The sequence below is a fragment of the Pseudomonas uvaldensis genome (assembly GCF_021271205.1).
Lineage (GTDB): Bacteria > Pseudomonadota > Gammaproteobacteria > Pseudomonadales > Pseudomonadaceae > Aquipseudomonas > Aquipseudomonas uvaldensis.
Window position 1 is genome coordinate 173015 of record NZ_JAIWKS010000007.1, and the last position, 57671, is coordinate 230685.

Sequence of the window (57671 nt, forward strand, 5' to 3'; positions counted from 1 at the left end):
CATGGCGTGTCAATGATCAGGGTTTGCCTGCGCCGAGACCGCCTGGAAGACGGGTTGGCCACCGTGCGGCTAGCCAAGACCTATGGCTTTCAGGTCAGCGCCAATATCACTCATGTCACGACCCTGGGCCCCGCAGAAATTTCCGACATGAGCTTGCGCGCGGAAAACGCCGGGGCAGACTTGCTGGTGTTCGCGGACTCCAATGGCAATATGATTCCGGCCGATGTCGACCGGCTGATCACACGAATATCCAGTCGGGTCCTGATTCCCCTGGGGTTTCATGCCCACAACAACTTGTCCCTGGCGCTTTCCAACTCGATCGCCGCCATGGATGCCGGGGCGGAATACATCGATGCGTCCATCTGCGGCATGGGCAAGGGAGCCGGCAACCTGCACCTGGGAGTGTTTGTCGCGTACCTGCACCGTGCCGGTATTCGCAATGACTATGACCTGGTAAGCGCCCTGCATTTATCCCAGCTCACTGCCGATACCGTCCCGGCCAGCAGCCTTCCATTGTCGCTGACGGATGTCATGATGGGCACTTACAACATGCCTTTCGATGTTCAGCACCGCTTGGACGACGTGATCAGAACGCACAACCCTGCGTCAACTTTCCACGCCCTGCAGATATTGCATGAACAAGGTCGCCGCAAGCCTGAAAGAACCATCAAGCCATTGCCGACAACGTTGTCGCCTTCGCTTGCAAGTGGAGGTGTCCGCTAATGAGCCAGCGCCATCAAGTATGTGTATTGGCAGGCGACGGCATTGGTGTCGAAGTCACCGAGGCGGTACTGCCGTTATTCGAAGCCCTTGAACTTCCCCTCGATCTCACGTTTGGGGATATTGGTTGGAGCTGCTGGCAAAAAGAAGGAAATTGCATTCCCGATAAAACCTGGGACTTGATAAAGAATAGTCACGCAACGTTGTTGGGTGCGATTACCAGCAAACCACTTCGCGAAGCAGAAGCAGAACTTTCGTCAACACTCAGGGGCACGGGGAGAGTCTACGTCTCGCCGGTAATCCAACTTCGCCAGCAGCTCGGGTTATTTGCCAACGTACGCCCTGTTACCGATGTATTGGGCAATAACCGTTATCGTTTCTCGGTGATCCGAGAGAACACCGAGGGCCTTTATGCGGGGCTGGACTTTGCAAGCATTCCGCCAGCCTTCGAGCCGATACTGGCTGAGCGCGAACGCAATGGAGCGCCGTGGACGCGAGAGAGCTGCACCGATGCCACGATGACGGTGCGCCTGCAAACCCGCGCAGGGCTTTCACGGCTGTTCCGCTTTGCCTTCGAGCACGCGCGCCGGCAAGGCTATGACCGCGTCACGCTGGCGGATAAACCTAACGTCCTGCGGTACAGCGGCGCGTTTGCCCGAGAGATCCTGGAGTCGGTTGCCGCGGATTTTCCCGACATCCAATGCAACATCGATAACGTCGACGCCGTTGCGCTGTGGATGGTCCGACGGCCCGAGCGCTTCGGAGTGATCGTGGCCGAAAACATGTTCGGCGACATTCTTTCCGACCTCGGGGCCGGAGTCATGGGTGGCCTGGGCCTGGCACCCAGCGCGAACATCGGGGTCCAGGGAGCCTACTTCGAACCGGTGCATGGCAGCGCGCCCGCCTACGCAGGGCTGCATCGGGCCAACCCGAGCGCGATGTTCCTGTCAGTCGCGCTGATGCTTGAACACCTCGGGTACGTGCATGCCGCCCAGGCGACTCGCAACGCCGTTGCCCAGGTCGCGCGCAGTGACTGCCGCACCTACGACCTGGGAGGAACGGCCAGTACCTTCGAAATGGCAGCAGACATCGTCAAGCAAACCCTCGAATGGGCGGCGCGGCTTGACGGACCGACATCCCGGCAGTTCGGAAACCTGGACAAGCACGCCCTGGAAAAAGGAGCCCACGCATGAACGCGATCATCTCTCACACTGTGCAAGACAACGATGCGCTGCTCAAAGCCTGCGAGATACTCGACACCGCCAGTCTGTCGGATGCACTCGATAGCCTGGGGCTGGCCGGGGGCCTGGCAGGGCTCAACCAGCAGGTACCGGGAACCCGCTGCGTGGGCTTCGCCTATACGGTGTTGTACGAGCCTGTGCAGGAAAGAAACGGCTTCAGAACCGCTGCCAACTACATCGATGAGGTACCGCCCGACGCGGTCATTGTTTCCAGCAACCCTGGGCGCACCGACTGCACAACCTGGGGCGACATCCTGACCCACGTCGCGATAAGCCGGGGCATTCGCGGCACGCTGATCGACGGTGCCGCACGGGATATCGACACGGTCCGACGCCTGAACTACCCGCTGTTCAGTCGTGCCCGCTTCATGCAGTCGGCAAAAAACCGAGTGCAGCTCAAGGCAACCCAGGTACCCGTACAGATATCCGGGGTCACGGTCAATCCGGGTGACCTGGTGATCTGCGACAGCAGCGGCTGCCTGGCAATACCTGCCGAGAAGGTCGAAGAGGTCATCCAACGCGCCCAAGCCGTCGAGCAGACCGAGAAGGACATCATCCAGAGCGTCAGCGAGGGCCTGACCCTGGAACAGGCCCGCGCCCTGCACCGCTATGACCAGCCCTGGCTGTCATCCAGGGAAAAGCAAGCCAACGTCTGAGCTGCGCCTATTCCATTCCTTTGAAAGAGTACTCATGACATGACCACCACAAACGTGTCCATTCGCAAGCCCAATCCGGTGCGCGACAGCCAGAACAAAATCAAACTCGGTGTGTTCGGTTTCAACATTGAAGGCGGCTGCACATTGACCACCGCGCCGGAGCGCCACCGAGCGGCTGATTGGCAAAGCAACCTGGCGATCGCCACCCTGGCCGATCGCGCTGGCCTTGAGCTTTTGTTGCCCGTGGGCCGTTGGCGCGGGTGGGAAGGCGCCAGCAATCCGATGGGCGTTTCCTACGAAACCTACACTTGGGCCGCCGGCCTCGCATCGGTCACCGAACAGATCGCGCTATTCACCACGTCGCACTTATCCACGGTCCATCCCTTGTTTGCCGCCAAGCAGGCAGCGACCATCGATCACATCAGCGGTGGCCGTTTCGGCTTGAACATGATCTGCGGTTGGTTCGGCCAGGAAATGGGCATGTTCAATGGTCACCAGCGCGACCATGACAAACGCTACGACCATGCCGATGAGTGGATCGCAATCGCCAAGGCAGCATGGGAGGCCAACGGGTACTTTGACTATGAAGGCGAGTTCTTCAACGTCAAGCAAGGCTACGCCGAACCCAAACCGATCAACCGGCCGTTCCTGATGAACGCCGGCGGCTCTCCCAGGGGCCGCCAATTCTGTGCCCAGCATTGCGATGCGGCGTTCCTGATCCTCAAGCACGAAGATGACGACGACACCATCCGCGCGCAGATCAAGGCCTATCGCGACCTGGCGCGCCTGGAACATGGTCGGGAGCTGCAGATCTGGGTCTACGCCTATGTCGTTCACGAAGACACTCTGGATCAGGCACACCAGCAGCTCGACTACTACGTGACCCAACATGGCGACGACGCCGCGCTGGATAACGTGACCCGCGAGATCGGCGTGCAAAGCGGCATGTTCAAGGATGCCGCCGATGCCGAGCGTTTCCGTTTCCATTTCAAGGCCGGGTTTGCTGGCGTGCCGTTGGTAGGCACCTCCCGGATGATCGTGGACCAGATGCAGCGCTGGTCCGACCTGGGCGTGGACGGCATCAACCTGACCTGGCTGGATTACCACAGCGGGCTTCAGCGCTTCGTCAAGGACGTGTTGCCGCTGATGGAGCAAGCCGGCCAACGCGCGCCGCACAAACCTGGCAGGATCATGGAGGCCGTGGCATGAGCAGATATTCTCAGGCCCGCAGTGCTTCGGGCAACGTTACGGTCTTGCCGGTCGCCACCGACGTCGATGCCGGAGAATTGGCGGATCAGTTCAAGAGCGCCATGCGCAGGCTGACGTCAAGCGTAGCGATCATTGCCAGCCGCGACGGCGATGCGCCGGTGGGCATGGTCGCGACTGCGGTGATCTCCGTCAGCACCGCGCCTCCCGCGCTACTGATTTGCATCAACCGCTCCGCCAGCCTGCACAGCCCGCTCATGCTGTCCGGACGCTTTAGCGTCAACCTGCTTAGCGCGGCCCATAGTGCCCTGGTACCGGTGTTCGCCGGCCAGGTCAAAGGCCCCGAACGTTTTGCCCATGGTCAATGGGAAGACATCCAGGGCTTGCCCTGCCTGGCGGATGCACAGTCGAGCCTTATCTGCACCCTGGACAAACGCCTCGGCTACGGCACTCACGACGTCATCATCGGCCGCGTCGACGCAGTCCAGTTCGCCGAGCCTATCAATCCATTGCTTTGGGAAAACGGCAGCCCGGCAAGATCCGCCCGACTGACGCAATGACCCGCCCCCATCCCGAGGAGAATGACTCATGACTCAGATCGAACAATTCCAGGTGCCCGCATCGGATGAAGACCAGGCCATTTTTCTGGTGAACGTCGTCCATGTGAACCCAGGCCAGCAAGATGCCGCCCTCGCCGTCCTCCGCGATACCGTCCGGTACGTGGCGCAAACCTACCCGGCCTTCCAATGGAGCCGACTGTACAAAAGCCTCGATGGGAAAACGGTCATCAACCAGGCGCAATGGAGCAGCAAGGACGCCTTCGACTCGTTGTTTCACGACGAGTCATTCATGTCGCGTTACTCAGGGCTCAAGGACACCGGGACCTGGGAGTTCCACCTTTACCAGGTGAGCGATTACATCCCCCAGGCGCTGACCGCGGCACTCATCGCTGAGTGAATCCAAAAGCCAGAACGGGCAGGCCCGCACCGGCCCGCCCGCCAAAGAAAAGGAGTATCGATATGGCTGATCTCACCACGCGCCTCACACAACGCTTCAATATTTCCCACCCTATCGTCCTCGCGCCGATGGGCGGGGCCTCGGGGGCAAGGCTGGCCACCGCGGTTTCCAAAGCCGGAGGGTTGGGGCTGGTAGGCGCCAGCTATGGCGACGAGCAGTGGATGCGCACCGAGCTGGCGCCCATGCGGGAACTGAAGCAGCCATGGGGCGTTGGCCTGGTGATGTTCACCGTGGCCCGAAACATGGCGCTGCTGGACTTGGCCCTGGAATACGGACCAAGCACTGTCGCATTGTCATTTGGCGATCCGTCGGCATTCGTGCCAATCATCCATCGGGCTGGCGCGAAAGCCATCGTGCAAATCCATGAACTGGACCAGGCCCGTGCGGCCCTGGACGCCGGCGCCGATGCGTTGATCGTCCAAGGTGCCGAGGCCGGCGGACACAGCTTGCGTCGCGGCCTGATGCCCCTGTTGCCCGCCGTGCAGGATCTGATCGGCGACAAGATTCCGCTGATTGCAGCCGGAGGCATCGCAGATGGGCGTGGCATGGCGGCAGCCCTGATGCTGGGGGCCGACGGGGTCATGCTAGGCACACGTTTCCTCGCGTCCGAGGAGGCCCTGCCCTCGAACGCGTTCAAGAAGCGCCTGATCGAATCCTGTACGTCGGACACGGTGCGCACGCGAATTTTCGATCTGGTGCGCGGCATCGAATGGCCTGAACACTATAGCGGGCGGGCCATTGCGAACCAATTTTCGCAAGCTTGGCTGGGCCGCGACGAGGCGCTGCGAGAGGCGCCGGACTCGATCCGCCAGGACTACGCCAGGGCTGTCCTCGCGGACGACCTCGACCAGCGGGCGATCTGGGCAGGTGAAGTTCTGGATCTGGTGGGGGACATCAAACCCGCCCGCCAGATCGTCCACGACCTGTTGAGCGAAACCACGCGGATCTTGCGCAACAGCCAGCAACTGTTGGCTCTCGACAAAATCGCCTGATCATCCGGGAGAAAGATTATGCAAACGTCCAATGCAGTCAGCAGCCAATGGGGCGATGGCAATCAACTGGCGGTGGTGATGTCGCCGGTCATGCCTGTTTGGGATGAAGGACAGTTCTTCAACCCCATGATCGCCCCACTGGTAAAAGCGGGTTACCGGGTGGTTATATTCGACACGTTATCGCTACTGGCCGACGAAAACGAATCGCTCGAGGATTTTTCCAAACGTTGGCAGCCAGTGTTGTCCGGCCTGGGCCAGATCGATCTGCTGGTGGGCTCGGCCCTGGGTGGCGCAGTCGTCCAGGCACTGCTGGGCAGCAGTCTCGCGCCCCATGTCAGCAACGTGCTGTTGCTGTCCTCGCCTGCCCTGGCGGATGGAATTCTTGACGGTCGACTGGGAAGAATGGCTGATCTGGCGCTGCTCGGCGAGCTCGAGCAAGCGCTCCAACTGCTCGATCAACTCGTACAACCGGCGACCCGGATACGCCCCAGCGCACCAATCGACATCGACCAGGCCAGCGCCGCACTCCAGGCCAGACGCCTGCACTTGGGTTTCCGGCTGCTCAATCGCCTCGACCTGCGGCAAGCCAGCCACAGCTTTGCCGGTGCGTTATTGACCGTCTATGGCGAACAGTCACAGCTCGTGCGAGGTATCAATGTGCATGTCAACGAGCAGGCACGCCACTATCGGTTATCCATCCCCGACGGCGGCATGCGCCCATTGCTCGACGCGCCCGCATTGGTCATGCGCACCGTGCGCGACCACTTGGGTATCGACCTGGAGGTGGCCGCATGAACCACCCACGGCGTTTGCTCGAGGCTGCCTTTATCGACGTGCATTATCACGCAGGTCCCGACGCCTACCTGCGGCGCCACGGCGTGATGGAGGCGGGTCGTCGCTACCGCTCGTTGAACGGCTGGGTGGTACTGAAGAATCACCTGGGCTGCAGCGCTGCGCAAGCCTGGGAGGCCCGGCAGGAAGGGCTTCCGGTCTCGGGCTCTGTGGTGCTCAACGAAATCGCCGGCGGTATCGATTTCAGGGTAGTGCAGCGTTCGCTGTGCCATCACGGGGACAGCGAAGCCCGGCTGATCGTCCACCTTCCCACCGTCACGGGCCGCACCCACCAGTCCCGCCTCAAGCGCAACAGCGGTCATTGGATTCTGGATCAATACCCGATCCGGCCGCTGACAGTCAGCCAGGAGGGGAAATTGAACCCACAGACCGTGGATGTACTGCGAATGGCCCGGGACTACCCGATCGTCATCTCCACCGGCCATGCCGACGCTCAGGAAGTCCGTTTGTTGATAGACGCAGCCGTGCGGTTGGATGTGCCCAGATTGATGCTCAACCAGCCGGCGAATCCCTTGACCGGGTTGGACGCCAGCGCCCTGCTGGAACTGGCGCAAGCGCCCATGGTGTACACCGAACAAACCGCCCTGACCTATCTGCTCGGCTATCAGCCATGGGAAGACTTCAGCAAGGTTCTACACGACGTACCCAGGGCGCTCTACAGTTCCGACCTGGGCCAGACTTCGCAGCCTGATATCGAACAATGGCAGGTAGACAGCTTGCTGTGGTTCGAGCGAATGGGATTAGGCAGTGAGCGAACGCAGCAGGTCAGCCTGGCGAATGCGCGGGAACTGTTGCAGCTTGAGCCGTCGAGCGCATAAACCGACGCTCTATAGACGCCATGGCTCGGGCAATGATATGACTCGGCACAGTGTGACTAAGCTCTGCGAACAGACACATAGCGGAGAAACGTTCCCATGCCCTTGAATCTTGCCGATCTTTATAGCGACTACCTTGGCTGCCTGAATGCACAGGATTGGGAAAGCCTGGGCCATTTTGTGCACGAGGATGTGGTTCACAACGCAAGACCGTTAGGCCTGTATGGCTATCGGAGCATGCTGGAAGCGAACTATCGGGATATCCCTGACTTGCACTTTGCAATGGAATTCCTGGTGATCGATCCTCCCAAGGTAGCGGCTCGCCTGGTATTCAACTGCACGCCAATTCGGGAATTCATGGGCCTTACGGTGGATGGAAAAAGAATTTCGTTCGCGGAAAATGTCTTCTACGCGTTCAAGGACGGCAGGATCCACGAGGTCTGGTCGGTCATCGACAAGGACGCAATCGAAGCTCAGCTCCAATCAGCGTAGCGCGGGCCTCGGGGCTGAAAAGCAATGCCCCGACAAGTCGGGGCATTGCTTCAGGCGTTAGCGCCCTGCTTCACGCAATGTGCAGCGCCCTTCCCTTGACCTCTTCCAGAGCATTGACCAAGGCAACCCGGAAGCGCTCGACCAATACGTCAACTTCCTCAGGCTGGATAATCAACGGCGGCAGGAATCGCACAACGGCCCCATGGCGCCCTCCCAGCTCCAGAATGACCCCCAGACGCAGGCACTGACGCTGGATGGCCTGGGCCAGGGCCGTATCCGCAGCCGGTACGCGAGTATCACTCGGCTTATCGCTGACGATCTCCACCCCCACCATCAGGCCTCGGCCACGCACATCGCCCAGGCACGCGTAATCGCCTTGCAACCGACGCAGATGCGCCATCAGTCGTTGCCCCATGACATCGGCGTGCCCTGGCAAGTTTTCACTGATGATGTGGCGCAGCGTCGCCGCCCCCGCCGCCATCGCCATCTGATTGCCGCGGAATGTGCCGGCATGGGCGCCTGGTTTCCAGGTATCGAGTTCTTCGCGGTACACCATCACGGCCAACGGCAATCCTCCTCCGATGGCTTTGGACAGCACGAGGATGTCCGGCTCGATATCCGCGTGCTCGAAAGCGAACAGCTTGCCGGTACGACCCAGGCCGGTCTGCACTTCATCGATGATCAGGGCCACGCCAAACTTGCGGGTCAATTGGCGCAGGCCCTGGAGCCAGCGGATCGGCGCCGCGATCACTCCGCCCTCGCCCTGCACGACTTCGACCACCACGGCCGCGGGAGGCAATACACCCGACTCCGGGTCGCCGAGCAACTGCTCGATAAAATGCAGGCCTGCATCGATACCGGCTTCGCCGCCGATGCCGAACGGGCAACGGTAGTCGTAGGGATACGGCAGGAACTGCACGTCAGCCATCATCGAGCCCAGTGCCTGCTTCGGCCCCAGGTTGCCCATCAGGCTCAATGTGCCAAGCGTCATGCCATGATAGCCGCCGGAGAACGACAGGATCGGTTTACGTCCGGTGGCCGTCCTGGCCAGTTTCAATGCCGCCTCGATGCCATCGGCACCGGTCGGACCGCAAAACTGGATGCGCCCATGACGGGCAAAGTTTTCCGGCAGCGCATCGAACAGGTCTTCGACGAAACGATCCTTGACCGGTGTCGTGAGATCCAGGGTATGCAAGGGCAAACCCGAGTCGAGCGTTTGCCGCATGGCCGCAATGGCGACCGGGTGATTGTGCCCCAGCGCCAGCGTCCCCGCCCCTGCCAGGCAATCCATGAACAGTTGCCCCTGGGTATCGCGGACATAGAGGCCATGGGCCTCTTGCAGCGCCAACGGAATACGCCGCGGGTAAGACCGCGCATTCGACTCACGGGCGGCCTGGCGTTGCAGGTACGGGTTGGTGTTGAGTTCACGCGGCGCTTGCTGGCGAAACTGTTCCAGTGTGAAGGTTGCGCTGGAAGATAGACGGGGCTGGACGCTTTCCATATTGAATCCCTGAGTGAAGAAACTCTGTCGCGGGCGATCAGCCCTGTCCTTGTTCCTGCATGGCCTGGCGCAAGCTCAGCGGGCGCATGTCGGTCCAGACCTTTTCGATATGGTCCAGGCACTCTTGCTTGCTGCCTTCGACGTCGAGCGCGCGCCAGCCATCGGGAACACTTCGATAATCCGGCCAGATTGAGTATTGCTCCTGCTCGTTGACTACAACCAGAAAACGGGTATCCGGGCTGTCCAAACTCATTGCTTGCTCCTTGGGGTATGACGGGAGGGTTCTACGATACAATACTAATGGTATCGATTCTCATTAATATTTTTAAAATATTCGCTTGCTTCTCAAAATTCTTCTCGACGATGAACAGTCGCAAGACCGCAACGCCCTGTTTATACTTCGAGCCCTTCTGAACGATAACCGCTCTCAATACGCGGTCCACGGATGAGTCGATGATTCCCAGCCTTGCCCCGCTGTTCACCGGTCCGCTGGCCGACCATGGTGAAAAGCTGCAACTGCGCAGCCATCCTCGAACGGACGTACCGGGCGAGAGATTCTTCCAGCCCGGGCATTTCAACGCTTTCGTCGACGAGTTGCAGACGCGGTACAAGACCGATGAGCGCCTGGCCCTGGTTTCACTGTGGTCCAAGTGGTACTTCAGCACGTTCCTGGCACCGGTGATGGCCGCCAACCTGCTCCAGCACTGGGACCTGCCCCTGGCGCTCGGCGACACTGGAATCCAACTGGGTAACGACGCCAGACCGCAGGCATTGCACTTGTCCCATGCCGGCCACCCCCTGCCTCCCGGCACCGCCTTCGAAAGATTCCATACCCTGATCGAGGACCATCTGGAGCCCGTCATCGAAATCCTGGTCAGTGCCTCCCGGGCATCGCCCCGACTGTTCTGGAGCAATGCCGGCAATACCTTCGAGTTCGTCACCAGCCGTATCGACCTGCACCCGCTGGCCAACGCCCACAGCACCGCACCGGCCAGAGAGATCCTGAACGCTCGCCTGCGCCCCAACGGGCGACGCAACCCCTTGTTCGCCCCCGTGCATTACCAGGAAATCGGCGAGGACGAGCCGCAGCGCCTCAGGCGCATCTGCTGCATTCGCTATCGCCTGCCTGGCGTCGGCTATTGCAGCAGTTGCCCCCTCGATGAGTGCAAGGAGCAGGAGCGGTCCGTCTGACGGCCCTTACTTTGCCAGTTGGAACGGGTTTTCCGCCGTTCGGTCATAATCCACCAGACGACCGTAATCGAGACGATAGACCCGGTCGGCCACGTCGAAATAACGGTCATCATGGGTGATTGCGATCACCGTCTTGCCGGCCGCCTTCAATTCCGGCAGCAGCTCGTTGTAAAACACATGACGGAACACCGGATCCTGATCTGCCGCCCATTCGTCCAGCAGGAACACTTCCCGGCCTTCCATCATCAGCAACAACAGCGCCAGGCGCTTGCGCTGGCCCTGGGACAGCGCCGTGGTCGACAGACGCCCGGCGGCGAACTGGACTTTGTGGGCCAGTCCCAGGCGGTCGAGGTAGTGATCCACCCGAGCTTCGAGGCCTTCATGGTTGCCCGCCTCGCCCAGCACATCGGCGAACAGATAGAAGTCGGCAAAAATGGCCGCGAAATGCTCGCGATGCCACTCGCTGGTGCTGGCATCGAGCACCACGCCATTGAGCGAAACCTTCCCCGAAGTGGGCACGTAGAGTCCCGTCAGCAGCTTGGCCAAAGTCGACTTACCACTGCCATTGCCACCGACAATGAAGATCAACTCCCCGCGACGAATCGACAGATCGATCGGCCCCAGCTCGAACGCGAACTCGTCACTCTGCCCGGGATAGCGATAGCGCACGTTTGACAGGCGTAACTCGCCGAAGGGTTCTGCCGCTTGCGCAGGGGTCTTGAACTGCACCGTCTCGCCCAATGCCAGGGCATCGATGGCCTGCAAGGCGACATGGCCGCGAATGACCGCAGGAATGGCATCCAGGATCATCGAGATCGGCGTGCGCAGAAACATGATCGCCAGCACGTAGCCCACCACCACCTGTTGGCTGAGCAACCCAAGCCCCTGGCCGAGAAAGAACAGCGTGCCGATGAGCACGAACACCAGCAGTGTCGTCCAGTTCAGGTTCACCGCCCACAGGGTGTCGGCACGTACCGACGCATCCAGCGAGGCCCGGGCGATGGGTTCAAGCTTATGCTCATAGAGCAGGTGCCGGCGCTCCCGGCTCAGGCCCAACTCGCAGCGGCCCTGAATGGCAGCCTCGAATTGCTCGGTCAACTGGTCATCCTGTCGGCGTACCGCCTGCATCAAGCCCTTGACCTTGCGCCCGAGCAACACATCGAGCCCCACCCCCAGAGCAATCACACCGAGGGTCAGCAAAAAGAACGGTACGCTCAGCCACGCCATGTAGGCAAGCCCAGCCAGTAGCAACAGGCCGTTGTACAGGGAGATCGGCAGCTGCTTGAACGCCGTGGCGACGGTGGTAACGTCCTTGGTCAGGGCGTTGTAGATACGCGGGCTGCCCAGCCGCTCGATGCGTTCGAGTGCGGTGCCCAACACCTTGCCCACCAGCCGCAGGCGCAATTGGTAAACCAGGCGGTGCCCGATCTGCACCAGCAACCATTGCGACGTGATACCACTGAGGAACAGCAGGATCAGCAAGCCACCGAACAGCAACAAGCCGCGGCCGATATCGTCCAGACCGTGCTCCAGGCTGCGGTTGATGTAGCCGATCAGGCCGATACTGGTGGCCGCGCTCAAGGCGCTGCTCAGAATCGCCAGCAGAATGCGCCATCGAGCGTCATGCAGCAGTTCTTTCAATAGGATCATGGGGCAGACACCACCTTGGCAGAGGTTTCCAACAGTAAAGGCAGCAGGCTTTCGACCAGTCGCGGCTCCCCGAGCATCTCGTGATGGCCCACGTCCAGCGTCCACTGATGAACAGCGTGCCGAGTATACGCCTGCCACGAGGCCCGCAAATCGGCATGGGCATTGCCGCGCCAGAGCCATAGCGGTACGTCGACGATGGGCAACGCCTGTTCATACAAGCGCGTCTTGATCGCCCGATACTGCGCCAATAGCTTGAGCAAATCCGCATCGGCGGCGCCCCATTGCAGGTGTGCTCGCACCTGGGCATCGTCGAGCAGCCGGGCAACCCCCTCGGCGTAGTCATGACCGGCCAACAGGCCCGTCAAACGCTCACGCAGCGACTCGCCCATGGGTTGGGCGTGGCTGCGGCAGTAGAAAGCGAAATCGGCGATCAACTGCCCCGCCTCATCGCCTTCGCCGGCCAGGCTGCGCTGCGCATCGTGGTCGAGTACCACGAGCCCCTCGACGCTGAAGCCATTGGCTTGAAGAGCGGGAATCAGCAGCAACGCCAGTCGCGACGCCAGGCTCCAACCCAGCAGCACCAACGGGCGTTGTTTCAGCTGAACGGGGATGCTCGCCACGTATTGCTGCAACAACGCATCCATGTCGCCCTCGCCCCAACCGTTTTCCAGGGCGGCCAGGCCAAAGACCGCGACGTTGCCTTCGAGGTTGTCCACCAGCGGCTGATACGCCTGCAGATGCCCTTGTGCGCCATGCACCAGCAGCAAGGCCGGCGCATGCTCATCCGCGTCCTGCAAGACCTTCCAGGGGCCGCCGCTGTCGTGGTTGTCCAGCCCTCGGACCAGGTCACGCACAGTATGCCGTTCGAACAGCAGGTTGGTCGGCAACTCGAGGGACAGCCGCTCGCGAATCAGCGAGACCACTTTGATCGCGGCCAGGGAATGTCCGCCGACATTGAAGAAGTGGTCGGTCACGCCCAGCTCGTCAACGCCGAGCACCTCGCACCAGATGGCCAGGATGGCCGTTTCCAGCTCACCTGCAGGTGCTACGCGGGTGCTCTGCAAGCGCTGCCTGGCGCGTTCGAGCAGGCTCTTGCGATCCAGCTTGCCATTGCTGTTCAGGGGCAGGGTCTTGAGCGCAAGGATGGCACTGGGCAACATGTAGTCCGGTAACTGGCGAGCCAGGGCGGCCCCCAGATGATCAGTGGTCTGCAACACGACCTCGTCCCTGACCACGAACGCCAGCAAGCGGGCATGGTCGGCTTCACCCTCCAGCAAGACAGCGGCCTGCAATACCCCCGGCTGGGCCAACAACGCCTGTTCCACTTCCGCCAGCTCCAGGCGGAACCCGCGGATTTTCACCTGCTGATCGTTGCGTCCGAGCACGCGCAGCGCACCATCGGCCTGGCGCAAGGCAAGGTCGCCGGTGCGATACAGGCGGCTGCCGTCTGGATCGACACCGAAGGCACTGCCGCCGACACCGCCCACATAACCGCGCCCGACACTGGCCCCGCTGATGCACAACTCCCCGGCCTGGCCAGGTGGCACCGGTCGTTGCTGCTCGTCGAGCAGATGGATACGGTTATCGCCCAAGACTTGATTCAAGGCACTGCCACTCACGCCCTGGTCGATATCGATCGCCCGCCACAACACCCCCACGGTGGTCTCCGTAGGACCGTAATGGTTGTACAAGCGACAGGCTGGTTTCGCTTGGGCCAGACGACTGAGCAAATGCTCACTGATCGGCTCCCCGCCCAAGACCAGAACGCGACGTGGAAGAACAGCCTCGGCCGCATGTTCGCCCATCAGGGCTTCAAGGTGCGAAGGGACAATCTTGAGCACGTCCAACGGGTGGCGCTCCAGCTCCTCGGCGAAGGCCCGCGCATCCGTCACGGTGGATTGTTCCAGCACATGCACGCAACCGCCCTGCAACCAGGCCGGAAACAGCACAGTATTGCCAAGGTCCGCCAGCAGCGAGGAGACCAGGCCATAATGCCCGCCTTCGGGCAACTGCAGCGCGCGGGTCACCTGCGTGACGTAATGGCGCAACTGACCTTGTTCGATCTGCACGCCCTTGGGCTTGCCGCTGGTGCCCGAGGTATAAAGCACGTAGGCCAGATCTTGCGCGGCGCCCTGCACCGGCGTATCGAACACTGGCCCGACGCATGCCTGCGACCAGCACAGCGTATCGACCGAGGTCTCGGGCAGCAGCCCTTCCAGATGCAGCAACAGTGCGGGTTGAGCATCCTCGAGAATGCCGGCCAGACGCAGGGGTGGTTGCTGCGGATCCAGGGGCAGATAGGCCGCGCCGACCTTGAAGCAGGCCAGCATCGCGATCAACATCTGCGCCCCACGCGGCAAGTACAGGCCGACCACCTGCTCACGGCCGACGCCGGCCTGATGCAGGCTGCCGGCAACACGATCGCTCAGGGCATCGAGTTCGGCATAGGAGAATATTTGCTCGGCATAGCGCAGCGCCGGCCGATCCGGTTGTGTCCGCGCGTGTTCGCGCACGGTGGCGACGATATCGAGATCCGGCACCAGGGCGGGACGGATCGGCGACGCCGACAGTTCCTCGGGCAAGTGGCAATCGACGCGCTGGATGAGCTCGTTGGGTGACTGCATCAATTGCTCGAGCCAATGGCCGAAGCGCTTGAGCAACACTTGCATCTGGTTGTCACGGTACAGGCCATCATCGTAGGCCAGCATCAGCTCTGCGCTGCCCCGGGCATCGAGTGTCAGCTGCAATTGCAGTTCGACCGGGGTGTCGAAGGACAAGACCTGTACGCCTTGCAGCGACGGTGTATGCACGATACGCAGCCCGGCCTGGAAGCTGGCGCGCCAGTCGGGCAGCAACTGGGCCTGGCCCACATATTCCTGCCAGGCCACCGCGTTTTCCAATTGCCGTGCCAACGGCCGTGCCAGGTTGATCCAGGTGCTGTGCTCCGACATCCGCACCGTCATCGGCAGGGTCTGCTCGAACAGCCCGAAGGCGCCCGATAGCTCTTCATAGTCGTCACGAGGGTCATGCTGCAAACCCAACTGGCCGTGCGGCTGCCCATTGAGTCTGCCCAGCAATGCTCCCCAGGCGGCCAGGACCAGCGGCTCGACCGCCAGGCCTTCGCGCTCGGCCAGGGCGTTCAACGCCACCGGCAGCGTCGGCGCAAGCGTCAGCCGGACCACGGCATGCTGGCCGCTGGCGACCCCATAACGTTCGATCAAACGCATGCCCGGCACGTCCTGCAAGGCCTGGTTACGCCAGAACTGCACGCCCTGCTCGGCATCTTCATCCAATTGCAGGCCGTTGATCCATTCGACGTATTCGCCGTACTGCATGGGTTCGGTGTCCAATGGCACGGCGCGCCCCAGCAAGTGCGCCTGCAACTGGATCAGGCTGCGCTGATCCAACGAATACACCGGGACCGCCAGGAGCAGCCAATCGTCGAGCAACCAGGCCAATACATCGGGCTGTTCGGTCAGGCAATGCTGCTGAGCGTCGCGCAGCCACGTTTGCTCATTCTGCGTGTCACCCGAGCGCCCCTGACGCCAGTCCAGGCGCAGCTCGAAGGGCTCGACAACACGCTGGCGCAAGCCCGTGGCGCCAACCGGGCGCTGGTAGCGCAGGCGCAACGCTTGATGCTGCCGCAGGCAATCACGCAAGCGCTGTTCGACGATGCCTTCGGGCACGCCCGTCATTTGCATCCGAGCCCAGCGCCAGGCTTGCGGGTTGGCCTGGGCCAATTGTTTTTGCTGGGGTGAAAGCGTGAGTCCGAGGTCCATCATGATTCCAACTCTGCGTGTGTCTCTTCAGTCTGCGCCGGCGCAGCCATCACTTGGTCACGACCATAGATTTCCCCCATGGCCACCACAATCTTGCGCTCGCCCTCGAACGGGTCCCGGGCGTGTGCCGCCATCATGTTATCGAGCATGACCACATCCCCCTGCTGCCAATCGAAACGCACGGCACAACGCTCGTAGGCCGTGTTGATGGCCTCGATAGCCTGCGGTTCAAGTTCGGACCCGTCGCCGTAGAACACCTGCCGGGGCATCGAAGCTTCACCGTCGCGCAGGAACTGTTCGCGCACGTCAGCATCGAGAAAGGCCGGGTGATAGAGCTGGATCTGATTGAAGAAACTCTCCTCGCCGGTCAGCGGGTGCAGGATGACCGCCGGGCACACCTGACGGGTGTGCAGGTCGTTGGCTCCGCGCCACTGGAACTCGATGTTGCTTTCACGGCAGATCCGTTCGACGTCGGCCCGCTCTTCGGTCTGGAAGAAATGCTGCCAGCTGACGTCCAGGCTGGTACTGAAATTACGCACATACATCAGTTGTTTGCGCCGCAGGTTCGCTTGCAGCCAGGCCGGCAGTTCCCGGTAGACCTGGCGACTGTCGACAATCGGGGTCGCGCCCCCCGACGTGGCCGGGATCTGGCAGTAAAACCACTGCCGACGCGGCCAGCGATGCTGATGGGCACTCTCGTTGTGGAACAGGATCATCCGGTCCTTGGGATAGGGTGTGGATTTGTAGATGTTCTTGCCACCCTCTTCCTTCGGCAGGTCGCCATATTGACCATACAGTTGAGGGCAGAGGGCCTGGCAGAACGCTTCGAAAGCCGCCGGCGTCGGCAGATCGAAGCCACGAAAGACAATGCCACCGTGGTCGAGCAGCCAGTTCTCGACCTTCTCGCGGTTGGCTTCGGCCCAGATGGCCGGCGTCAGTTCGCGGTCACGCAGTTGAATCGACAAGGGGAACTTCGAGCCTTCGCGCAGCGGTCGGGCTTCGAAGGGCTCGCGAGTGACAGGCGACCCGCTCTGGCGCATCTTGCCCAATTTGCTCATTTTGCGTTGCAGCGGATTGTCCGTGGACATTGCGGCAGCTCCTCCTGGAGTCTTGATCAGGGTATCGATTGGGTTATCTGGCGCGCCAAGGGCCATGTCCAGCAGCGATTGGAAAGCATCGCGCAGGCGTTCGACCGTGGCCCGGCGAAACAGGCTGGTGCGATACACCCAGCGCAGATTGATCGCGTCGCCGTCTTCGCTGGCGAACAGGGCCATGTCGAACTTGGAATGGTGCTGCTCGCCAGTCAGTGGCTCGACCTGCAAGTTGCCTAGTTGGCGTTGTTGGCGCGGCGTGTTGTCGAGCACGAACAAGGTTTGCAACAGCGGGTGGACATTCGCCACCCGTGGCAGCTCCAGGCATTCGACGACACGCTCGAACGGCGTGTCCTGCCAGGCGAACGCTTGCAGGCACACTTCCCGGACCTGCTGCGCTTGCTCACGGAAACTCAGCTCCGGTTGCAGGCGGATACGCAAGGCCAGCAGATTGACGAAGAAGCCGATCAACGACTCGGTGGCAGGATGCTCGCGGTTGGCCACGTCCGTCCCGATGACCAGGTCGCGCCCTTGGGTTTCGCGCTGCAGCACGGCGGCATAACACGTCAGCAGCAGCATGAACGGTGACGTTGCGCTGTCTTGCGCGAACGCTTTCAACCGGCCAACCGTGGCCGCCGGCAACTGGAAGTCCAGCGCCGCCCCGGTGCCGCTGTCGCGCTCCGGGCGTGGGAAATCGAACGGCAACGGCACTTGGGCGGGAATGCCGGCCAGGGTCTGTCGCCAGAAATCCAGGCCCTCACGCTGACGCTGCTGTACTGGGGCAGAACCTTGCCATACCGCATAGTCCACGTATTGGATCGCCAGTTCATCTTGTGGCGGCAGCACACCTGCACTGTAGGCCTCGTAACCCTGGATCAGTTCATCGACCAGCACGGCGCCGGACCAGCCGTCCGAAGCAATGTGGTGCATGACCAGTTGCAGCACGTGGTCCTGCTCACCGAGCCGGTACAGGACCGCCCGCAGCGGTGCCTCGCCGGCGAGGTCGAACGGTCGCAGTGCAACGTCGCGGGCATCGGCCGGCCACTGCGCCGCGCTCGACACGATTGTTTGCAACGCCACCGACATCTGTGCGTGGATCCGCTGGTACAACTCGCCGCCGCGCTGGTGATAGGTGGTGCGCAAGATCGCATGGCGTTCCACCAACCGCTGCAATGAACGCTCCAGGGCCTGGCAGTCCAGCTGTCCGTGCAAGCGTACGTTACTGCTCATGTTGAAGCTGCTGTCAGCCAGATCCAGCTGCTGCATCAACCAGACCCGTTGCTGCGCCGAGGACAAGGGCTGGTCTATCTGTCGGTCGACGCGAGGGATCTGCAACGAAGCGAGGTCCAGGTGAGGCGCAAGGCCCTCGATGCGCTGCGCCAGGTCCGCCAGAACAGGCGTTTCGAACAGCCAGCGCAAGGGCACTTCAAGGCCCTGCTCGCGCAAGCGCGCACGCACCTGGGCCGCCATCAGCGAGTGTCCGCCCAACTGGAAAAAATGCCCGTCGACAGGGATCTGCGGCCGGTTCAACACCGTCGCCCAGACCTCGGCCAACAGGGTCTCGCTGGCCGTCAGAGCACGCTGGACGGCGACAGTACCGCTGACGTCCAATTGCAGCCGCGGCAGTTGTTTGCGATCCACTTTGCCGTTGGTATTGAGGGGCAGTTGTTCCAGCGCCTGCAAATGCGTCGGCAGCATGTAGGCCGGCAAACGGGCCTGCAAATAGCTGTGGATCGCGGTTTCGTCAGGTGGGTTAGCGCTACTGGCGACCCAGAAGGCGGCCAGATGCTCGCCTTGCACGGCCACGACCGCCTGCAATACATCGGGATGGCTGAGGAGCACAGCCTCGATCTCCCCCAGCTCGATGCGATAACCGCGCAATTTGATCTGGTCATCGGTGCGGCCCAGGTAATACAGCTGTCCATCGGGTTGCCAACGCGCCAGATCACCGGTGCGGTACAACCGCCCGCCCTCGCGGCTGAACGGATCGGCGATGAAGCGTTCGGCAGTTAATCCCGGTTGTCCGGCGTAACCGCGTGCCAGACCGTCACCGGCGATATACAGCTCGCCCACACAGCCGGGCGGCACTTCGCACAGGTGTTCATCCAGGACGTGGCAACGGGTGTTGAGCAACGGCCGGCCAATCGGGGCAACGGGCGTTTGCAGGACATCGATCGGCGTCTGGGTGGACCACACTGTGGTCTCCGTCGGGCCGTAGACGTTGACGAGGTGAGCCACGCATTGCCTGAGCTCGCTCGCCATCTCCGCCGCCAGCGCCTCACCACCAGCCAGGGCCACACGCCCGGCCAGTACCTGGCGATCGCCTTGCAACAGCATCGCCCAGGTGGCCGGTGTGGCCTGGATGAGATCCACGGCCTGGTCCTGAATCAGGTTTGCGAGCAACAGAGGGTCCTGTCGCTCCTCATCATCGGCCAGCACCACCGTGCCGCCGCGTACCAGCGGCAGGCACAGCTCCAGGCCGCAAATGTCGAAGGTCACGGTGGTCAGGGCCAGATAACGTTGCACATTATCCAGCGGCAGTGCCTGCTCCATGGCCAGCAGGAAGTTGGCGAAACTGCCTCGACTGATCTGCACGCCCTTGGGTTGTCCGGTCGAGCCCGAGGTGTAGAGGGTATAAGCCAATTGCTCGAGGGTCGTCGCCAGGCCCGGTGCGTGTGTCGGGAATTGGGACAACGGCAGGTCTGCCCACAGGCAACTGCGCAGGTGCCCGGGCACGTCTGCGAACAGCGTGTCCGAGAGCAGCAATTGCGGCCGCGCCCGAGTGAGAATCTGCGCCTGCCTTGCCGCTGGATGTGCAGGGTCGAGCGGCAGGTAGCCTGCGCCGGCCTTCTGGATGCCCAACAGGCACACCAGTAGCCTTTCGTCTCGCGGCAGGCAGAAGGCGACCGTCGACTCTTGCCCGACGCCCTGCGCCAGCAGCCAATGGGCCAGGCGGTTGGCTTGGGCATCCAGTTCGGCGTAGCTCAAGCGGCGATCGGCGCAGCACACCGCGATACGATCAGGATGGACGGCGGCCTGTACTTCGAAGCGCGTGACGAAATCCGCTTCGCCCATCAAACGCGTGGACGGGCCCGCCGTGTCCAGGGTCGCGACTGAACCCAGCGGGACTTCCAGCAAGCGCTGTTGAAGGTCAAGGCTGGCCAGACTGGCGAGCAAGCTCTGGTAGTCCTCCGCCAGTCGCTGGCTGGTGTCGGGGCGCAACAACGCGGTGGCGTATTCGACGATCAGACCGGTGCGGGCATCGGCCCCACGGCCCTGGCTGAACACATTGAACGTCAGGTCGAACTTGGCACTCACCACGCCATCGGGCAGCGCCAACGATTCCACGCTGATGCCGGGCAGGCTGAGGGTGCGCGAATCGCGGTGGTCAGCCTGATAGTTGAACATCGCCTGAAATACCGGCGTGCGGTCCAGGCTACGTTCGACGTTCAGCACGTCCAGCAAGTGCTCGAACGGCAGCGCCTGATGGGCCAGGTCATTGGCCAACCGCCCATTCAGGTCGTGGATAAAGGATTGCAGGCTTTGCCGGGCATCGATCTGTACCCGGTGCGCCAACGTGTTGACGAACAAACCGACCAGTGCCTGGCTCTCAGCCGATTCGCGCCCGGCCACGGGCAAGCCGATGGCGAAATCACTGCGCCGAGCATGACGCCAGAGCAGCAGTTGGTAGGCGGCGAAATACAGCACGAACGGCGTGACGCCCATTGCCCTGGCCCGGGCATCGATGGCCCGACTCAGCGAACTGGGGAAGAAAAACTCGGCACGGGCACCGGCGTACGCTTGCAACGCCGGGCGGGCGCAGTGGTCCGGCAACTCCAGCGGCTCGTTGCTCAGGCCTTGCAAGCGCTGTTGCCAATAAGCCAACAGCTGGCTGCCCTGCTCTCCTTCCAGACCTCGCCGCTGTGCTTCGATCAACGGCAACAACCCAGTGGACGCGGGCGTGGCCTGATCCTGATACAGCCGCGCAAAATCCTCGACCAGCAAACCCATGGACCAGCCGTCCACGGCAATGTGGTGCACATTGAAGAGCAAGCGGTAATCACCTGGCGCCACACTGAACAGGTCGATTGCCAGCAGCGGTCCCTGTCCCAGGTCGAAAACGCGCTTGGCGGCGTCGGCGATGGCCGCTACCTGCTGCGACTCATCCAGACCATTGAGGTCGTGCACATTGAAAATGACCGAGGCCGTCTCATCCAGGCGCTGCCAGACTTGCCCTTGCGCCTCGAAGAACCTGCAACGCAGGGCCTCATGACGCGAGACCAGGGTCTGGCAAGTGCGTTGCAGGCGAGGCACATCCAGGTCACCGCGCAAGGCCAGCAACTGCGTGACGTTGTAGGCCGTCGCGGTCGGTTCGAGCTGCTGCATGAACCACACCCGCTGCTGGGCATGGGACAGTGCACGTTGCGGCTCCGAGGCTTCGGTTGCCGATTGCGGTGCAACGCTCGGCGCGGCTGCGCCGGCCAGCACTCCGGCCAACTGCCGGGCAGTCGGGTTCTCCAGCAATTGCCGGGGCATCAGGCGCAGTTCGGCCTGACGCAAACGCGCGATCAATTGCAGGCTGAGAATCGAATCCCCGCCCTCGACAAAGAAGTCCGCGTCCGGCCCCAGGCCAGGCTGCTCCAGCAATTCACGAAAGGCCGTGAGTACGGTCAGCAACACCGGGGCCTGTCGAGCATCGATGCACAGGGCCATGGCCGCCAGAGTCGGGTGTTGCAGGACATCCCGCGGTTGCAGCTTGAGCCCTTCACGCGAAGCCAGGCCGATCAATTGCAGACTCAGGATCGAATCGCCGCCCAGGGCAAAAAAATCATCCTCGCGCCCGACGTGCGGGCAGCCGAGGACCTGACACCACAACTGCGCCAGGCGCTGTTCCGTGGCACCACGGGGTGGCCGTACGGAGGCAGCGGACGATTCTTGCTCAGCCGGCTCAGGCAAAGCGCGTCGATCCAGCTTGCCATTGGCCGTCAGCGGCAACGCGTCCAGCACTGACCAATGGCTGGGCACCATGTGCTCCGGCAATTGACGTCTGGCCTCGGCTTGCAGGCTCGCCAACGCTTCGCTCGCCAGGGACGGACTGAGGTACGCCACCAGTTGCGTGCGCCCTTTCACCTCGCAGGCCAGCACTACCCCTTCGCGAACCTGAGGCTGAGCCTTGAGCCAGGCGCTGACTTCGCCCGGCTCAACGCGAAAACCACGGATCTTGACCTGATCGTCCCCACGCCCGAGGAACACCAGGTTCCCATTGCGATCCAGGCGAACCCGGTCACCGCTGCGATAGAAGCGTTGGCCTGGGGCGGTGGAACCGAATACCTTGGCGCTCAATTCAGGTTGGCCGAGATACCCCTGGGCAACCTGGGGGCCACCGATCAGCAATTCCCCGGCGACACCCAGCGGCACCGACACATCGTTGCCGTCGACGATGCGCAGTTGGCAGTCCGCCAACGGCTGACCCAAGGGCAGATACTGACCCGGGTCCAGCGAGTCGAGCGACTGGATTTCGCCGCAGATCACTCCTACCGTGGTTTCCGAAGGGCCGTAGTGGTTGAAGAGGCGCAGTTGCGGTGCCAGTTCGCGCACTCGTGCGAACAAGGCGTGATCGAAACCCTCACCGCCCAGGACCAATACATCCCTGGGCAAGACACGTCGGGCATCGTCCAGCGCCAGCAGCCCGCGCAAATGCGAAGGCGCGATCTTCAGGCAATCCACCGGGTGCTGCTCAAGAAAGTCAGCCCAGCCTGGCGGATCGAAGGTCAGCGACGCTGGCGGCAGAATCAGCGGATCGCCGGCATTCAGCGCAGCGAACACGCAGGTCAGCCCCAGGTCCGCCGCCACCGTCGCCAAGGTTGCCCAGCGGCTGCCCGGCTTCGCTTGCAGGCGTTGACCGACCGCACTGGCGTAATGCGCCAGGTTGCCGTGGGTGACCAGCACGCCTTTGGGCTGGCCGGTCGAACCGGAGGTATAAATCAGATAAGCCGGCAAGTCGGGCTGGCTGAGGCTCTCGTCCGGGCCCTCGGAGATCACGGCGCGCAAGTCAGCGGCCCCGAGTATCAGGCGCTCGATCCGGACACCGGTTTCCGGGGCATCGGCCAAAGACACCCACAGGCTCGCACCACTGTCCTGCAATAACTGCGCGAGTCGCTGCGGCGGCTGCGCCGGGTCGAGAAACAGGCAGATCGCACCCCGTTGCCAGCACGCCAGCGTGGCCATCAACTGTTCTGCGCAACGCGGCATGCACAGCGCAACCACTTGCCCGGGACCTACCCCCTGCCCGGCCAGTCGCGAGGCCAACGCACGGCTCGCGGCACCGAGCGTGGCATAGTCGATGGTTTCGTTGACGCTACACAGTGCTGCCGCGGTCGGCGTATGCGCTGCCCAATGCAGCACTTGCCGATCCAGCGGTAAGGGCATCGCGCCCAATGCCGGACCACTCACCTCACTCGGCGGCGAAACCAGCTGGAATTCGGTCAGACGGCGCTGGGGATGACTGGACGCCCCCTGGAGAATCGCCAGCAAGTCGTCCAGCATCTGCTCGACGGTCGCCGCATCGAACAATTCGTCGCTGTATTCCAACTCGCAGCGCAGACCCGCATCAGCGGTACGCACCAGGCGCAACGTGAGGTCAAAGCGCGCATGACGCTGCGGCGGATCCAGGACTTCAACCGCGACACCCGGCAATGTCAGGGTACGGCTTTCGGGCAGGTCCACCTGGACGAACATGACCTGGAACAACGGACTCGAACGTGGCCGATCCAGGTTCTCAAGCACCTTTTCAAAAGGCAGCAGCTGATGATCGAAAGCGGCGGCGACGGTGTCACGGGTGCGCAGCAGTGCACTGGCGAAGTCCGGGTTGTCGTGCAGGCGCTGACGGATCACCAGGGTGTTGAGCAAAGGCCCGATCAGCGGGACCAGCTCCGGACGATCACGGTGCGCGACCGAGGTGCCCAGGCACAGGTCGCTCTCGCCGCTGTAACGCGACAGCAGGCAGCTGAAAGCTGTCAGGCCGTAGATGTACAGCGTCACCCCATGATTACGGATAGCCGCTTCGACCGCTGTCGTCAGCTGCGGTGATAGCGTGCGGGCCAGCACCGCGCCGCTGTGGCGGCGTTGCGCGGGCGCCGGACGTGGTCGATCCAGGGGCAACGTCAATGGTGCGGGGGCATCGACCAGCTGTGCACGCCAGAAATCGACGTGCTGCCGGCAGCTTTCGCTGTCCAGCCACTCCTGTTCCCAAGCGGCGTAGTCGGCATACTGGATGCTCAGTTCGGGCTGCCGGGCAGGCTCATCCACCGCCAGCGCCCGGTACGCCTCGGCCAGTTCCAGGGTCAGTTGCTGGGCCGACCAGGCGTCGTAGGCCACATGATGAATGGTGAAGAACAACCAGGTCGATTGCTCCTGCGCATCGCTGAACGCTTGCCAGCGCCATGGTGCCGACTGGCTGAGGTCAAAGGGTTCGGCCAATTGTCGGGCGTATTCATCGGCGCACCACTGCTCGTACTCGCCGGCAGCCAGGCTCAATCGTTCAACGGTTGGCCGAATGACTGTTTGCGGCTCGCAATGAGACTGCAACTGTCCATTCGGGTCGGTCGTATAACGGGTGCGCAAGATCTGGTGACGGTCGGTCAACTGCTGCATGGCCTGCTGCAAGCGTTCGCCATCGAGGCGGCCGTCGAAACGCAGCACCGAGCACAAATTATAAAGCGCACGACTGCTCAGAGCCTCCGCCGACAGAAAACGCCGCTGCGCCTGCGCCAACGGCAAGCGCCCGTCTTCGGCAAGCACGGCGGGAACGATCGGCAGGCGCCAGCTATCGATACCTTTCTCGGCCAGGCGCTGGCGAAAGATCTTTTTCTTATCCGCGGGCAAGGAAGCCAGCCGCTGCGCAATCTCCAGGAACGCTTGTTGCGTCATCGCACTCATCCTTACTCTTCCATCTCTGATAACAGGCGCTGCATTTCGTCCAGGGCCTGGTCCGTCGACGGCCCCTGGGGTTTCTCGATCTGCTCGGCAAGACCGGCGATCGTTGGGTTGTGAAACAGGCTACGCAGCTCGATCCGGATACCGAAACGGCTCTCGACCTGAGTCATCAAGCGCATCGCCAATAACGAATGCCCCCCCAATTCGAAGAAGCTGTTGAACACCCCGACCTGCGGCAATTCGAGCAGGTCCTGCCAGATCTCGGCCAGTTGCTGCTCCAACTCAGTGCGCGGCGCCACGCCCTGTATCGTGACCGGTTGCGGCGCCGGCAAGGCCTTGCGGTCGATCTTGCCGTTGGCATTGAGGGCCAGCCGTGGCTGGGTGATGAAACCCGCCGGGATCATGTAGCCTGGCAACAAGCCTTCCAGATGCCGACGCAACTCTGCCGAGTCAACCGGGTTCGGCGCTTGCAGCCAGGCGAACAAGCTCTGACTGCGCGCGTCGATCATTACCACCGCCTCCTCCACGCCCGGATAACGACGCAACAGCGACTCGATCTCGCCGGGCTCGATGCGGAACCCGCGCACCTTGACCTGGAAATCGCTGCGGCCAACGTAGGCCAGTCGACCGTCATCGCGCCGGCGTACCAGGTCGCCGGTGCGATACATGCGACTGCCAGGTTCATTGGCATACGGGTCGGGCAGATAGACCGCTGCCGTGGTAGCGGCGGCATGCTGATAGCCACGGGTTACCCCGGCGCCCGCGATATACAGCTCACCCACGGTGCCCAGTGGGACCGGCCGCAACATTTCATCGAGTACATAACAGCGTGTGTTGAGCAGCGGCGAGCCGATATCGGCAACGCCGGACGGCACGTCTTGCAGCGCCTGCGTCGTCGACCAGACCGTGGTTTCGGTCGGGCCATAGGCGTTGATCAGCACCACGCCGCGGCTGCGCAGCTCGGTCACCAGCTCAGCGGCAACCGCCTCACCACCGATCAGCCCGCGCACGGGCGGCCAATCGGCCTGCGCGGTTTCCAGCAGGATCTGCCAGCCGGCGGGCGTGGCCTGGAACACGGTCGCGCGGCGCAGCAAGGCAAACAGCTGATGACCATCGACGACCTGCTCGCGACGGGCCAGCAGGATGGCCGCACCATTGACCAGTGGCAGGAACAGCTCCGGCTTGCACATATCGAACGCGTAGGTAGTGCTGGCCAGCCAGACATCCGCGGCGCTCAGTGGCAACTGCCGATCGAGAGCAGCCAACAGGTTGCTCAGGTTCTGGCGCGTGACCTGCACGCCTTTGGGTGTGCCGGTCGAGCCCGAGGTGTAGATCACATAGGCGCGTTGCTCCGGGTGGGTCGCCAGCATCGGATTCTCGACACTGCACGCCTCCAGCGACAATTGGTCGAGCCAGACGTTGTCGACACCGTCCAGCACATCGCCACACAGGCTTTCGCTCAGCACCAGGGTCGGATGCGCATGCTCGATGATGAAACGCAGACGATCCGCCGGGTGTTGTGGATCCAACGGCAGGTAAGCCGCGCCGGCCTTGTGGATGGCCAGCAACGTCGGCAGCAACCAGGGGCCTCGGGTCAAGCACACGGCAATCAGGTCATCCGTGCCGACGCCCCGTGTGCGCAACCAATGGGCCAGGCGATTACTGAGAGCATTGAGCTGGGCATAGCTCAGTTGCTGATCCTGACAGTCGAGCGCCAACGCCTCGGGTGTCAATGCCACTTGGCGCTCGAAACGGGCAATCAGGTCCGCTTCGCGGGGCAAGGCCTCGGCCGTCTGGTTCCAGGGGCGCAGGGCCAGGGCATGATCGGTATTGGCCAGGTCAATGTCCCAGAGGCGCGCCTGAGTGTTTTTCAGCATGCCCTCGAGCAGGTGCAGATATTCGTCTGCATAGCGTCGCGCCGTGCGGTCCAGGAACAGGTCGGTGTTGTATTCCAGCACACATTGCCAGTCATCGCCGTACTGCTCGATGTGCAAGCCGATATCCACCAGGGCGCTGTCGCTTTCCACATCCAGCCGCTGCGTCGACAGGCCCGCGAAACGCGTCTCGCCCGTTGCCGCATCGCGCTGGATCAGGTTGAACAGCGCCTGGAACAGCGGTGTATGGCTGAGGTCGCGGCGCACCTGCAACGCCTCGACCAATCGTTCGAAAGGCACGTCCGCATGCTGCTGTGCAGCCAGGTGCGTGGCTTGCAACTGTTGCCAGAATTGCTCGACCGGCTGCTGGGCATCGATGTGACTACGCAGCACTTGGGTGGTCGCGAAGTAACCGATCAGGTTGTCGGTGTGGGCCTGGTGGCGATGGGCGACCGGCAGGCCGATCCAGATTTCACGCTGACCCGAGTGCCTGGCCAGGAGGATGTTCCAGGCGGCCAGCAGTGGCGCGAACGCCGTCAGCCCGTGGCGTTGCGCGGTGTCACGCACACGCTTAACCAACGTGGCCGGCAGGCTGAAGCGAAGGCGCTGGCCGTTGTAGCCTTGCTCGGCGGGACGAGGCTTGTCGGTGGGCAGGTTCAGCACCGGCGGCTCCCCTTCCAGGGTTCGCCGCCAGTATTCAAGCTGCGATTCGATACGCGTCTGCCCGGCCGGACTCTGCCAACTGGCGGCAATGTCCGAGAACTGCAGCGGCAGTGGCGGCAGGCTGGCGCTGCGCCCTTGCAGCAAGGCCTGGTAAATCAGTTGCAGCTCATGGAAGAAGATTTCCAGCGAACGGGCATCGGCGATGATGTGATGCAAGGTGACCTGCAACACACTGAGGTCCTGGCCCTGATACACACGAACCCGCCATAGCGGCGGCGCCGACAGGTCAAAGGGACGTTGTGCTTCCTGGCTCAGTCTCAGCGCGAAATCCGGAGACTGTTCGTCCATCTCCAGCGGTTCGAAGCTCAACGGCACCGTGGTAGATGCCTCGACAGACTGCCGCGCCCCATCGGACGTTTCGCTGAACACCGTCCGCAGACTGTGCTGGCGGTCGCTCAGTTGCCGCAGCGCCTGCTCCAGCAACGACGGTTGCAGGGTACCTTCCAGACGCAAGGCGAGGGACAAGTGGTAGGCCTGGGTATCCCCTTGCAAGCGGTCCAGGAACCACAGGCGTTGCTGAGTGAAATGCAGTGGTGCCAAAGGTTCCTTGAAAGGACGCAGGATGCTTTCGGCTTCAACGCTTTTCGCCGCCACCTGCGCCGCAAAATCGCGCAGCACCGGCTGCTCGAACAATGTGCGCAACGGCAGGCGCCGGCCATGCTGTTCGGCAATTCGCGCCACCAGGCGCGCCGCCAGCAACGAATGGCCGCCCAGGGCAAAGAAATTGTCGTGCGCGCCAACATCGGTGCAGCCCAGCAGTTCCTCCCAGAGCCGGGCCACCTCCCGCTCCCATTCGCTGGAAAGCGTACCGCGCTGTCCGTCGCGTTGTTGCGGTGCCGGCAGTGCCTTGCGGTCAACCTTACCGCTCGGGCTCAACGGCAGGGTGTCCAGGCGAACGAACTGGCTCGGCAGCATGTAGTCCGGCAATTGCTCGGCGAGCGCGGCGCGCAGCATGTTTTCGTCCAGCGCGTCGCCTGCGTAGTACCCCACCAGGCTTGCGGTTTCACCGCTGCCCAGCAACACGACAGCCGCTTCGCGGACGCCAGGGATACGCGCCAGCAGCGCTTCGATTTCACCCAGCTCGATCCGGAAACCGCGCAGCTTGACCTGGAAGTCCAGCCGTCCCAGGTAGTCCAGGCTGCCATGAACGTTGCGTCGAACCCGGTCGCCGGTACGGTACATGCGGGCACCCGGTACGAACGGATCCGGCAGGAACGCCGCCGCGGTCAGTCGTGCCGCCGCAAAGTAACCCCGACCGAGGTTAGCCCCGGCCAGATACAGTTCACCGGGCACCCCGGCGGCCACCGGCCGCAAATCGGCATCGAGGACATACGCGGCGGTATTGGCAACCGGATGCCCGATCGGCACCTCGACACCAGCACTCTCGCCACCGCTGCGCACTTCAAAGGTGCTGTAGACCGTCGCTTCTGTCGGCCCATAACCGTTGATGACCCTGGCGCCCCTGTTCTCAATCGCTTCGGCCAGCGCACAGGGCAAGGCCTCTCCGCCGGAAATCGCACGCACGCCTTGCCAGCTGCGCGAGGTATGCGCCACCAGCATTCGCCAGGTCGCGGGCGTAGCCTGCATGATTGTCGGCTGCCCGGTCAGCAACAGTTGATCGATCGCCTGGGGATCACGCGCCTGTTCGCGGTCGGCCAACAGGATGCTGGCGCCGTGTGCCAGCGGCAGCAGCAATTCGACGATGGCAATATCGAAGGTCGCGGTGGTCAATGCCAGGACGCGATCCCGAGCCGTCATGGGCACGGCCTGCTCCACGGCCAGCATCAGGTTCATCAGGTTGCCACGGCTGATGGCCACGCCCTTGGGCTGACCGGTGGAGCCGGAGGTATACAACACGTAGGCGAGCTGATCCTCCGCCAATGCCGGGGCCTTGTAGCGGTCGGTGGTGCTCAGGGCATCGATGTCCAGCAACGCCACGCCACTGTTCCACTGCGCCAACACCGCCAGGCTCGCGCCGGTGCCCAGGCACAGTTTGGGTTGCGCCGCCTCGAGGATGTAGCGGCCACGTTCCGGCGGGGTATCCTCAGCCAACGGCACGTAGGCAGCACCGGCCTTGAGAATCGCCAGCATCGCCATGGGCAGGCGAGCATCACGAGGCAGGCTGAGGGCGACACGATCCTCGATGCCAACGCCATGGGCCTGCAGGGCAGCCGCCAGTCGCTCGGCGGCCTGCTCCAGCTGGGCGTAGCTCAGGCGCTCATCACCGGCCAGTATGGCCGTCGCGTCAGGCTGTCGAGCGACCTGAAGCGCAAAGGCCTGGAGAAGATCCTGGTGCCCCGTGACGCCGGGTCCCTCGATCCGGGCCAGGGAGCGTTCCGCAGACTGCCACGCCAGTTCACCCAACGCCCCTTCCGGGTGCTCGATCAACGCCTCGAGCATCGCCAGGTACTGCTCGGCCATCGCCTGGGCGGTCTCTTCGCGGAACAGGTCGCTGCTGTATTGCAAGCTCAGATTGATGCCGTGTTCGCTGTCCCGCACGTCAAGGTGCAGATCACACAACGCGCTGTCCGGACGGTTGTCCAACGGCTCGGCGATCACATCGGTCAGTTCGAAACGCTCCAAGGCATTGCCCGGGAAGTAGTTGAACATGGCCTGGAACAGCGGGTTGTAGCTCACCTGCCGGACCACGCCGAGCTGCTCGATCAAATAATCGAATGGCAGGTCCTGATGGGATTGAACCGACACGGACAGCGCTTGCAGCTCGCTCATCAGCTGCAGCAGGCTACGCCCGCCCGACAGTTTCTTGCGATACACCAACGTGTTGACGAAACAGCCGACCAGGGGCTGGAGTACCCCGTGGTGCCGGTTGGCCACGGGAACGCCGATCAGAATGTCGTCCGCACCGCCGCGGCTGCGCAACAACAACTGGAACGCGGTCAGCATCGGAATGAAATTGCTCCAGCCGTGGCGGGCACTGAACGCGCGCAAGCGTGCCGTCAGGGCGTCGGACAAGCGCCGTTCAACACGCCCACCGGCCTGGCTCGCCTGGGCAGGACGGGGAAAATCAGCCGCGAGTTCCAGCACCGGCAGCTCGCCGGCCAACTGCTCGCGCCAGAACGCCAGTTCCTGTTCGCACGCCTTGCTGTTCATCCATTGGTGTTGCCAGAGCGCGTAGTCGGCGTACTGCATCGAAGGCGCCGGCAGCGTTGTCGCCACCCCTTGCCGCCTGTTGCGGTACTGCGTGCACACCTCATCGATGATCAACTGCAGGGACCAGCCATCGGCCACGATGTGATGGCAGTTCAACGACAAGACAAAAGCATCCGCGGCCAGCCGATAAAGCCTGGCGCGCAGCAGCGGAGCCGTTTCCAGCAAGAACGGCGTCATTGCATCCTGACGCAGTAGCTCGTGCAACGCTTCTTCGTTCGGCACGTCGACCAAAGGCAGCTCAAGCTCAGAGCGGGCCAGGATCAGTTGGCCCGGCCCCTCGGCTTGCTCGATAAACCCGGTACGCAGCACTTCGTGCCGATCCACCACCGCCTGCAACGCAGCCTGCAGGTCGGCGATATGCAGCTCACCGGTCAAGCGAACGGCGCCTGCCAGGTTATAGGCGGGGCTGTGGGGATCCAGTTGTTGCAGGAACCACAGACGCTGCTGGGCAAACGACAGCGGCAGTTTGTCAGGACGCGGCAACAGTGTCGGCGATACCTTTACAGTGCCAGCCTGGTTTTCCAGCCAATCGGCCATGGCGGCGATGGTCGGACGCTCGAACACCACGCGCAGGGGCAAATCCTTGCCAGTGAGTTTGCCGATCAGGCCAATCAGTTGAGTGGCCAGCAGCGAGTGACCGCCCAGCTCGAAGAAGTTGTCCTCGACCCCCACCTGGCCGAGCCCCAACACGCTTTGCCACGCCTCGACCATCTGGCCTTGCAGCTCGCTGATGGGCGCAACATAGCGGGCCTGGCTCTGCGCGGCAAAATCCGGAGCGGGCAAGGATTTGCGATCGATCTTGCCGTTGCCATTGAGCGGAAAGCGCTCCAGGAACACAAACGCGCCCGGTGTCATGTAGTGTGGAAGATGGCCCAGGACATGCTCGCGCAGGGCCTCGATGCTCAGCTGTGCATCGCCCACGACATAGGCCACCAACACCTTGGCGCGTTGCTGGTCGTCGCGGGCGACGACTACCGCTTCCCGGACGCCGGGGTAATGGCTCAGGCAGGCTTCGATTTCGTCCAATTCAATGCGGTGCCCGCGAATCTTGACCTGATGGTCGGTACGGCCAACGTATTCAAGATCGCCGTTGGGCAGGAAGCGCGCCAGGTCACCGGTGCGATAGAGGCGCGAACCATCGTTGGCAATCGGGTCCGGCAGGAACACCGCCGCCGTGCGCGCCGGGTCTGCCATATAGCCGCGTCCGACGCCGACACCGGCGACGAAAATCTCCCCCACCGCACCGGCCGGTATGGGTTGCAGGTCGGCATCGAGCAGGTACAAGCGGTTGTTCAGGGTGGCGCGACCGATGGGCACGTTGATCCGTTGTTCCGGCAGACGTTCGAGCAACGGATGGAACGCGACATCATCGGAGCATTCGGCCGGCCCGTAGGCGTTCATCAATGGGATCGCGGGATAGCGGTCGAACCAGCGACGCGCCAGGGCCGGTGGCAGCGCCTCGCCGGTAGCCAGCACCCAGCGCAGCCGCGAGCGCTCGAGCCCGGCGTCGAGCAGGCTCTGCATCAACGACGGCACGGCTTCGAGGATGCTGATGCCGTGCCGTTCGATGGCCGACGCCAGCGCATCGGGGTCTTGTACGATGCAATCGCCGAGGATCACGGTGCGTGCCCCCAGCACCAGGCCGGCAAGGGTCTGCCAGACAGAAATGTCGAAGCATTGCGGCGCGGTCTGAGCAATGACATCGGACGCATCGAGCCCCAGCCCCGGCAATTTGCCGAGGATGTTATTGAGCATGCCGGCGTGCGCCACCATGGCCCCTTTGGGCGTGCCGGTGGAACCGGACGTGAAGATGCAATAGGCCAACGAGAGGTCGTGGATCGCAAGGTTCAGGTCTTCATCGTTGTAGCTGCTCAATACCGCAGGATCGTAGAGCACCGCTTTGGGACGCTGTTCCAAGAGATCCACTGCCTCCAGCGCCAGCTCGCCCAGCCCCGCGCTGTGAACCAGCAACGGCGTACGGCTCTGGCGCAGGACCTGGGCCAACCGCTGAGGTGGATTGCGCGGGTCAAGCGGCAGCCAACCGGCACCGGCCTTGAGGGTGGCAAGGATCATCACCACCAGGTCCAGGCCACGCTCGTCGAACACCGCGATCAAGTCGCCGGCGTTGACGCCCTGGGCGCGCAGGTGCCGGGCCAGACGGTTGGCGGCGCGGTTCAGTTGATCGAACGTCAGGCTTCGGTCGCCGTGAACCATGGCAATGCGCTCGGGCGTCAGGCGAACCTGTTGCTGCAATCGCTCGATGTACAAGGGTTGCAGCAACTGTTCGTCGGCCGCCAGTCCTCCACCGGCCCAGACCTGATGCTGATGCGCGATTTCACGTTCATCGAGCATCGCCAGGTGGTGCAACGGTGTCTCTGGGTGAGTGTGCAGGGCCGCACCGATGTTCAGCAGCAACGTGCGGAAGTGGCGCAGCATCTGCTCGATTTCTTCGCGCAGAAACCAGTCGGTCTGATAGGTCAATTGCAGATGCAGGCGTTCACCCGGAACGATCACCACCGTGATGGGGTAGTTGGTGTGGGTGCGGTTGGCCATGTCGCTGATCAGGTAATCCAGTTGCCCCTGACGCAAGTCGGCGGCAATGGGCGCGTTCTCGAACACGAACAGACTCTGGAATAGGTCCTGGCGCTGCACTTCGCTCCAGCGCTGGATCTCTGCCAGGGACACGCTTTCGTGTTCGCGCAGGGTCAGGTTCTCGGTCTGCAAGGCCTTCAGCCAGGGGGCCAGCGCGTCATCCGGGCGCACGTTCCAGCGCAGAGGCAAACTGTTGATGAACAGACCGACAATGCTTTCCATGCCTTGCAGGTGAACCGGCCGACCGGCGACCGTAATACCGAACACCAGGTCGCGATCACCACTGTAACGCGCCAGCAGCAAAGCCCAGGCCCCCTGCACCAGGGTGTTGAGGGTGATGCCGTGTCGGGCCGCCGCGCTTTGCAGTGCGAGGGTCTGCTCAAGCTCCAGATGTTCGACACAGTCTTCAACGGGCTCCGCGGCCCCCTGAACCCGGCCGACATGCCCGAAGCCAAACTCGTTGGGGGTGTCGAACCCCGCCAGGCGTTGTTGCCAGAACGCCTGATGGTCTTCCGGCTTCTGGGTTTCCAGCCAACGAATGAAATCGCGATACGGGCGCGGCGCTGGCAGATTCAAACGACGACCTTGCTGGGCGGCCCGGTAGCCGTTGAGGAAGTCCATCATGATGATCGAGAAGCACCAGGCATCCATCAGGATATGGTGATAGCTGCGCACGAACTGGTAGGTATCGGGCGCCAACTTATACAGCCTGACACGCATCAGGGGCGCTTTGGTGAAGTCCAGTCCCTGGGCCCGTTCTTCACTGAGCAAGTGCTCCAGGCGTTCCTGTTGCTCACCTTCGCTCAGATGCGACCAGTCCTCATAGGTAATCGGCAATTCGACCTGCTTGTGCACCACTTGCATTGGACGCTTCTGCTGCTTCCAGACAAAGGAAGTGCGCAGCAACTCATGGCGCTCCACCACCTGCGCCCAGGCCTGACGGAACGCCGCCAGATCGAGATTCGGCAGGACCATGACATGACGGTATTGCAACAGGTACATGCCTTTGCCAGGGTGCAACAGACTGTGAAACAACAATCCCTGCTGCATGGGTGCCAGCGGATAAATCGCTTCGATATTGCGCGAAAGAGCTTTGACCTTGTCGTTCATGCTGACGGTATCCGAACCTGTATGTATGCGTGTATGTATGCCTGTATGTATGGCAACGCAGGGCTGATCACTGCTCGAGCTGCTCGAGCAGACCCAGGAATTCATCGTCGGACAAGCCGGAGTCAGCGAAGTCCGAAGCCGTGGCGCGACCCACCGTGGGCGCCAGGCAATGGTCCAGCAAATCGGCAATGCGCTGCTGGAACTGCTGGGCCAACTTGCCGACCAAGGCCGGCTCGTGGATCTGCGGGTCGTAACGCCATTCGATGTGCAGCCGACCTTCGTTCACCAGCGCGGTGACATCCAGCAGATGCGTGCGACGGGTACTGTCGGCGCGCATGCCGGGGCAGATCGGCCGGGCCAATCGCCACAGGCTGGATGCCTCGAGCCATTGCTCAACCCGTCCCAGGTAATTGAAGGTCAACAGCGAGGCCGTTCCCAGGCCGTGGGCCGGGTCGAGGCGCAGCAATCCATAGCCCAGGCCTTGTTCAGGCAGGCGACGCAGGGCTTCCTTGGCCGCGATGATCGAGTGCTCGGGATCCCACGAGGTGTCGATGGCCAGCGGGTAGCGACTGGTGTGCCAACCGATCGAACGGGACAGATCGGGGCCTTGCTCCCAGCCGCTGCGACCGTGGCTTTCCATTTCCAGGGTGACTCGCTCGCGTCCCTGCCACTGCCCGAGGGTCCCGGCCAGGGCAGCCACCAGCAGATCCTGGACTTGAGTGCCGTAGGCACCATGGCAATCGCCCAACAACAACTGGGTCTGCTCAACGGACAGTTGTGCCTCCAGCGTCCGGCTCTCACCGTACAGACTGACCTGCTCGGGCACCGTGCCCTCAGCCGCCAGTTGCTCACGCCAGTAGTCCACCTGCGCCAGCACCTGCGGGTCACTGCGGTGGCGCTGCAACGCCTCGCTCCACACATGGAAACCTGCCGTGACGGCGGGCAGAACCGCATCCGGTTGCAGGTACAGGCTCTCCAGCTCGTGCAGCAGAACCTGCCAGGACACCGCATCGACCAGCAAATGATGGGCCGTGCAGAGCAACTCCCGGCTCTGGGTGAAATACACCCAGCGGATCAACGGTGCCTGGGCCAGGTTCCAGCCCTGCTGCGAACGTTGCAGCAGGGCTTCGGTCAAGGGTTCTTCCTCCACTCGCAACAGCGCGTTGACCTGATCCTGGGAAAAGCTTTGATAGCGTTGCTGCCAGCCTTGCGAGGACGCTTCAAAGGTCAGGCGCAAGCTGGCATGGCGCTCCAGCAACGTGCCCAGGGCCTGGGTAAACCGTTGTTGATCCAGTGGCTCGTCCAGGGCCAACAGCAACGACTGGTTCCAGTGTTCGGCCAGGTTCTGTCCCTGGGAAAAGAACCATTCCTGAATCGGCGTCAAGGCGAACGCCGTGGTGGGCTCGGCCGGGTGATTGGCGGGCTGCTCGATCGTCGCGCCAAGGTCCACCGCCTGCTCGGCCCAACCGCGCACGGTGGGCGATTCGAAGATCTGTTTGGGCTTGAGCTGCAGGCCTTGTTGTTTGGCTCGGGCGATGATCTGCAAACTCAGGATCGAGTCGCCGCCGACCGAGAAAAAGTTGTCGTCGACCTGCAGATCCGGGTTATTGAGAATCTCCCGGGCGATCTCCAACAGGCGCAGCTCCAGGGTGCGCCGTGGTGTCTGCACCACTCGCGCCAGGGCACGCACCGTCTGTTCGGCGAACAATTGCTTGGGCGTCATCAGGATCTGTTGCTGGCGCGCCAGGGCAATGATCTGCAAGCCGAGAATGGAATCGCCGCCCAGGGCAAAGAAGTTGTCATCGGGCCCGACCTCGGGGTTGCCGAGCATGGCGCGCCAGATGTCCAGTAACGCGGTTTCCACGGCGTTCAGGGGCTGGTCGTCCGACGGCCCTGCCTCATGGGCCGGCGCAGTCACTTGCTCAGCCAGGCGCAACAACGCCTGACGGTCGACCTTGCCGTTGGGCAACAAGGCGAAAGCGTCGAGACAATGCCATTGCGCCGGTTGCATGTAATCCGGCAGTTGCCGTTGCAGGACTGCCTGGATGTCGGCCAGCGCGGCCGGCGGCGCAATCAGGAAGGCGACCAGGCGATTGCCAGACAACGGCGTCGGGCAGTTCAGCACCCTGACGTCGCTGACCTGCGGCATGGCGCGCAATTGGGCCGCAACTTCGGCGGGCTCCACCCGGTAACCGCGGATCTTGACCTGCTCATCGAGGCGGCCGAGAAACTCCATCTGCCCCTGGTGATTGAGCCGTACCCGGTCACCGGTGCGATAACCGTTCTCACCGAAACGTGCACGGTCATCGTCGCTGGCACTCAGATAACCCAGGGCCACGGTCGCTCCTTGAACGTACAGTTCGCCGCTGACGCCTGTCGGCAACAGGCTACCGTCAGGGCCACGCACGCTGACCTGGACGTTGGGCAGCGGCCGTCCCAGTGGCGCGGCGCCACCGGCATCCACCTCATGGGTCAACACTCCGACCGTGGTTTCGCTGGGGCCGTAGTGGTTGACAATGCGCAAATCGGCCTTCAACGCACGCAAGCGTGTCACCAGATCGTGGCCCAAGGCTTCGCCACCGACCACCAGGCACTGTCGTGGCAACAACCGCTGCGGGTCCTTGGCGATCAACAAGGCATTGAGGTGCGACGGCACGATCTTCAACAGATCCACGGGTTGGCGCGCCAGTACCGCTGCCAGCTCCTCGGCATCGAAGGCCAGGTCTTCGTCCAGCAGGCGCAGACAGCGACCGCTCAGCAGTGCGCCGAACAACGCGGTGTGCCCCAGGTCCGTCGCGCAACTGGCCAGACTGGCCAGGCTCGCATCGTCCGGCAGGCCCAGGCGCTCAAGGCAACCGGTCACGTAATGAATCAGGTTGCCCTGGCTGACTTCAACACCCTTGGGCCGTCCACTGGAGCCCGAGGTGTAGACCACGTACGCCGCAAGGTCGGCTGCCAGGGAAGCCCGCAAAGGCGACTCACTGAACAAGGGTGCGGGCGGCAGCGCCAGCCACCGAACCTGCTCGGGCAGCCACTCGGGGCGCTCGCCTTCACTGATCCAGACCTTGGGCATGGCGTCCTGGCAGATGTCCTGCAAACGCGACGCCGGCCACTGCGGATCGAGCGCCAGGTAAGTCGCGCCGCATTGCCAGGCTGCGAGCATGTGCATCACCAACTCACGACTGCGCGGCAAACACAGGGCAATGTGCTCACCGACCAGGCTCGAATCCTGCTGCAAACGTTCGCCACGGGCGACCACGGCACGGCCCAGCTCGGCATAGCTGAGCGTACCCTGTTCATCCTGAAGGGCTATCGACTGGGGCTTGCGCCCACACTGTTCAGCGAACGCCTGCCAGGCGTTGCTGAAGGGAACCGGCATGTCTTCCCCTTTGAGGAACGACTGCTGCTCGGGCGCCAGCCAGTCAAGCTCGGCAAACGGCACCTGGGGCCGTTCGATTGCCGCCAGGGCCAGGGCGACGAACTGATCGCGATAGCGTTCGATCGTTTCGTGGCGATACAACGCCTTGCTGTAGCGCCACCGACATAGAAATCCCTCTTCTTCGTCGATGATCACCATGTTCAACTCGTGGGCCGCGCCTCGCTGCTCCGACAATAAGCGGTCGACATATTGTTCGAAGGGCGCAATGCGTTCCTTGTTCAACGTGAACATGTGCTGGAACAGCGGTGCCCTACCCGCCTGGCGCGGTAGATCCAACTGCTTGACCAGACGCGAGAACGGATAATGACGGTGCTGCAGGGCTTGCTTGACGGTGGCGTCGACCTGCCTGGCCCATTCGCCGCTGGACAACTCCCGACGCAGACGGCAACGAATGGGCAGCGGGTTGACCAGATACCCCGGCAAGTTGACGTGTTCACGGCGCAAGCGCCAACCGCTGGGCGTTCCCAGGACGAAGTCGTCCTGGCCCGACAGCACGCCGAGAAACTGCTGGAACAGCGAGAACCACAACACATAGGGCGTCACCCCCCACTCTCGGGCGACGGCGCGAAACCGTGCCGTGGTGGCCGGGTCAAAGCGGACCGACAACTCACCACCCTTGAATGCCTGGTTGCTGCCATAGGGGAAATCCGTGGGCAGCTCCAAGGCCGGGGCTTCGGTCAGTTGTGCCTGCCACCATGCCAGCTCCACGGGCTCGGCCGCTTCACTGCGGATGTGCAAGTCGCTGCAATAATCGCGGTAGGCATCGGGGTTCACGGCGGGCAGCGGCTGATCGTTGATCAGCGCGAACAGCTCGTTGAGCACGATGTAGAACGTGGCCAGGTCCGCCGCGATGTGATGAATCACCAGCAGCACGGAGTACTCGACATGGCCGTCACGCGCATTGCTGAAGAGGACAACCCGGCTGACGTCTGCGTCTTCCAGCTTGAACGGAAGATCGGCCGCCTCGGTGATGCGTTGCTGCAACATTTGCGCGTCCGCATTCTGCAATGCCACACGCTGCAACGGCTGAACACGCTCGCGGTGGTACCACTGCAGCAAGTCGCCGTCGCGCTCGGCATAGGGCGTGCACAACAACGGATAGCGCTGTTGTACGGTTGCCCAGGCGTCTTGCAGACGCCGGGGCAAGTCCTCGGTAACGAACCGTGGTTTGATTCGTCCGGCATAGGCAATGTTGTAGGCGCAGCTGTCGGGCTCCAGACGCTGGAGAAACCAGAGCGCCTGCTCGTTGTCCGTCAGCGGGCGGGCGTCGAAATAGTCGGGATGCCGTTGCAGCCATTGCCGCACTTCGGCGTCGTGCGCCTGGAGCTGGGCACTGAGTTCTTCATCCAGTGCACTTGACGATCCGTGTGTCACGATCAAACGACCTTCGGCTATCGATAGGCGAATTCCACGCAGCCAGCAGCGATGCATCAGGCGATCGAGCATTTGATGTCCTTCATTGTGCTTGTTCGAAATAGGCCGCCCATTGCAACGGCCTTCTGAAAGAAAGAGGCGATCAGCCTGCCGAGGCAGGTTCCGCCATGGCGACCACGACCTTGCGCGCCCCCTGGAAAGTGGAACGACCGTGTGCAACCAGCATGTTGTCGAGCATCAAGACGTCACCCGTCTGCCACGGAAAGCTCACCTGACAGCGCTGCAGGACTTCGCGAATGTGCTCCAACGCGTGCAATTCAATTGGCGAGCCGTCGCCATAAAACACGTTACGCGGCACACCCTGCTCGCCGACGATGGAGATCAGTGTCTCGCGTACCGGCGCTGCAAGGTTGGAGATATGGAATAGATGCGCCTGATTGAACCACACCCACTCACCCGTCACCGGATGCTGAGCCACAGCCTGGCAGACCTGGCGAGTGGAAAGCTCACCGTCGTCCTTCCACTGGAACTCAATGTTGCTGGCGCGACAGAATTGCTCGACCTGTGAGCGATCCTCGGTGCTGAAAGCCTGTTGCCAAGGCAAGTCCAGGCCGTTGCCGTAATTGCGCACATACATCAGGCGCTTCTCGGCAAAACGCTGGCGGATAGCAGGGTCGATTTGCTGATAGACGAGACGGCTGTCGGCAATGGGCGTTTCACCGCCGACCTGCGCAGCCTGCACACAATGAAACCAGATCTTCATCGGCCAGTTCAGCGAATAGGACTGCTCATTGTGCAGCGGGATAACCTGGTGGGCCGGGTACTCGGTGGAGGTATACACCCGGTTGTTGAGCTTGGTGCGCGGGGTAGAGGCATAGTCGTAGGTCAGCAGCTCGTGACCGAAGCTGCGCGCGAATTCCTCGAAGTCCGCCTCCCCCTTGAATGCGAAACCGCGAAATAAAATACCACCGGCACGAGGCAACTCGGCCTCTACTGCCTGCAGGATCCGCTCTCGACTGGCTTGCCAGGCATCGCCGGCAAGCGGAGCCTGGAATATGAACGGCAGGGTCTGCTCGTTACCCGGTACATCATCCATGGTTTGAACCTGTGCGTGCACCCAACCACTTTCCATATTGAAGCCCCCCGCCATTCCGATCAGCGTATTTTTCGAGAGCACAAACTAATACAAACGACTAACAGGTGCAATAGAGAATCATTGTCATTAATGTCAATCGTATTACAGAAATGGATTATTTTTCCCGCAGCACGTTCTCCCGCTCAGCGATGTGCGACATCAACAAATAGGCAGACCCCAGCAGCCCCTGCATCGTATCGGCATAACGACTACGATTGAGGTACAGAAACTGGCGATTCTTCACTGCGAATAGATTCTGCCACTGGGGGGACTGGCGAAACGCCGCTGTGCTGGCCTCCGAGTCGAGCAGTTCTTCATAGGTGTCGATAATGAAATCGCTGTCGAAGTCGCCGATGCGTTCCAGGCTGTAAGGCACGTTCTGCCGCGCCTCGCGGTACGCGGCGACACGCCCCAGGCCAAAGTCGCCGATAACGTCGTCCATGCCACCGCGACCGATCAGTTGGAAGCCATCGCTGTAGACTTCCAGCGTCGTAACGGTGATGCGCGAAGGGTCTTTCACGCGCTTCTTGAATTCGCTGACAACCCACTGATATTCGTTGAGCATTTCTTCATAGCGTTGCTGCTTGCCGACCAGGTCGGCAAGCTCCTTGGCGTAGGTCTTGATGTCGCTTTCCCGTGCCGGCAGCAGTACGACCGGTGCGATCTTGCTGAGCTTGTCCTTAATATCAGCGTGGTATGACAACCCCACGATCAAGTCAGGTTTCAAGGCTGCGATAGCCTCCAGATCGGGTGACTGGTGCGAGCCGATGTACTGGATTCCCGTCGTATTGAATCGCTGCTGCGTTCCGCGAAACAGCACATCCGAGAACAGCTTCTTGCGCCCTGTCGAACCACAAGGCTTGATCCCCAGCTCGAGCAACTGAGCCGTCAGGCTGAAGTCATGCAAAGACACAATGCAGTGCGGAGCGACAGGAACCTCAACCCGACCAAAACTGTTTTCGAACACTTTGGTTTCAGCGGCGCTGGCCGGTACCGCCACCAATACCAACGGCACACAGAGCAGGCCGACCCAACCTCGAAAAAAACCTTTCACCCGTTCCCGCACGCACTTACCTCCAGACAATTCAATGAACACCGCTGCGTTTCAGCGACTGCGCTGACGCGCCAGCAAAACAATCAAATAAGGCGCGCCGATGATTGCGACCACCAGTCCCGCTGGCAACTGCAAAGGCGGTAAAAACCCCCTCCCCAGCGTGTCGCCGGCCAGCACAAGCAGCGCGCCGACCAAGGCCGACAAGGGGATCAACGCGCCATGGCGATCCCCAGCCATTTGTCGCGCCAGGTGCGGAGCCACCAGCCCGACAAATGTCATGGTGCCGACATTGGCCACTGCCGCAGCCGTCAACATGACACTGCACAGCAGCAAGGAGGCCATGATCCAGCTGACATGCAGACCGCGGCTGAGGGCGACTTTTTCGCCCAACTGCAACAGGTTCAACTGGCGATGGCAGAACAGCAACGGCATCCCCGCCAGCATCAGCCAAGCGCCAAGGCTTCGGACCTGGGCCCAGCCCGCCCGGTGCAGACTACCACCCAGCCACATCAGGGCCGACTCCACCTGATCGATGTTGCCGTAAGTAATCAACAGATCGGCTACCGCACTGAGCATCGCGGTAAGCCCCACGCCCACCAGGATCAGGCGCAACGGCGAGATACCCTGGCGCCAGGACAGCAGCGCAACGAAGAAAGCCACCGCCAACCCGCCGGCCAGTGCAGCCAATGGATAGAGCTCCAGGGGAAGCAGCGTCGGCCAGAGCACGATAATCAGCAACATGGTGACACTCGCGCCCGACTCCACGCCCACCAGGCCCGGCGCCGCCAGAGGATTACGTGTCAACGACTGCATCAACAGACCGGCCAGGGACATGGCGGCGCCCGCCAGTATCGCCAGCAAGACACGGGGCAGCCGCAGCTCCCAGAGTAGATTGCGCGTCGTCGAATCGACCTGCTCAGGCGCCAGTAATGCTTGCCATGCCTGGGCAACGTCCAATGAATAACTGCCGACGGTCAATGCATACGACGCTAGTGCAACAACGGCAGCCATCAGCACCAGCACAGAGATCAAGTCGATCGGTCTGGCCACCCAGGGCAGCAATGGATAGGTTCGGGGCAAGGTCAATCCGGCTCGCATCATCGGACCTTCCTCAATACCAACACAACAAAAATGGGGCCGCCAATCAGGGCGGTCACGATACCGGTGTTGAGCTCGAACGGGCGCACCACGGTCCTTGCCGCGATATCCGCCAGAATCAGCAGCAACGCTCCCAACAAAGGGGCGGCCAATAACAGACGGCGGTAGTCCTCGCCAAACAGCAAACGCGCCGCATGCGGCACCACCAGACCGACAAACCCAATGGGCCCGGCCAGGGCTACCGCGCCCCCGGACAACAACACCACCGAGGCCAGGCCCAGCACCCGCATCTTCAACAGGTTGACCCCCATGCCGGCCGCGGCCTGAGGCCCCAGGCGATGGGCGTTCAAAGCACGGACGTTTACCAGGCACAGGCACATGCCCAGCAAGACATAGGGCCAGACCCAGGCCTGCATCGAGCCCCCGGTCACGCCGATGGAACCGGTCAGCCAGCGACGCAGACTGTCGAGCCCCTGCTGGTCGAGCAGTAACAGGATCGAGGTGATCGCGCTGAACAACGCCGCGATCATCGCCCCGGATAATGTCAGTCGAATCGGATTGTGGCCCCGCCCCGCCAACATCAGGACGCCGATGGAAGCCACCAACGCGCCCGCGAATGCAAACAAGGGAATCATCGACATATCGTTGCCCGGCATCACCAGCAAGCCGAACACGACGAATAACGCGGCCCCGCTGTTGATGCCGAGAATGCCCGGATCGGCCAGCGGGTTGTCACCCACCGCCTGCATGATGACCCCGGCGAGCCCCAGGCTGGCGCCCACCAGCATCGCGACCAGCAGGCGCGGCAGGCGACTGCCGCGAATGACACTCTGGTCTGGATTGTCTGGCGCATAGGCGACCAAGGCCTGCCAGGCCTCATGCCAGGGTATGTCCTTTGCGCCGACGGCCAGGTGAAGCAATCCCGTCAGGCCAATCGCCAGCAATAAACCCAACCAGACCGGTAACCGCAAACCGTGACTCACATCGCCTCCCGCACGGCCAGCGGCTGGATACGATTCGTCTGAGGCACACACAACGGATCGCCCGAATAAGGGTCAGTGATGATGTGCGCATCCAGATCAAACACAGCCTTGAGATTTTCTCGCGTGAAGACCTCGGCCGGCGCGCCCTGGGCGACCAAGCGTCCTTGGCGCATCATCACCAGATGGTCGGCATAACGCGCGGCCTGGTTCAGATCGTGAAGGACCGCCACGATGGTCTTGCCTTGGTCACGCAGATCCACCAGCAATTCAAGCAGCGTGATCTGATGGGCAATGTCGAGAAAGGTCGCGGGTTCGTCCAGCAAAATCACCGGGGTATCCTGGGCCAGGGTCATGGCGATCCAGCAGCGCTGCAATTGCCCCCCCGACAGGGTGGCCAACGAGCGATCGAGCAAAGGAGCGATACCGGCCAACTCAATGGCGCGGTCAATGGCCTGTTGATCCTGCTCGGACCATTGGCGCCACCAGCTTTGCCAGGGGAAGCGTCCCTGCATTACCAGCTCACGCACACTCATGCCGGCTGGCGATGTGGTGCGCTGGGGCAATAACGCCATTCGTTGCGCCAGGGCTCGACGCGAATGCTGCCCCAGTGGTTTCCCCGACAACTGCACACTGCCGGCGCTTGGCCGTAGCATATGCGCCAGCACGTTCAACAGCGTGGTCTTGCCGCAGCCATTGGCCCCGATCAATGCCGTGAAACAACCTTCAGGTATATCCAGGCTGACCCCGTTGAGAATCTGCTGTTCGCCATAGCTCAGCCGCACATCGGTGGCTTTCAGCATGTCTGTCCCTCCACGCCCAAAAGGCCTGACCGAATGGGTTATCGAGCATGCCCCCGCGGTGCTCTTACGTCCCGTGAGACGATGGGTCATCCGCTGAGGGCTATCAAAGTGGGCGACAGGATAAGTCGAAAATAAAATAATTGCCTACAAGCCTGACAACACTAATGCAAACCTTTATCATTTGCAGCTAGTATATGGCCAGTAGACACCCCACCCTTAAGGTCCGCCTGGTAGAACAGAATCAGGGGCAAAAGGCTCCCCAAGAGCAAAATGTAAACTCAAGGACTTCGTCGATGCTCGAAAAAAAAACAACAGTTGGCACCGAAAAACGTTACGGCACGCGTCATACAGCTTTTCACCTGAGCACCCTTGCGCTGGCTTTGGGGAGCATTTTCTCGGCGCAGGCGATGGCCGCACAGGATGAGGCTTCCGACAAAGGCACGGCCATTCAACTGGGTGAAACCAACATCAATGCCACCGCCGTTGAAAATCCGACAGCTCCGCTCGCTGGCAAAGTCGCACTTCGCAATACCAGCGCCACCAAGACCAACGCGGCCATTACCGAAACGCCACAATCGTTGTCCGTGGTGACCGCCGATGAAATGCGTGATCGCAAATCCGACACCATGGCTGACGCCCTGAGCTACACACCGGGTTTCACCAGCCAGCCCAGCAGCTTCAATCGCACGTCCGACCGGTTCCGCATTCGTGGTTTCGACGTTGAGTCCGCCACCGGGGGCTCGCTGCGCGACGGCCTGCGCCTGCAGAACAACTCCTATGAAGGCGTCCAGGAACCCTACGGCATGGAGCGCGTGGAAGTGATCCGCGGCGCGGCCTCGGTCCTGTACGGGCAGCTGTCACCGGGTGGATTCGTCAACGGCGTCAGCAAGCGCCCGACCGAGACTCCGCTGCACGAACTGGGCCTGCAATATGGCAATCACGATCGCAAGCAACTGACCGCGGACTTCAGCGGCCCCCTGGGCGACAGCGAGACGCTTAGCTATCGCTTGACCATGCTCAAGCGCGACAGTGACACCCAGCAGGACTACATCAACGACGACAAGACCTACATCGCCCCGGCCCTGACCTGGCGCCCCAACGATGACACGTCGCTGACCTTGCTGTCTTTCTACCAGAAGAGCGACACACGCTTCTCCGCCCCGCTGCCCTACCAACTCGTCAAAGGTGTCGGCAATGGCCCGTTCACCATCGGCCGCCACGATTTCATCGGCGAGCCTGATTACGACGATATGAATGGCGAGATGTCCGCCATCGGCTACGAGTTCGAACACCGCTTCGACGAGCACACCCGCATCAGCAACAAATTGCGTTACTACGAAGCGGATGTGAAATGGAAGTATCTGCAGGTTCGGACAGGGGCCCCAGTCAATACCGCAGCCGCCACGGGCCTCCTGGCTCGTCAGTACAGTGATCGCCGTGAGCGCTCCAGAGCCCTGGCCAGCGACACCAATGTCGAAACGCGCTGGAACATCGGGGGAGTGGAGAATACTTTCCTGGTGGGCGCCGATACTTACGATGCCTCGTACGACTCGCATAATTTCCGGGGCAACGCACCTTCTATCAATATCGGTGACTACAACTACGGGCAACCGGTAGTGGTGGACAAGGATCCGAGCCGTGATCGTGGCTCACAGATCGACACCCTGCAAAAAGGCATCTATCTGCAAGACCAGATCAAGTTCGACGACCACTGGTTGCTGTTGCTCGGCGGCCGACATGACTGGGCCGACCAGGATCAGAAAGCTTTTGCCCCTGGTCGAACTCCGGTTACTCAGAGCAACGAAGCCACCACTTGGCGTGCCGGCCTTGTGTATCAAGCGGATAACGGCCTGGCCCCATATATCAGCTACAGCGAATCGTTCTTCCCGGTCGCGGTGTCCGAAGTGACCAATGGGCAAACTTTTGACCCTACTGAAGGCAAGCAGTACGAAATCGGCATTCGCTACCAGCCCCCTGGCAGCAACATTCTGCTGAGTGCAGCGGTTTATGAGCTGACCCAAGAAAACGTGCTGAAGTTTGACCTCGGTGGTAATGCCTCTCAAATTGGGGAACAGCGCTCCCGTGGCCTGGAGTTGGAAGCCAAGGCCGACGTGACGCCTCAACTGAGTGTCATCGCGACCTACGCTTACACCGATGCCCGCATTACCAAAAGTTTGACTCAGAGTGAAGTCGGCCAACGCAGCGAAGACACGCCCTACCATCAGGCCGCCATCTGGGCAGACTATAACTTCGCCTTGTTCGGTTTGCCGCAGTTGAAGGTCGGTGGCGGTGCTCGCTACAAGGGAACGACCCAGGCCTCGGGTATCGACTCGCAGATGCCGGCCTATACCCTGTTCGATGCCATGGCCAGCTACCAGATCGACAAAAACTGGGATGTTTCCGTCAACGCAAACAACGTGACCAACAAAAAGTACACCTATTGTGAATTTGCGATCTGCCGCTACGGTGACGAGCGTGAGTTGGTGACGTCCGTTAACTACAGGTGGTAACCAGCCTACCAGTGTCGGACCAATGCGCCTGAACCGGCAGTATCGAGCAGGTAGCAGACGCGACAGCCAATACGGGTGGTGCATGGTCATGGATAGCTGAAAAAAGTCGATCCAGGAACCGCCCAGACTGATAAGTCAGTCTGGGCGGAGCGGCTCAGGCTGGATTTTTTATGCGTGGACAATGCCGCACTTTCGCTTGCCATGCCAAGAGCGCGCTGCACTGATCAGAGCAGGAAGAACATCACTCCAAACCGTGTAATCTCTTCAACTTACTGAGCAGCTCAAGCAACTGTTGAAGCGGCTCCTCACCGAACTGCTCCTGAATCTTCAGGTAATTGCTTGATCGGGTTCCGTGACGCGGGTGCTAAACGTAGCGCTCTAACTTCTTTACCCGCGCCAGACTCTCAAGAGGCCATAACCAACCGGCCCCTTACTTCCACGCGCCTCGTCGACACGACTTACCGTACCTGGTACAGCACAGCAGCTCCTGGCTTGGGTTCAAAAGCTGGCACAGTGCGCTGCTCAAGGGGCATACCTTTGGCGTCCCAAACCAAAGTGTCCGAGGGATATTCGTCCTTGCGGGTCATGGCGTCGATCTGCTTGGCGATCACCTCGGAGCTTTCAGGCACTTCTGGGTTCCATTCAAATACGCCAACTCTGCCATAGAACACAACTGGCGCGTCGACGTCGAGGCGCCGATCGGGACACATGACCAGGCCACGTTCAAGCATAACCCGCAACGCGCCGACAGGCACCGCCTTCACCGCGGGCGTGGTGCGCTCGGTGCTGTGGCCTGGGCAAACATTGGCCGAACGAGTCACCATGTCCTCGACCACTTGACGATCGGACTGAGCCTGCGCCGAAAAGGCAACGGCAGACAAGGCGAGCATTACGAGATTTGACTTCCAGAGCACGCGAAACCTCCTATGGAAAATACTTCGACGGTGCGGACCGCCCCAGTGTAAGCACAGTCCGTTGCCAGGGAGCACACATGAAGACTACCACGACATTAGCTTGTCAACCGGCTGACAGCCCCCATGGTGGGTCACTTGGAAGCCACGTCATATCGTGCTCTATAACTTGTAAGATAAGGCTCAGATTGAAAATTGAGATTTCCAATCTATTGACGGTGGCTACAGCTATGGAAAATTCGCGACCAGCGAAGAGTTCCCGAATGCCTTCAGCGAAAGCCTGAGCAATAGCGCTTTCCGTCAAATTCCTGCCACGGCATCTATAACATCTGGTTAACCATGTAGGAAAAACCTGAAGGATAAGTCATCTATTTGGCCTTTACAGTGCAGCGGCCAGCGAATAAGAATAAACACCCACTTACGCCACCACCCTGATTCATTCAACCTGAAAAATAATTTTCCGGAGAATACAGAATGGCCAGCGAAAATCACGTCACGAGAAGTTCCAACGCCAGTACCCCAACATCAGTCAATCGCGCTCTAAACTTCAATCGCGACTACTTTCGCCTGAGGGATTACTATGAAACGTGGTCTGTTGATTACGACAATGATGTGTTGGAGGAGAATTATTGCGGCCCACGCATGATCAGCGACCTGCTGACATCACTTCTTGGCAACGTGGACGAAAACAACAGACAACTACGTAGCTCGTTGCACATCATGGATGCCTGCTGCGGAACCGGACTCGTGGGTAAAGAGCTGGTCCAGCGAGGTTTTAGCGCCGTAGAAGGTTGCGATCTGTCACCGGCGATGACCCGGTTGGCGCGTCAAACCCAGGCGTATAGGGCTCTGTACGGTGGGGTGGACCTGACCGAACACAACACATTGATTGCGGACAACCAGTATGACGCAACTTTGTGCTGTGGTGCGTTCATCGAGGGTCACCTGCCCACAGAAGCCATTCACGAACTTATCCGCATGACCGCCCCAGGCGGACTTTTATTGTTCAGCACGCGCTGCACGTTCTATGAAGCAGAAAACTTCGCGAACATGCTGGACAGTTTAGTCGCGGCAAAAAAAATCTCACCCCTACCGTCACTGATGAATGCTCCTTATTTAGATGAGGTACACGCTCACTACTTGGCATTTAGAGTTGCCCAATAAATAAGGAAACCAGAGCATGGACGCCTTGAATCGTATTTCACTTGAGATGCTTGAGTCTATCGATACGACGCATGAAGTGCGGCGCCTGCGGGAAACCTGTATTCAGGACGGATTCTTTTATTTAACTGATCACGGTATAAATCCGCATTTAATCGATCAGGCATTTATTGCGACACGACAGTTTTTCGCCCTGCCGCTGGAGATCAAGAATCAGTTTTCCCACGTCTACCAACAGGTCAGTCCAAGAACCTGCCGGGGTTATGTACATACCTTTGGTGAGACATTGCATGCTCCTACCGGCCCCGATTGTAAACAGCACTTCGACATGGGAAGGGAGGCCCCGAGTTGTGCAAAGCCCTTCACCGGCCCAAACCTGCTGCCCGACGAGCAAACGGCTCCCGGTTTCGCCAAGACGATGCTGGCCCTGCAGGATCAAGTCATGCACAACGTGGTGCCTCGATTATTACAAGGGCTGGCGCTTGCACTTGGCTTGGACAAGCGATTCTTCGAGCCCTTCTTTTCCGACCCAGTATTGATCCAGCGCGCCCTGTACTACCCACCCCAGCGCAGTGGCGCGGGCAAACATACCGACAACGGCATATTCACCTTGTTGTTCCAGGAAGCTGGTGATGCCTGCGCGCTACGCGCTTTTTCCCAAGGACGCTGGATCGATGTACCGCCTCGCGGGCAGGAGGTGGTGGTCAACCTGGGGGACATGCTGATGAAGTGGAGTAATGGCCTCTTTACCAGTACACCCCACCAAGTCATCCACCGTGCGAACAGCGGCAGGGTGTCGCTGCCGTTTTTTGTATATCCGAACGTGGACGCTGAGTTCAACCCTCTGGGCAGCGACCAGGTCGTATCGTGCCAGCAAGTCATGCTTGAAAACTTCAACTCAATCTGGGTAACCGGCCAGGGTGCTGGCAGGGCTCGCGAACTCGCTTGACCCCACCATCAGGAGGAATCGATATGCAAGCTGCCAAGCCGAAAGTCGGCTTCATCGGTACCGGGAACATGGGCCGTCCATTGATAGAACGTCTGTTGAACGCGGGCTACGAGGTCCAGGTGTACGATATCGACCCCACGCATGCTCGCCCGGTGATCGAGTTGGGCGCCTCCTGGAAAGACACCCCCGCGCTGTGCGCTAACACATGCCAGATCGTGGTGACCTGCCTGCCGCTACCGCACCACGTGTTGGAAAACATGACGGGCGAGCACGGCGCCCTGGCAGGAATGGCTCAAGGGACGGTCTGGATCGACACATCCACCACCGACTATCACAACACCCGTCATATCGCTGAACTGGCCAGGCAAAAAAACATCTTCAGCCTGGAAGCGCCCGTCAGCAACCTGTCACATATGGGCGTGGATTTCGCCAATGTGTGTTTCTACATTGGCGGTGATGAACGCGGTTACCGCTTGAGCCAGGTCATGCTTGAAACCATGGGCCGCAAATCCTTCTATGTGGGAGAAATTGGAGCCGGCCAATCGGTCAAGCTGCTCACCAACCTGCTGTTCTACACCGCCACCGTGGTATGGGCCGAATTGCTGATCATAGCCAGGGCCAACGATATTCCCCTGCATTGGCTGTGGGACTACGTGAAAGTCTCGCGGGGAAACTGCTTTGTCAGCAACCAGCTGACTCCGTTCATATTCGACGCCAGCTACGATCATTCCTGTACGCTGGAGATCACCATCAAGGACACGAGCCTCACCGAGGCACTGGCCGATGAACTGGGGGTGGCAATGCCGCTGGGACGCATCGTCGCCCAGCGCTATTGCCAGGCGGGGAAGCTGTTCGACAGCCAGGACAATCACGTAAAAGTAGCCGCCTTGAGTGAGCGGGAAAACGAACTGTGCCTCACCCTGCCCAATTTTCATGCCCCTTCGCCCTATGGTGCCAATCGCAACTATCGCCACAGCGGCGATGTGGTTGAAGACGCCTTGGGCCGTATCACACCCACCCTCGCACCGCTGTTCCATTCAGGCGTTGTATTCACCAATGACAACAAGATCAAACTGGCCTCGCACCTGGTGGAGTTTCTGGCTTGCATCAACAAGGTCATCCTCGACGAGGCCTGTCAGATCGGCCGCGCAATGGGCCTCTCGGACGCCCTGATCGAGCAGGTGGTGAACTGGAGTTGCGGCCCCAGCTGGGTTGCCGAGCACCTGGATAGCTACGAGCCGTGTCTGGACAGTATTGCAGCCGTTGGCGAACTCCAGCAGGCGTTGCAACTGCCCGTCATCGAGCAAATCTTTCATCAGTCGATTTTGGGCTTCCCGTCCCCTGCCCAGGCAGTCGGCCATGGGTTGCGAGAGGGAGTGGTCACGCCATGAAGATCACCTCTATCAAGGTCTACCAACTGGATGTACCACTCAAGAACAAGTACAGCCTCAGCGGCGGTCGCCTGCACTACGACTCACTCGACACCACCATCGTCCTGATCACCACGGACAGCGGTCTGGTGGGCGTCGGCGAGAGTTGCCCCTGGGGTGCCACTTACTTGCCGGCCTACGCCAAAGGCGTGCGAGCCGGCATCGACGAATTGGCACCGCACCTGCTTGGGGAGAACCCCTTGCACCTGGATCAGATCAATGCACGCATGGATGTCATGCTACCGGGTCATCCCTATGTGAAAGCAGCAATTGACCTGGCCTGCTGGGACATCCTGGGCAAACACTGCCAATTGCCGATATATGCGTTGCTCGGCGGCCGGTTCCAAGCGTCGATTGCCTTGCAAAGCAGCATTCCCACCGACGACGCAGAGCAGATGGCGAACTATCTGGCACTCGCCCGCAGTGAGGGCTATCGCACCCACTCCTGCAAGGTCGGCATCGGGGTGGATGAGGATGTCGCCCAGATCCGGCACCTGCTTGAGCAGCGCCTGCCCGGAGAAGTCATCACGTTCGATGTCAATCGTGCTTGGACAGTGGCGGAGGCCGTCTCCGTGATGAACAGCGTGAAGGACCCAACTGTGTGCTTCGAACAGCCCTGCGAATCAATGGAACAGTGCCGAGCCGTGCGTGAGTTGACACGCAACCCGATCATTCTTGACGAATCCATCGTTACCCTTGGTGACCTGGTACAAGGCCAGCGCCAGAACATCGCCCAGTTGATAGGGTTGAAGATTGGCCGCGTCGGGGGCCTGACCAAAGCCCGGCAACTTCGGGACTTCTGTGCCTACCACGGCATCCGGATGAACATCGAAGACGTCGGCGGCACACAGATCAGTGACAGTGCCGTGATGCACCTGGCCGCCTCGACTCCCGGCCGCCTGCATCGCGCCAGCTGGAACTGCTGCCGACACCATGAGGTACGACTGGCCGAGGTGGATTTCGAAATCAGCCAGGGACGTGCCTACCTGCGTGACAGCCCAGGTCTGGGACTGACCCTTGACCCTCGGCAGTTCGAGCATCCCGTCGCACAGTACGGATGAACTTCACGGTTTTCAACCTGATCCATGGAGGTCCCATGACCAGCGCCCCTTCACCCTTGCACTTGGTTCGCGGGTTCGACATCGACCCTTTTGCGTCTTTTACCTTACCTAACGAACATTACACTGACAGCCAGTTATTCGACCGGGAAATGGAAGCGATTTTTGCACGTACCTGGCAATACGTCTGCCACATCTCCGCCCTGCCCAACGCGGGTGACTATCGAGTGCGCGATCTCGGCCGCCGCAGTGCTCTCGTGGTTCGGGACAAGGATGGTACGCTGCAGGCGTTCCATAATGTCTGCCAGCATCGCGCGCATCGACTGGTGGAAGGCAGCGGCCATGTACCTGGATTATTGACCTGCCCCTATCATGCCTGGGCCTACAATACCCATGGACAGTTGATCAGCGCCCGTAAATCCGAACACCTCAAAGACTTCAGCACGGATCAGGTTCAACTCAAACCGGTACGCCTGGACGTATTCTGCGGTTTCATATTCATCAACTTCGACTTGCACGCGCGGCCTATGCAGGCCTTGCTGCCTGGTCTTGAAGCATCAATTCGAACCTTCTCACCAGCACCGGAAAAGCTGTTTCACGCCTACTCCAAAGAATATGGCGTGCAGTCCAATTGGAAAGTCTCCGTGGAAAACTACTCGGAGTGCTACCACTGCCCGATGTGCCATCCCACACTCTCGACGGCGACCCTTGACCTGAAGAGTTATCACCTGGCGATCCACGAGCACTATCACGCCCACCTCAGCAGCGACAGTGGTGCGAACCAGGGCTATACGATGAAGGAAAGCTCAACACGGTCTCGCGAATTCGGCGCATGGTATCTGTGGCCGAACTTCTGCCTGGAGGTCTACCCCGGGGGCTACATGAATGTATTGCATCATCTGCCAATCAGCGTCGACAAGACCCTTCAGGTAGTCGAATGGTTCTGCACGCAAGCACTACCCTCTCAGGAAGAGCAGGAGGTGATCGATTTCGTCGCCGTGATCCGTGAGGAAGATATTCCCTTGTGCGCCAGTGTACAGCGTGGCCTGAACAGTGATGGCTACCAACAAGGTCGCTTCATCGTCGACCCAGCATTGGGAGCCAACAGCGAACATGCTGTACACGACATTCAGAAAAAAACCCTGGCTGCGTTGGGACTGCTGCACGCAGGCCGGGAGGGGTCATTCCCCGAAGGATGAAGTCAACCATTCCAGTACCTGGCGAACCGGCGGACTCAGGTTCTCATCACGCCACTTGTACACACTCAGGGCTTCCGGGAGATGAATCGATTCGGAGAAAGGACGCACCAGTTCACCACTTGCTAGCATCTTTTCACTGGTCCGGCGCCACCCAAGGGCGAAACCCAGGCCTTCGACACAGGCCTGCATCATGACCGGGTAGCTGTCATAGAACTTGCCCTTGAGTTCTCCGGCCCTGATGTGGAACTCCCCTAGCCAGTCGCTCCAGGTACTCCAATACTGGGGGGTGGCGACATGATGCAGCAAAGGCAAGTCCGCCAAGGTCTGCAAGGTCAGTGGCCGGTCACCCAAAGATGCCAGGTAACCGGGACTGCATACCGGAAACACGTCATCACTCAAGGTAAACAGCAGAGTGTGATCGCCGGATGGCCGGCCTGAGGTCTGGATGGCGATATCAAATTTTTCGGCGGTTTCGGTAATGGGCTGGATGGACGCATTGAGGCGAACCTCCAGATCAGGGTACTTCCTGTGCAAGGGTGAGATATTCGGCGTCAACCAGTAGAAGGCTTCGCACAATTGAACCTCCAGGACGATTTCGCTGTTGTGTCGTCCTGATTTCAGGTCTTCGGCCCGCGACGCAATGCCCAGGAACGCCGTGCGCACTGCGTCGCGAAACTCGGCGCCCGCCTCGGTCAGGAATACGGCTCGATTTCTACGGATAAACAACGCGACACCGAGAAACTCTTCCAGGGCTCGAATCTGTTTACTGATCGCTGCCTGGGTGAGATGCAACTCGTCCGAGGCCTTGGAAAAGCTTTCCAGACGGGCCGCGGCTTCAAAGGGAACCAAACTGGAAAGTGGGGGCAGTGAGCGTTTGAAGTTATCCATAATTTTCATTCCTCCTGCGTAACCATAAGTCACTTTAACTGCAATTCGAGCTCAATCAGAATCCTTGAGGTCGATCACATAAAGGACCCGTCATGTCTGCGACAACAACGGTTACGGCCGCCGAAAACCGACAAAGCATCCTCATCGTCGTGGGTTCGGTGTTCCTGTTGTCAGTGTCAGACGCGCTTATCAAGGCCACCAGTACCGAGACATCGATGTGGCAGCTTTATGTGATCCGCTCGCTCCTGGCCATTGGCATGCTCGCCGCCTTATTGATGTACCGCCGCGACACAACGCAACAGTGGCCACTCTCCCCCTTGTGGGTAGGAACGAGAAGCCTGTTGCTTGCCTTGATGTGGATCGCCTTTTACAGCGCCCTGCCTTTTATCAGCCTGACCATCGCCGCGTTGGCAATCTATACGACACCTCTGTTTATCGCTTTGTTCTCGGCAATCACCCTGAAAGAGCATGTCACACCGCGCAAATGGCTGGCCATCTTGGTGGGGTTCGTCGGGGTCGTGGTCACACTCAGGCCAAGTCAGGGTGACTTCAACCTATGGACTCTGCTGCCCGTGCTCGCGGCCATTTTCTATGCGCTCGCAGCGGTCGTGACCAAGGGCAAGTGCGCGAAGGAGGTACCGATGCACCTGGCCTTGGCTCTCAACATCGTCCTGCTATTGATGGGCATGGTCGGCAGCGTTGTCGTCGCACAGACCGGCCCTCACCTACCGGGCAATGAGGGCCTGCGTTTCCTGGTGGGCGGTTGGTCGCCGATGGCGATCAGTGACTGGGGCGTGATGGTGCTGCTGGCGGTCCTGATGGTACTGGTCAGCACCGGCATTGCCCGGGCCTATCAAATCGGCGAAACCTCGATCATCGGCGCATTCGACTACACCTACCTGATCTTCGCCATCGCCTGGGGGGCCTTGCTGTTCAACGAAGTGCTCAATGGCCGCACCGCGGCCGGTCTGGCCCTGATCCTGATTTCAGGCTTCATCCTGCTGAAAAAGCCCACCGCCACTCGCTGAACGCTTCACATGCACAGGCCTTAACAAGGAGCTGTTTATGCTGACGTCATCTCATTACCTGCCCAATGTGATCCTGTGGGCGGTGTCTCGCAGCCGCTCTACCGCTTTCGAGCGGGCCGTAATGCAGCACCCAGACGTCAGGGTGTTGCATGAAAGGCTCTCCGAGCCCTTCCTGGCCAAGCATTTTCCCGAAAAACATGCGTTGATTGAACAAACCCGTCGGATCAATAACGGGCCGCCCGGAATCACCGACTACGTCGATGCGATGGCATTGCTCGGTGAACCTCCAGCACCACCACACCGCTTGCAATTCTCCAAGGAAATTGCCTACTTCGTCGACTTCGATTCGGTTGATAGCACGTGGCTGGCACAGTTCAGGCATGTGTTCCTGGTCCGCCAACCGTTGGATGTGATGCGGTCGCTGTACCGTGTCAGCCAGAGCGGCGGCACGACCTATTTCGACGCGGATGAATCCGGCTTCGATGAGCTGGCTCGCATCCATGAGCGGGTACTTGAACAGTGCGATGCCAACCAGGTGCTGTACCTGGACAGTGATGCCGACTTGATGGGTGATACGCGAGGCACCCTGGCGCGCTTTTGTGATTTTGCCGGTATCGACTTTTCGCCTCGCCTTTTGAGCTGGGAACCGGAAAAGGTCGAACAGTGGCAGTTTTTCCAAGGCTGGCATGACGATGCCGAGCGCTCCTGCGGCTTTGCCCAAGTCGCGCACCCGCAAATCACCTTCCCGGAAACCGTCGAATCCACGGCGCGGGACAAACAGCCCCTCTACAGGTTCTTCCACTTGGCGGCCGCCTGGCAACGGGCGCCATCTATGGCGGATCACCTCGTTTGCCTTTATGAACCGGTAGCGGCACGGCTACGGGTGCTGTTGTTGGCGTCGACAAGGCAGCAGCATCTACGTGCCTTGCGGTGGGCAGCGCAATTGCCTGACGACTATGCTGTCTGGTTATTGAGCAGCCCTGCGCACAGTCATTTCGATGCGCTTACCCGCGAAGTCGAACAACTGCAAGACTTGCCCCTCGTGACACTGACGACCGCTGAAGAACCCGTGTCGCTTGAGTTCGTAAGGCACCTGGGTCATCGCCAGCTCTGCCTGATCTGCCCCGACAGCCCGCAAGCACGCCAGACCGAAGTTGCGTTGATCATCGTCGAGCGAGATAACCCGGCGACGGATGAAATCAGCTCACGGATTGCCCAGCATCAATGGGCGGCAGCCCAACACAGCCGCCAACAGCAGATCAGGACCCAATGTCTCAACGCCTCAATCCGCGCACCATCCCCCTCTTGGCACGCGCGCCTGCATGCGTTGCTGTGCGATGCGCCAGACAGCATTGTCGCGGTCAGCCCCCAACACAGCCTGAGCGCTCGCGAACTGAATGCCCAGGCCTGCAATCTGGCTGAGCGCCTCCTAGACATGTGCCCCCATGGGGGCTGGGTCGCAATACGCCTGGACAAGGACCTGCGCACGCTGGTGACCATGACCGCCTGCAGCCTGCTGCGCTGGCCATACCTGGACATCCCTCACTGGTACGGTACCGACGCGACCGCGGACATCCTGGCGAAACTCGACCCAGTAGCCGTGGTGGGAGATACCCTCACCCTCAAGCCCCTGGCAGACCGCTACCGGTCGCTGGTGCTGGACCATCTGCCGGAGCACTGCGGCGAAGCGCGCGAGCTACGGGCGCAGCCGTTCGGGAACGTCGCTTATGGTTTGCTGACCTCCGGCACCACGGGCATGGCAAAGGTGGTCACTATTGCTGACAACGGTCGCCTCGATTCCCTCGCATTCTGGCAACAGCACATCCGACCCGGTGACCGTGTGGGGCTCAATGCCTGGATGACCGGCTATGTGTATTACCCTATCTTCAGCGGTGCGGTTGCCTGCCTGATTCCGGACGCCATGGTGCTGGATCCCCACGCCCTCACAGGCTTTATCCAGGACAGCCGTCTCTCTCAACTTATGATAACGCCCAGCCTGGTAGCCGGCCTGCTGCAAAACGAGCAGGCGTTCCAACAGGCATTTCG

Annotated in this window: 33 protein-coding genes (2 of these 33 running past the window's edge); 19 read left to right on the plus strand and 14 right to left on the minus strand. The window is 61.0% G+C overall.

Going from position 1 to position 57671, the window contains the following annotated elements:
• From LCU97_RS17920 to LCU97_RS17965, 10 genes are all read left to right on the plus strand, one after another.
• Window positions 1-723: the 3' portion of a beta/alpha barrel domain-containing protein gene (locus tag LCU97_RS17920; RefSeq protein WP_232777359.1), read on the plus strand. 300 nt of this gene lie to the left of the window's left edge; 723 of the gene's 1023 nt are visible here — the last part of the coding sequence; the start codon falls outside the window, past its left edge; the stop codon is at window positions 721-723.
• On the plus strand, window positions 723-1913 hold the full coding sequence (locus LCU97_RS17925; protein WP_053154099.1) for an isocitrate/isopropylmalate dehydrogenase family protein: 1191 nt from the start codon (window positions 723-725) through the stop codon (window positions 1911-1913). Before LCU97_RS17920 ends, LCU97_RS17925 begins: the two co-directional genes overlap by 1 nt.
• Window positions 1910-2617: an RraA family protein gene (locus tag LCU97_RS17930; protein WP_053154102.1), complete on the plus strand. Its 708-nt coding sequence runs from the start codon at window positions 1910-1912 to the stop codon at window positions 2615-2617. Before LCU97_RS17925 ends, LCU97_RS17930 begins: the two co-directional genes overlap by 4 nt.
• Window positions 2618-2656: 39 nt before the next feature.
• Window positions 2657-3826, plus strand: coding sequence for an LLM class flavin-dependent oxidoreductase (locus LCU97_RS17935; protein WP_053154105.1), 1170 nt, complete (start codon window positions 2657-2659; stop codon window positions 3824-3826).
• Complete coding sequence (locus LCU97_RS17940; protein WP_232777360.1) at window positions 3823-4383, plus strand: flavin reductase family protein; 561 nt, start codon at window positions 3823-3825, stop codon at window positions 4381-4383. The genes LCU97_RS17935 and LCU97_RS17940 overlap by 4 nt, the downstream gene beginning before the upstream one ends.
• A 28-nt stretch (window positions 4384-4411) precedes the next feature.
• Window positions 4412-4780 (plus strand): antibiotic biosynthesis monooxygenase family protein, encoded by a 369-nt coding sequence (locus LCU97_RS17945; RefSeq protein ID WP_053154108.1) that lies wholly within the window; start codon window positions 4412-4414, stop codon window positions 4778-4780.
• 62 nt (window positions 4781-4842) lie between these two features.
• A complete protein-coding gene (locus LCU97_RS17950; RefSeq protein ID WP_053154111.1) occupies window positions 4843-5832 on the plus strand; it encodes an NAD(P)H-dependent flavin oxidoreductase in 990 nt (329 codons plus the stop codon).
• A gap of 18 nt (window positions 5833-5850) precedes the next feature.
• On the plus strand, window positions 5851-6627 hold the full coding sequence (locus tag LCU97_RS17955; protein ID WP_053154114.1) for an alpha/beta hydrolase: 777 nt from the start codon (window positions 5851-5853) through the stop codon (window positions 6625-6627).
• Window positions 6624-7502 (plus strand): DUF6282 family protein, encoded by an 879-nt coding sequence (locus LCU97_RS17960; RefSeq protein WP_232777361.1) that lies wholly within the window; start codon window positions 6624-6626, stop codon window positions 7500-7502. Before LCU97_RS17955 ends, LCU97_RS17960 begins: the two co-directional genes overlap by 4 nt.
• A 96-nt stretch (window positions 7503-7598) precedes the next feature.
• Window positions 7599-7991 (plus strand): ester cyclase, encoded by a 393-nt coding sequence (locus tag LCU97_RS17965; protein WP_232777362.1) that lies wholly within the window; start codon window positions 7599-7601, stop codon window positions 7989-7991.
• 70 nt (window positions 7992-8061) lie between these two features.
• Here LCU97_RS17965 and LCU97_RS17970 read toward each other — a convergent pair whose 3' ends face one another.
• Window positions 8062-9492 carry a diaminobutyrate--2-oxoglutarate transaminase gene (locus tag LCU97_RS17970; RefSeq protein WP_232777363.1) on the minus strand — a complete coding sequence of 477 codons (1431 nt, stop codon included), beginning with the start codon at window positions 9490-9492 and terminating at the stop codon, window positions 8062-8064.
• A 37-nt stretch (window positions 9493-9529) separates the two neighbouring features.
• Entirely contained in the window at window positions 9530-9745 is a 216-nt protein-coding gene (locus LCU97_RS17975) for an MbtH family protein (protein ID WP_232777364.1), read from the minus strand.
• A 200-nt stretch (window positions 9746-9945) separates the two neighbouring features.
• Here LCU97_RS17975 and fhuF point away from each other — a divergent pair, with 200 nt between their 5' ends.
• Window positions 9946-10683, plus strand: a complete 738-nt coding sequence (fhuF, locus tag LCU97_RS17980) for a siderophore-iron reductase FhuF (RefSeq protein WP_232777365.1) — start codon at window positions 9946-9948, stop codon at window positions 10681-10683.
• 6 nt (window positions 10684-10689) lie between these two features.
• Here fhuF and LCU97_RS17985 read toward each other — a convergent pair whose 3' ends face one another.
• The 10 genes from LCU97_RS17985 to LCU97_RS18030 all read right to left on the minus strand — a co-directional run bounded on the left by LCU97_RS17985 (window position 10690) and on the right by LCU97_RS18030 (window position 44491).
• On the minus strand, window positions 10690-12333 hold the full coding sequence (locus tag LCU97_RS17985) for a cyclic peptide export ABC transporter (protein WP_232777366.1): 1644 nt from the start codon (window positions 12331-12333) through the stop codon (window positions 10690-10692).
• The gene (locus LCU97_RS17990; RefSeq protein WP_232777367.1) at window positions 12330-16115 is read right to left on the minus strand and encodes a non-ribosomal peptide synthetase; all 3786 of its coding nucleotides are present in this window, start codon (window positions 16113-16115) and stop codon (window positions 12330-12332) included. The genes LCU97_RS17985 and LCU97_RS17990 overlap by 4 nt, the downstream gene beginning before the upstream one ends.
• Entirely contained in the window at window positions 16112-25132 is a 9021-nt protein-coding gene (locus LCU97_RS17995) for a non-ribosomal peptide synthetase (RefSeq protein WP_232777368.1), read from the minus strand. Before LCU97_RS17995 ends, LCU97_RS17990 begins: the two co-directional genes overlap by 4 nt.
• Before the next feature lie 11 nt (window positions 25133-25143).
• Window positions 25144-34608: a non-ribosomal peptide synthetase gene (locus tag LCU97_RS18000; RefSeq protein ID WP_232777369.1), complete on the minus strand. Its 9465-nt coding sequence runs from the start codon at window positions 34606-34608 to the stop codon at window positions 25144-25146.
• 67 nt (window positions 34609-34675) lie between these two features.
• Window positions 34676-39493 carry a non-ribosomal peptide synthetase gene (locus LCU97_RS18005; protein WP_232777370.1) on the minus strand — a complete coding sequence of 1606 codons (4818 nt, stop codon included), beginning with the start codon at window positions 39491-39493 and terminating at the stop codon, window positions 34676-34678.
• Window positions 39494-39563: 70 nt separating this feature from the next.
• Window positions 39564-40517: a TauD/TfdA family dioxygenase gene (locus LCU97_RS18010; RefSeq protein ID WP_232777371.1), complete on the minus strand. Its 954-nt coding sequence runs from the start codon at window positions 40515-40517 to the stop codon at window positions 39564-39566.
• Window positions 40518-40671: 154 nt separating this feature from the next.
• Complete coding sequence (locus LCU97_RS18015; protein WP_232777372.1) at window positions 40672-41622, minus strand: ABC transporter substrate-binding protein; 951 nt, start codon at window positions 41620-41622, stop codon at window positions 40672-40674.
• 39 nt (window positions 41623-41661) lie between these two features.
• Window positions 41662-42711, minus strand: a complete 1050-nt coding sequence (locus LCU97_RS18020) for a FecCD family ABC transporter permease (RefSeq protein WP_053154147.1) — start codon at window positions 42709-42711, stop codon at window positions 41662-41664.
• Window positions 42708-43691, minus strand: a complete 984-nt coding sequence (locus tag LCU97_RS18025) for a FecCD family ABC transporter permease (protein WP_232777373.1) — start codon at window positions 43689-43691, stop codon at window positions 42708-42710. The genes LCU97_RS18020 and LCU97_RS18025 overlap by 4 nt, the downstream gene beginning before the upstream one ends.
• Window positions 43688-44491 carry an ABC transporter ATP-binding protein gene (locus LCU97_RS18030; RefSeq protein ID WP_232777374.1) on the minus strand — a complete coding sequence of 268 codons (804 nt, stop codon included), beginning with the start codon at window positions 44489-44491 and terminating at the stop codon, window positions 43688-43690. Before LCU97_RS18030 ends, LCU97_RS18025 begins: the two co-directional genes overlap by 4 nt.
• 407 nt (window positions 44492-44898) lie before the next feature.
• On the opposite strand from LCU97_RS18030, the gene LCU97_RS18035 reads away from it, so the two are divergent.
• Window positions 44899-47001 carry a TonB-dependent siderophore receptor gene (locus LCU97_RS18035; RefSeq protein WP_232777375.1) on the plus strand — a complete coding sequence of 701 codons (2103 nt, stop codon included), beginning with the start codon at window positions 44899-44901 and terminating at the stop codon, window positions 46999-47001.
• A 458-nt stretch (window positions 47002-47459) separates the two neighbouring features.
• Here LCU97_RS18035 and LCU97_RS18040 read toward each other — a convergent pair whose 3' ends face one another.
• Complete coding sequence (locus tag LCU97_RS18040) at window positions 47460-47915, minus strand: hypothetical protein (RefSeq protein WP_232777376.1); 456 nt, start codon at window positions 47913-47915, stop codon at window positions 47460-47462.
• Window positions 47916-48386: 471 nt separating this feature from the next.
• Here LCU97_RS18040 and LCU97_RS18045 point away from each other — a divergent pair, with 471 nt between their 5' ends.
• The 5 genes from LCU97_RS18045 to LCU97_RS18065 are packed head-to-tail and all read left to right on the plus strand — an operon-like array spanning window position 48387 to window position 53709.
• Window positions 48387-49076 (plus strand): class I SAM-dependent DNA methyltransferase, encoded by a 690-nt coding sequence (locus tag LCU97_RS18045; protein WP_053154164.1) that lies wholly within the window; start codon window positions 48387-48389, stop codon window positions 49074-49076.
• A 16-nt stretch (window positions 49077-49092) separates the two neighbouring features.
• Window positions 49093-50022, plus strand: coding sequence for a 2-oxoglutarate and iron-dependent oxygenase domain-containing protein (locus LCU97_RS18050; protein WP_232777377.1), 930 nt, complete (start codon window positions 49093-49095; stop codon window positions 50020-50022).
• A gap of 23 nt (window positions 50023-50045) precedes the next feature.
• Window positions 50046-51413: an NAD(P)-dependent oxidoreductase gene (locus LCU97_RS18055; RefSeq protein ID WP_232777378.1), complete on the plus strand. Its 1368-nt coding sequence runs from the start codon at window positions 50046-50048 to the stop codon at window positions 51411-51413.
• Window positions 51410-52513, plus strand: coding sequence for a mandelate racemase/muconate lactonizing enzyme family protein (locus LCU97_RS18060; protein ID WP_053154170.1), 1104 nt, complete (start codon window positions 51410-51412; stop codon window positions 52511-52513). The genes LCU97_RS18055 and LCU97_RS18060 overlap by 4 nt, the downstream gene beginning before the upstream one ends.
• A 35-nt stretch (window positions 52514-52548) precedes the next feature.
• Window positions 52549-53709, plus strand: a complete 1161-nt coding sequence (locus LCU97_RS18065; protein ID WP_232777379.1) for an aromatic ring-hydroxylating oxygenase subunit alpha — start codon at window positions 52549-52551, stop codon at window positions 53707-53709.
• Here LCU97_RS18065 and LCU97_RS18070 read toward each other — a convergent pair.
• Complete coding sequence (locus tag LCU97_RS18070; RefSeq protein ID WP_053154176.1) at window positions 53692-54597, minus strand: LysR substrate-binding domain-containing protein; 906 nt, start codon at window positions 54595-54597, stop codon at window positions 53692-53694. The genes LCU97_RS18065 and LCU97_RS18070 overlap by 18 nt on opposite strands.
• 92 nt (window positions 54598-54689) lie before the next feature.
• Here LCU97_RS18070 and LCU97_RS18075 point away from each other — a divergent pair, with 92 nt between their 5' ends.
• Both LCU97_RS18075 and LCU97_RS18080 read left to right on the plus strand, forming a co-directional pair.
• Window positions 54690-55625, plus strand: coding sequence for a DMT family transporter (locus LCU97_RS18075; RefSeq protein ID WP_053154178.1), 936 nt, complete (start codon window positions 54690-54692; stop codon window positions 55623-55625).
• Between the two features lie 37 nt (window positions 55626-55662).
• Window positions 55663-57671 carry the beginning of an SDR family oxidoreductase gene (locus LCU97_RS18080; RefSeq protein WP_232777380.1) on the plus strand. 2068 nt of this gene lie beyond the right edge of the window, so the window shows 2009 of its 4077 coding nt (coding positions 1-2009); it begins with the start codon at window positions 55663-55665; its stop codon lies beyond the right edge, outside the window.

What these genes read in the sequence shown, in the direction of transcription:
- LCU97_RS17935 (WP_053154105.1), top strand. Translation starts at nt 2,657, where the DNA reads ATGACCACCACAAACGTGTCCATTCGCAAGCCCAATCCGGTGCGCGAC.
- LCU97_RS17960 (WP_232777361.1), top strand. Translation starts at nt 6,624, where the DNA reads ATGAACCACCCACGGCGTTTGCTCGAGGCTGCCTTTATCGACGTGCAT.
- LCU97_RS17965 (WP_232777362.1), top strand. Translation starts at nt 7,599, where the DNA reads ATGCCCTTGAATCTTGCCGATCTTTATAGCGACTACCTTGGCTGCCTG.
- fhuF (WP_232777365.1), top strand. Translation starts at nt 9,946, where the DNA reads ATGATTCCCAGCCTTGCCCCGCTGTTCACCGGTCCGCTGGCCGACCAT.
- LCU97_RS18060 (WP_053154170.1), top strand. Translation starts at nt 51,410, where the DNA reads ATGAAGATCACCTCTATCAAGGTCTACCAACTGGATGTACCACTCAAG.
- LCU97_RS17985 (WP_232777366.1), bottom strand. Translation starts at nt 12,333, where the DNA reads ATGATCCTATTGAAAGAACTGCTGCATGACGCTCGATGGCGCATTCTG.
- LCU97_RS18005 (WP_232777370.1), bottom strand. Translation starts at nt 39,493, where the DNA reads ATGCTCGATCGCCTGATGCATCGCTGCTGGCTGCGTGGAATTCGCCTA.
- LCU97_RS17940 (WP_232777360.1), top strand. Translation starts at nt 3,823, where the DNA reads ATGAGCAGATATTCTCAGGCCCGCAGTGCTTCGGGCAACGTTACGGTC.
- LCU97_RS17925 (WP_053154099.1), top strand. Translation starts at nt 723, where the DNA reads ATGAGCCAGCGCCATCAAGTATGTGTATTGGCAGGCGACGGCATTGGT.
- LCU97_RS18035 (WP_232777375.1), top strand. Translation starts at nt 44,899, where the DNA reads ATGGCCGCACAGGATGAGGCTTCCGACAAAGGCACGGCCATTCAACTG.
- LCU97_RS18045 (WP_053154164.1), top strand. Translation starts at nt 48,387, where the DNA reads ATGGCCAGCGAAAATCACGTCACGAGAAGTTCCAACGCCAGTACCCCA.
- LCU97_RS17970 (WP_232777363.1), bottom strand. Translation starts at nt 9,492, where the DNA reads ATGGAAAGCGTCCAGCCCCGTCTATCTTCCAGCGCAACCTTCACACTG.
- LCU97_RS17950 (WP_053154111.1), top strand. Translation starts at nt 4,843, where the DNA reads ATGGCTGATCTCACCACGCGCCTCACACAACGCTTCAATATTTCCCAC.
- LCU97_RS18065 (WP_232777379.1), top strand. Translation starts at nt 52,549, where the DNA reads ATGACCAGCGCCCCTTCACCCTTGCACTTGGTTCGCGGGTTCGACATC.
- LCU97_RS17995 (WP_232777368.1), bottom strand. Translation starts at nt 25,132, where the DNA reads ATGACGCAACAAGCGTTCCTGGAGATTGCGCAGCGGCTGGCTTCCTTG.
- LCU97_RS18010 (WP_232777371.1), bottom strand. Translation starts at nt 40,517, where the DNA reads ATGGATGATGTACCGGGTAACGAGCAGACCCTGCCGTTCATATTCCAG.
- LCU97_RS18000 (WP_232777369.1), bottom strand. Translation starts at nt 34,608, where the DNA reads ATGAACGACAAGGTCAAAGCTCTTTCGCGCAATATCGAAGCGATTTAT.
- LCU97_RS17955 (WP_053154114.1), top strand. Translation starts at nt 5,851, where the DNA reads ATGCAAACGTCCAATGCAGTCAGCAGCCAATGGGGCGATGGCAATCAA.
- LCU97_RS17930 (WP_053154102.1), top strand. Translation starts at nt 1,910, where the DNA reads ATGAACGCGATCATCTCTCACACTGTGCAAGACAACGATGCGCTGCTC.
- LCU97_RS18030 (WP_232777374.1), bottom strand. Translation starts at nt 44,491, where the DNA reads ATGCTGAAAGCCACCGATGTGCGGCTGAGCTATGGCGAACAGCAGATT.
- LCU97_RS18070 (WP_053154176.1), bottom strand. Translation starts at nt 54,597, where the DNA reads ATGGATAACTTCAAACGCTCACTGCCCCCACTTTCCAGTTTGGTTCCC.
- LCU97_RS17975 (WP_232777364.1), bottom strand. Translation starts at nt 9,745, where the DNA reads ATGAGTTTGGACAGCCCGGATACCCGTTTTCTGGTTGTAGTCAACGAG.
- LCU97_RS17945 (WP_053154108.1), top strand. Translation starts at nt 4,412, where the DNA reads ATGACTCAGATCGAACAATTCCAGGTGCCCGCATCGGATGAAGACCAG.
- LCU97_RS18050 (WP_232777377.1), top strand. Translation starts at nt 49,093, where the DNA reads ATGGACGCCTTGAATCGTATTTCACTTGAGATGCTTGAGTCTATCGAT.
- LCU97_RS18020 (WP_053154147.1), bottom strand. Translation starts at nt 42,711, where the DNA reads ATGATGCGAGCCGGATTGACCTTGCCCCGAACCTATCCATTGCTGCCC.
- LCU97_RS17990 (WP_232777367.1), bottom strand. Translation starts at nt 16,115, where the DNA reads ATGATGGACCTCGGACTCACGCTTTCACCCCAGCAAAAACAATTGGCC.
- LCU97_RS18075 (WP_053154178.1), top strand. Translation starts at nt 54,690, where the DNA reads ATGTCTGCGACAACAACGGTTACGGCCGCCGAAAACCGACAAAGCATC.
- LCU97_RS18055 (WP_232777378.1), top strand. Translation starts at nt 50,046, where the DNA reads ATGCAAGCTGCCAAGCCGAAAGTCGGCTTCATCGGTACCGGGAACATG.